57 protein-coding genes, 4 tRNA genes and 1 riboswitch (2 of these 62 running past the window's edge) are annotated in these 53,243 nt (G+C 67.5%); of the genes, 42 read left to right on the forward strand and 19 right to left on the reverse strand.

Annotated elements, in window-relative coordinates; all coding sequences use genetic code 11:
* The 3 genes in view from I4Q42_RS05170 to I4Q42_RS05180 are tightly spaced (at most 52 nt apart) and all read left to right on the forward strand, a layout consistent with a single transcriptional unit that may run on beyond the window.
* Positions 1–1,070, forward strand: the 3' portion of a protein-coding gene (locus I4Q42_RS05170; protein ID WP_198574995.1) for an adenosylmethionine--8-amino-7-oxononanoate transaminase. The gene continues 217 nt to the left of window position 1, outside the view; 1,070 of the gene's 1,287 nt are visible here — the last part of the coding sequence; its start codon lies off the left edge, out of view; it ends in the stop codon at positions 1,068–1,070.
* 12 nt (positions 1,071–1,082) lie between these two features.
* Positions 1,083–1,979 (forward strand): DMT family transporter, encoded by an 897-nt coding sequence (locus tag I4Q42_RS05175; RefSeq protein WP_198574996.1) that lies wholly within the window; start codon positions 1,083–1,085, stop codon positions 1,977–1,979.
* Between the two features lie 52 nt (positions 1,980–2,031).
* Complete coding sequence (locus I4Q42_RS05180) at positions 2,032–2,283, forward strand: CsbD family protein (RefSeq protein WP_232792861.1); 252 nt, start codon at positions 2,032–2,034, stop codon at positions 2,281–2,283.
* A gap of 19 nt (positions 2,284–2,302) precedes the next feature.
* Here the strand turns inward: I4Q42_RS05180 and I4Q42_RS05185 are convergent, their stop codons facing one another.
* Together I4Q42_RS05185 and I4Q42_RS05190 are read right to left on the reverse strand one after the other, a co-directional pair.
* Positions 2,303–2,542, reverse strand: coding sequence for a hypothetical protein (locus I4Q42_RS05185; protein ID WP_198574997.1), 240 nt, complete (start codon positions 2,540–2,542; stop codon positions 2,303–2,305).
* 24 nt (positions 2,543–2,566) lie between these two features.
* Positions 2,567–3,406: an ATP-binding protein gene (locus I4Q42_RS05190; RefSeq protein ID WP_198574998.1), complete on the reverse strand. Its 840-nt coding sequence runs from the start codon at positions 3,404–3,406 to the stop codon at positions 2,567–2,569.
* A 152-nt stretch (positions 3,407–3,558) separates the two neighbouring features.
* Between I4Q42_RS05190 and yajC the strand changes: the two genes are divergently transcribed.
* The 6 genes from yajC to I4Q42_RS05220 all read left to right on the forward strand — a co-directional run bounded on the left by yajC (position 3,559) and on the right by I4Q42_RS05220 (position 8,555).
* Positions 3,559–3,867 (forward strand): preprotein translocase subunit YajC, encoded by a 309-nt coding sequence (gene yajC / locus I4Q42_RS05195; protein WP_198574999.1) that lies wholly within the window; start codon positions 3,559–3,561, stop codon positions 3,865–3,867.
* A gap of 62 nt (positions 3,868–3,929) precedes the next feature.
* Positions 3,930–5,519: a protein translocase subunit SecD gene (gene secD, locus I4Q42_RS05200; protein WP_198575000.1), complete on the forward strand. Its 1,590-nt coding sequence runs from the start codon at positions 3,930–3,932 to the stop codon at positions 5,517–5,519.
* A gap of 12 nt (positions 5,520–5,531) precedes the next feature.
* A complete protein-coding gene (gene secF, locus I4Q42_RS05205; RefSeq protein WP_198575001.1) occupies positions 5,532–6,488 on the forward strand; it encodes a protein translocase subunit SecF in 957 nt (318 codons plus the stop codon).
* An 8-nt stretch (positions 6,489–6,496) separates the two neighbouring features.
* Positions 6,497–6,856 (forward strand): Mth938-like domain-containing protein, encoded by a 360-nt coding sequence (locus tag I4Q42_RS05210; RefSeq protein ID WP_198575175.1) that lies wholly within the window; start codon positions 6,497–6,499, stop codon positions 6,854–6,856.
* A 232-nt stretch (positions 6,857–7,088) separates the two neighbouring features.
* Positions 7,089–7,703: a urate hydroxylase PuuD gene (locus I4Q42_RS05215; RefSeq protein ID WP_198575002.1), complete on the forward strand. Its 615-nt coding sequence runs from the start codon at positions 7,089–7,091 to the stop codon at positions 7,701–7,703.
* Between the two features lie 120 nt (positions 7,704–7,823).
* Entirely contained in the window at positions 7,824–8,555 is a 732-nt protein-coding gene (locus I4Q42_RS05220; protein WP_198575003.1) for a squalene/phytoene synthase family protein, read from the forward strand.
* On the opposite strand, the gene I4Q42_RS05225 is transcribed toward I4Q42_RS05220, so the two are convergent.
* Both I4Q42_RS05225 and I4Q42_RS05230 read right to left on the reverse strand, forming a co-directional pair.
* Positions 8,541–9,632 carry a hypothetical protein gene (locus tag I4Q42_RS05225; protein WP_198575004.1) on the reverse strand — a complete coding sequence of 364 codons (1,092 nt, stop codon included), beginning with the start codon at positions 9,630–9,632 and terminating at the stop codon, positions 8,541–8,543. The two genes, I4Q42_RS05220 and I4Q42_RS05225, sit on opposite strands and share 15 nt — an antisense overlap.
* Before the next feature lie 62 nt (positions 9,633–9,694).
* Entirely contained in the window at positions 9,695–11,788 is a 2,094-nt protein-coding gene (locus I4Q42_RS05230) for an alpha/beta hydrolase family protein (RefSeq protein WP_198575005.1), read from the reverse strand.
* 289 nt (positions 11,789–12,077) lie between these two features.
* Between I4Q42_RS05230 and lpxC the strand changes: the two genes are divergently transcribed.
* From lpxC to recN, 3 genes are all read left to right on the forward strand, one after another.
* Positions 12,078–12,974 carry a UDP-3-O-acyl-N-acetylglucosamine deacetylase gene (gene lpxC / locus I4Q42_RS05235; RefSeq protein ID WP_198575006.1) on the forward strand — a complete coding sequence of 299 codons (897 nt, stop codon included), beginning with the start codon at positions 12,078–12,080 and terminating at the stop codon, positions 12,972–12,974.
* A gap of 105 nt (positions 12,975–13,079) precedes the next feature.
* Positions 13,080–14,006, forward strand: coding sequence for an outer membrane protein assembly factor BamD (locus tag I4Q42_RS05240; protein WP_198575007.1), 927 nt, complete (start codon positions 13,080–13,082; stop codon positions 14,004–14,006).
* A 111-nt stretch (positions 14,007–14,117) separates the two neighbouring features.
* Positions 14,118–15,815: a DNA repair protein RecN gene (gene recN / locus I4Q42_RS05245; protein WP_198575176.1), complete on the forward strand. Its 1,698-nt coding sequence runs from the start codon at positions 14,118–14,120 to the stop codon at positions 15,813–15,815.
* A 166-nt stretch (positions 15,816–15,981) separates the two neighbouring features.
* Here recN and parE read toward each other — a convergent pair whose 3' ends face one another.
* On the reverse strand, positions 15,982–18,081 hold the full coding sequence (parE, locus tag I4Q42_RS05250; RefSeq protein WP_198575008.1) for a DNA topoisomerase IV subunit B: 2,100 nt from the start codon (positions 18,079–18,081) through the stop codon (positions 15,982–15,984).
* Positions 18,082–18,290: 209 nt separating this feature from the next.
* Between parE and I4Q42_RS05255 the strand changes: the two genes are divergently transcribed.
* From I4Q42_RS05255 to I4Q42_RS05265, 3 genes are all read left to right on the forward strand, one after another.
* Positions 18,291–18,677, forward strand: a complete 387-nt coding sequence (locus I4Q42_RS05255) for a hypothetical protein (protein ID WP_198575009.1) — start codon at positions 18,291–18,293, stop codon at positions 18,675–18,677.
* A 154-nt stretch (positions 18,678–18,831) separates the two neighbouring features.
* Positions 18,832–19,041, forward strand: coding sequence for a hypothetical protein (locus tag I4Q42_RS05260; RefSeq protein ID WP_198575010.1), 210 nt, complete (start codon positions 18,832–18,834; stop codon positions 19,039–19,041).
* Positions 19,032–20,132: a M23 family metallopeptidase gene (locus I4Q42_RS05265; RefSeq protein WP_198575011.1), complete on the forward strand. Its 1,101-nt coding sequence runs from the start codon at positions 19,032–19,034 to the stop codon at positions 20,130–20,132. The genes I4Q42_RS05260 and I4Q42_RS05265 overlap by 10 nt, the downstream gene beginning before the upstream one ends.
* Before the next feature lie 6 nt (positions 20,133–20,138).
* Here the strand turns inward: I4Q42_RS05265 and I4Q42_RS05270 are convergent, their stop codons facing one another.
* Positions 20,139–20,555: a winged helix-turn-helix transcriptional regulator gene (locus I4Q42_RS05270; protein WP_198575012.1), complete on the reverse strand. Its 417-nt coding sequence runs from the start codon at positions 20,553–20,555 to the stop codon at positions 20,139–20,141.
* An 84-nt stretch (positions 20,556–20,639) separates the two neighbouring features.
* Between I4Q42_RS05270 and I4Q42_RS05275 the strand changes: the two genes are divergently transcribed.
* Complete coding sequence (locus I4Q42_RS05275; RefSeq protein WP_198575013.1) at positions 20,640–21,374, forward strand: SDR family NAD(P)-dependent oxidoreductase; 735 nt, start codon at positions 20,640–20,642, stop codon at positions 21,372–21,374.
* A gap of 31 nt (positions 21,375–21,405) precedes the next feature.
* On the opposite strand, the gene I4Q42_RS05280 is transcribed toward I4Q42_RS05275, so the two are convergent.
* Positions 21,406–21,936 (reverse strand): dihydrofolate reductase family protein, encoded by a 531-nt coding sequence (locus tag I4Q42_RS05280; RefSeq protein WP_198575014.1) that lies wholly within the window; start codon positions 21,934–21,936, stop codon positions 21,406–21,408.
* Positions 21,937–22,103: 167 nt separating this feature from the next.
* Here I4Q42_RS05280 and I4Q42_RS05285 point away from each other — a divergent pair, with 167 nt between their 5' ends.
* Complete coding sequence (locus I4Q42_RS05285; protein WP_198575015.1) at positions 22,104–22,508, forward strand: GNAT family N-acetyltransferase; 405 nt, start codon at positions 22,104–22,106, stop codon at positions 22,506–22,508.
* A 239-nt stretch (positions 22,509–22,747) separates the two neighbouring features.
* Here the strand turns inward: I4Q42_RS05285 and I4Q42_RS05290 are convergent, their stop codons facing one another.
* Together I4Q42_RS05290 and I4Q42_RS05295 are read right to left on the reverse strand one after the other, a co-directional pair.
* Positions 22,748–24,103, reverse strand: coding sequence for an amidohydrolase family protein (locus I4Q42_RS05290; protein WP_198575016.1), 1,356 nt, complete (start codon positions 24,101–24,103; stop codon positions 22,748–22,750).
* Complete coding sequence (locus I4Q42_RS05295) at positions 24,103–25,566, reverse strand: amidohydrolase (RefSeq protein WP_198575017.1); 1,464 nt, start codon at positions 25,564–25,566, stop codon at positions 24,103–24,105. The genes I4Q42_RS05290 and I4Q42_RS05295 overlap by 1 nt, the downstream gene beginning before the upstream one ends.
* Positions 25,567–25,727: 161 nt before the next feature.
* On the opposite strand from I4Q42_RS05295, the gene I4Q42_RS05300 reads away from it, so the two are divergent.
* From I4Q42_RS05300 to I4Q42_RS05310, 3 genes are read left to right on the forward strand one after another with little or no spacing between them, the layout of a single operon-like run.
* Positions 25,728–26,096 carry a Kazal-type serine protease inhibitor family protein gene (locus I4Q42_RS05300; RefSeq protein WP_198575018.1) on the forward strand — a complete coding sequence of 123 codons (369 nt, stop codon included), beginning with the start codon at positions 25,728–25,730 and terminating at the stop codon, positions 26,094–26,096.
* Positions 26,093–26,482, forward strand: a complete 390-nt coding sequence (locus I4Q42_RS05305; protein ID WP_198575019.1) for a putative quinol monooxygenase — start codon at positions 26,093–26,095, stop codon at positions 26,480–26,482. The genes I4Q42_RS05300 and I4Q42_RS05305 overlap by 4 nt, the downstream gene beginning before the upstream one ends.
* A 43-nt stretch (positions 26,483–26,525) precedes the next feature.
* Positions 26,526–27,029: a nuclear transport factor 2 family protein gene (locus I4Q42_RS05310; RefSeq protein WP_198575020.1), complete on the forward strand. Its 504-nt coding sequence runs from the start codon at positions 26,526–26,528 to the stop codon at positions 27,027–27,029.
* Here I4Q42_RS05310 and I4Q42_RS05315 read toward each other — a convergent pair.
* The 3 genes from I4Q42_RS05315 to I4Q42_RS05325 all read right to left on the reverse strand — a co-directional run bounded on the left by I4Q42_RS05315 (position 27,026) and on the right by I4Q42_RS05325 (position 29,245).
* Positions 27,026–27,379, reverse strand: a complete 354-nt coding sequence (locus tag I4Q42_RS05315) for a GFA family protein (protein WP_198575021.1) — start codon at positions 27,377–27,379, stop codon at positions 27,026–27,028. The two genes, I4Q42_RS05310 and I4Q42_RS05315, sit on opposite strands and share 4 nt — an antisense overlap.
* 74 nt (positions 27,380–27,453) lie before the next feature.
* Positions 27,454–28,863, reverse strand: coding sequence for a type I glutamate--ammonia ligase (gene glnA, locus I4Q42_RS05320; protein WP_198575022.1), 1,410 nt, complete (start codon positions 28,861–28,863; stop codon positions 27,454–27,456).
* Between the two features lie 43 nt (positions 28,864–28,906).
* Positions 28,907–29,245, reverse strand: coding sequence for a P-II family nitrogen regulator (locus I4Q42_RS05325; protein WP_035089775.1), 339 nt, complete (start codon positions 29,243–29,245; stop codon positions 28,907–28,909).
* A 247-nt stretch (positions 29,246–29,492) separates the two neighbouring features.
* Here I4Q42_RS05325 and I4Q42_RS05330 point away from each other — a divergent pair, with 247 nt between their 5' ends.
* Genes I4Q42_RS05330 through I4Q42_RS05340 form a run of 3 tightly spaced genes read left to right on the forward strand, consistent with a single transcriptional unit; the run spans position 29,493 to position 31,811 of the window.
* A complete protein-coding gene (locus tag I4Q42_RS05330; RefSeq protein ID WP_198575023.1) occupies positions 29,493–29,747 on the forward strand; it encodes a hypothetical protein in 255 nt (84 codons plus the stop codon).
* Positions 29,747–30,319, forward strand: a complete 573-nt coding sequence (locus tag I4Q42_RS05335; protein WP_198575024.1) for a histidine phosphatase family protein — start codon at positions 29,747–29,749, stop codon at positions 30,317–30,319. The genes I4Q42_RS05330 and I4Q42_RS05335 overlap by 1 nt, the downstream gene beginning before the upstream one ends.
* Positions 30,320–30,344: 25 nt before the next feature.
* Positions 30,345–31,811: an NAD(P)H-hydrate dehydratase gene (locus tag I4Q42_RS05340; protein ID WP_198575177.1), complete on the forward strand. Its 1,467-nt coding sequence runs from the start codon at positions 30,345–30,347 to the stop codon at positions 31,809–31,811.
* A gap of 163 nt (positions 31,812–31,974) precedes the next feature.
* Here the strand turns inward: I4Q42_RS05340 and I4Q42_RS05345 are convergent, their stop codons facing one another.
* Positions 31,975–32,892, reverse strand: coding sequence for a homoserine O-acetyltransferase/O-succinyltransferase family protein (locus I4Q42_RS05345; RefSeq protein ID WP_198575025.1), 918 nt, complete (start codon positions 32,890–32,892; stop codon positions 31,975–31,977).
* A 46-nt stretch (positions 32,893–32,938) separates the two neighbouring features.
* Positions 32,939–33,041, reverse strand: a riboswitch (SAM-I-IV-variant riboswitch).
* A gap of 69 nt (positions 33,042–33,110) precedes the next feature.
* Positions 33,111–33,287: a hypothetical protein gene (locus I4Q42_RS05350; protein WP_198575026.1), complete on the reverse strand. Its 177-nt coding sequence runs from the start codon at positions 33,285–33,287 to the stop codon at positions 33,111–33,113.
* A gap of 304 nt (positions 33,288–33,591) precedes the next feature.
* On the opposite strand from I4Q42_RS05350, the gene I4Q42_RS05355 reads away from it, so the two are divergent.
* The 4 genes from I4Q42_RS05355 to I4Q42_RS05370 all read left to right on the forward strand — a co-directional run bounded on the left by I4Q42_RS05355 (position 33,592) and on the right by I4Q42_RS05370 (position 36,748).
* A tRNA-Leu gene (locus I4Q42_RS05355) sits at positions 33,592–33,676 on the forward strand.
* Positions 33,677–33,851: 175 nt separating this feature from the next.
* Entirely contained in the window at positions 33,852–35,210 is a 1,359-nt protein-coding gene (gene tig / locus I4Q42_RS05360) for a trigger factor (protein WP_269816467.1), read from the forward strand.
* 184 nt (positions 35,211–35,394) lie between these two features.
* A complete protein-coding gene (locus I4Q42_RS05365) occupies positions 35,395–36,024 on the forward strand; it encodes an ATP-dependent Clp protease proteolytic subunit (protein ID WP_198575028.1) in 630 nt (209 codons plus the stop codon).
* Between the two features lie 199 nt (positions 36,025–36,223).
* Positions 36,224–36,748 (forward strand): Spy/CpxP family protein refolding chaperone, encoded by a 525-nt coding sequence (locus I4Q42_RS05370; RefSeq protein WP_198575029.1) that lies wholly within the window; start codon positions 36,224–36,226, stop codon positions 36,746–36,748.
* 191 nt (positions 36,749–36,939) lie between these two features.
* Here I4Q42_RS05370 and I4Q42_RS05375 read toward each other — a convergent pair whose 3' ends face one another.
* Complete coding sequence (locus I4Q42_RS05375) at positions 36,940–37,611, reverse strand: HAD-IB family hydrolase (protein WP_198575030.1); 672 nt, start codon at positions 37,609–37,611, stop codon at positions 36,940–36,942.
* A 344-nt stretch (positions 37,612–37,955) separates the two neighbouring features.
* Between I4Q42_RS05375 and clpX the strand changes: the two genes are divergently transcribed.
* The 5 genes from clpX (at position 37,956) to I4Q42_RS05400 (ending at position 44,143) form a co-directional block, all read left to right on the forward strand.
* Entirely contained in the window at positions 37,956–39,218 is a 1,263-nt protein-coding gene (clpX, locus tag I4Q42_RS05380) for an ATP-dependent Clp protease ATP-binding subunit ClpX (RefSeq protein WP_165255910.1), read from the forward strand.
* A gap of 1,402 nt (positions 39,219–40,620) precedes the next feature.
* Positions 40,621–43,020, forward strand: coding sequence for an endopeptidase La (lon, locus tag I4Q42_RS05385; RefSeq protein WP_198575031.1), 2,400 nt, complete (start codon positions 40,621–40,623; stop codon positions 43,018–43,020).
* A gap of 146 nt (positions 43,021–43,166) precedes the next feature.
* A complete protein-coding gene (locus I4Q42_RS05390; RefSeq protein ID WP_110117750.1) occupies positions 43,167–43,445 on the forward strand; it encodes an HU family DNA-binding protein in 279 nt (92 codons plus the stop codon).
* Between the two features lie 163 nt (positions 43,446–43,608).
* Positions 43,609–43,683, forward strand: a tRNA-Val gene (locus tag I4Q42_RS05395).
* 91 nt (positions 43,684–43,774) lie between these two features.
* Positions 43,775–44,143: a GFA family protein gene (locus I4Q42_RS05400; RefSeq protein ID WP_198575032.1), complete on the forward strand. Its 369-nt coding sequence runs from the start codon at positions 43,775–43,777 to the stop codon at positions 44,141–44,143.
* Between the two features lie 3 nt (positions 44,144–44,146).
* On the opposite strand, the gene I4Q42_RS05405 is transcribed toward I4Q42_RS05400, so the two are convergent.
* Positions 44,147–45,397 (reverse strand): glycosyltransferase, encoded by a 1,251-nt coding sequence (locus I4Q42_RS05405; RefSeq protein WP_198575033.1) that lies wholly within the window; start codon positions 45,395–45,397, stop codon positions 44,147–44,149.
* A gap of 247 nt (positions 45,398–45,644) precedes the next feature.
* Here I4Q42_RS05405 and I4Q42_RS05410 point away from each other — a divergent pair, with 247 nt between their 5' ends.
* On the forward strand, positions 45,645–46,808 hold the full coding sequence (locus tag I4Q42_RS05410; RefSeq protein WP_408611057.1) for a glycosyltransferase family 4 protein: 1,164 nt from the start codon (positions 45,645–45,647) through the stop codon (positions 46,806–46,808).
* Positions 46,809–46,817: 9 nt separating this feature from the next.
* On the opposite strand, the gene I4Q42_RS05415 is transcribed toward I4Q42_RS05410, so the two are convergent.
* The 3 genes from I4Q42_RS05415 to I4Q42_RS05425 all read right to left on the reverse strand — a co-directional run bounded on the left by I4Q42_RS05415 (position 46,818) and on the right by I4Q42_RS05425 (position 48,192).
* Complete coding sequence (locus tag I4Q42_RS05415) at positions 46,818–47,831, reverse strand: LLM class flavin-dependent oxidoreductase (RefSeq protein ID WP_198575034.1); 1,014 nt, start codon at positions 47,829–47,831, stop codon at positions 46,818–46,820.
* Between the two features lie 138 nt (positions 47,832–47,969).
* Positions 47,970–48,046: transfer RNA gene (locus tag I4Q42_RS05420), tRNA-Asp, on the reverse strand.
* Positions 48,047–48,115: 69 nt separating this feature from the next.
* Positions 48,116–48,192: transfer RNA gene (locus tag I4Q42_RS05425), tRNA-Asp, on the reverse strand.
* 199 nt (positions 48,193–48,391) lie between these two features.
* Between I4Q42_RS05425 and I4Q42_RS05430 the strand changes: the two genes are divergently transcribed.
* The 9 genes in view from I4Q42_RS05430 to nuoF are tightly spaced (at most 4 nt apart) and all read left to right on the forward strand, a layout consistent with a single transcriptional unit that may run on beyond the window.
* Positions 48,392–48,769: an NADH-quinone oxidoreductase subunit A gene (locus I4Q42_RS05430; protein WP_198575035.1), complete on the forward strand. Its 378-nt coding sequence runs from the start codon at positions 48,392–48,394 to the stop codon at positions 48,767–48,769.
* Positions 48,739–49,344, forward strand: coding sequence for a NuoB/complex I 20 kDa subunit family protein (locus I4Q42_RS05435; RefSeq protein ID WP_198575036.1), 606 nt, complete (start codon positions 48,739–48,741; stop codon positions 49,342–49,344). Before I4Q42_RS05430 ends, I4Q42_RS05435 begins: the two co-directional genes overlap by 31 nt.
* A complete protein-coding gene (locus tag I4Q42_RS05440; protein ID WP_198575037.1) occupies positions 49,341–49,943 on the forward strand; it encodes an NADH-quinone oxidoreductase subunit C in 603 nt (200 codons plus the stop codon). The genes I4Q42_RS05435 and I4Q42_RS05440 overlap by 4 nt, the downstream gene beginning before the upstream one ends.
* Positions 49,944–49,946: 3 nt before the next feature.
* The gene (locus tag I4Q42_RS05445; RefSeq protein WP_198575038.1) at positions 49,947–51,197 is read left to right on the forward strand and encodes an NADH-quinone oxidoreductase subunit D; all 1,251 of its coding nucleotides are present in this window, start codon (positions 49,947–49,949) and stop codon (positions 51,195–51,197) included.
* Positions 51,194–51,526, forward strand: coding sequence for a nuclear transport factor 2 family protein (locus I4Q42_RS05450; protein WP_198575039.1), 333 nt, complete (start codon positions 51,194–51,196; stop codon positions 51,524–51,526). The genes I4Q42_RS05445 and I4Q42_RS05450 overlap by 4 nt, the downstream gene beginning before the upstream one ends.
* Complete coding sequence (gene nuoE / locus I4Q42_RS05455) at positions 51,523–52,206, forward strand: NADH-quinone oxidoreductase subunit NuoE (protein ID WP_198575040.1); 684 nt, start codon at positions 51,523–51,525, stop codon at positions 52,204–52,206. The genes I4Q42_RS05450 and nuoE overlap by 4 nt, the downstream gene beginning before the upstream one ends.
* Positions 52,206–52,451 (forward strand): hypothetical protein, encoded by a 246-nt coding sequence (locus I4Q42_RS05460; protein WP_198575041.1) that lies wholly within the window; start codon positions 52,206–52,208, stop codon positions 52,449–52,451. The genes nuoE and I4Q42_RS05460 overlap by 1 nt, the downstream gene beginning before the upstream one ends.
* Positions 52,448–52,708 carry a hypothetical protein gene (locus I4Q42_RS05465; RefSeq protein WP_198575042.1) on the forward strand — a complete coding sequence of 87 codons (261 nt, stop codon included), beginning with the start codon at positions 52,448–52,450 and terminating at the stop codon, positions 52,706–52,708. Before I4Q42_RS05460 ends, I4Q42_RS05465 begins: the two co-directional genes overlap by 4 nt.
* Before the next feature lie 4 nt (positions 52,709–52,712).
* Positions 52,713–53,243, forward strand: partial view of an NADH-quinone oxidoreductase subunit NuoF gene (gene nuoF / locus I4Q42_RS05470; protein WP_198575043.1) — the start only. 789 nt of this gene lie beyond the right edge of the window; only the first 531 of its 1,320 coding nucleotides appear in the window; its start codon is at positions 52,713–52,715; the stop codon falls past the right edge of the window.

A 53,243-nucleotide genomic window follows, 5' to 3' on the forward strand; every position in this document is an offset into this window, starting at 1 on the left:
TGGAGGCCATGCCGCACGTGATGTTCGGCGGCCTGGCCCACGAGCCCGCCTATCGCCTGGCCGCGCGGCTGGCGGCCATCCTGCCGGGCGAGCTGGACCACGTGTTCTTCGCCGAGTCCGGCTCGGTCTCGGTCGAGATCGCCATGAAGATGGCGCTACAGTTCCACATCAATCGCGGCGAGACCGGCCGCACGCGGTTCCTGTCGTTCCGCGGCGGCTATCACGGCGACACCCTGGCGACGATGACGGTCTGCGACCCGGAGGAGGGGATGCACAGCCTGTTCTCGGGCGTGATGCCCAGCCAGGTGATCGCCGACCTGCCGCTGGACGATGCAAGCGAAGCCGCCCTCGACGCCCTGCTCGCCGAACGGGGCGGGGAGATCGCCGCCATGCTGACCGAGCCCCTGGTGCAGGGCGCCGGCGGCATGCTGTTCCACGACCCCGAGGTGCTGCGCCGCCTGCGCCGCCTGGCCGACAGGCACGGCGTGCTGCTGATCTTCGACGAGATCTTCACCGGCTTTGGCCGTACGGGCACGCTGTTCGCCATGCAGGCGGCCGGGATCGAGCCCGACATCGTCACCCTGTCGAAGGCCCTCACCGGCGGGACCCTGCCGCTGTCGGCGGCCGTGGCCTCGCGCAAGGTGTTCGAGGCGTTCTGGTCTAACGAGGCGGGCGCGGCCCTGATGCACGGCCCGACCTATATGGGCAACGCCCTGGCCTGCGCCGCCGCCAACGCCTCGCTCGACCTGTTCGAGACCGGCGCGTGGGAGGCCGACGTGGCGCGGATCTCGGCAGCTCTCACGGAAGGGCTGGAGCCCTGCCGCAGCGCGCCTGGCGTCGTCGATGTGCGGGTGCTGGGGGCGATCGGGGTGGTCGAGTTCGAGACCCCGGTGGCGGTCGGCGCGCTGTGCCAGGCCTTCGCGGAGAAGGGCGCCTGGATCCGGCCGATGGGCAAGGTGGTCTATCTGACCCCGGCCTTCACGACGCCCGACGCCGACCTGGACATCCTGCTGGCGGCCATTCGCGACGTCATCGGAGCCGGTGGGGTTGAAGGAACCGGCGGGGTCTGATCCAAGCGCGGCATGACCGCCTCCACCGGCCCCCTGACGACGCTCGAGCGTCTCGCGATCCTGGCGATCATCCTGACCTGGGGGCTGAACAACGCCGCGGCCAAGGTGGCGACCGCCGCCCTGCCGCCGATGATGGTGGGCGGCCTTCGCTTCCTGCTGGCCCTGGCCTTCCTGTTCCCGTTCGTGCGGCCGCCGTTCCCGCACTGGAGGCGGCTGCTGCTGATCGTGCTGCTTTCGGGGCCGATCCACTTCGCGATCATCTATCTGGCCTTCGGCATGGCCAAGTCGCTCAGCCCCCTGGTCGTCGCCACCCAGCTGTGGATCCCGTTCACGGCCCTGTTCGCCTGGCGCATGCTGGGCGAGACGATGCGGCTCCCCGCCGTCGCCGGACTGGCCGTCGCCTTCGCAGGCGTCGCCTGGATGAGCCTGGACCCGCACGGCGCGGCCGACCTGCCGGCCATCGTCCTGGGCGTGATCGCCGCGGCGATCTGGGCGGTCGCCACCGTGCTGGTGCGCAAGACGCCGGGCGTGAAGCCATTGAAGGTGCAGGGATTGACGGCCTTCATCGCCGCCCCGGTGCTGATCGCCCTGTCCTTCGCCTTCGAGCCGAACGTGATCCCGCGCGTCACGGCCGCGCCGCCGATCGCCTGGGCCTGCGTGGTGTTCGCCGGCGTCGTCTCGACCATCGGGGCCAGCGCCCTGCTGTTCTGGCTGGTGCAGCGGCGCGAGGCCGGGCGTGTGACGCCCTATTTCCTGCTGACGCCGCTGGTCTCGTGCACGATCGGGGTGCTGTTCATGGGCGACGACCTGTCGCCGCAGCTGGTCATCGGCGGCGGGGCGACCATGCTGGGCGTGGCCCTGGTGGCCCTGACCGAGAAGAAGACCCCGCCGGTCGTCGAACCGGCCTGAAGCTCTAGGCAGGGCGAACCAAAGCGCGGCAAGCGGCGTTGAGCCTCCACACATGGAGCTCTACCGCATGAACCTGACCCGTCCGCTTTCCCTCGTCGCTGTCGCCGCCGTCGCGCTGCTAGGCCTTTCCGCCTGCGACAAGGACGCCGGCAAGACCCAGAAGACCACCGGCAAGGTCGAGTCCGCCGTCGGCACGATCACCGGCGACAAGGAACTCAAGAAGGAAGGCAAGAAGGACAAGGTGGTCGGCGGCGTGCGCTCGGGCGACCTGGAAGGCGCGGTGAAGGACGCCAAGAAGAACTGACGGTGGAGGTGGAGAGGCCTCAGTCCTCTCCGCCATCCCTCCAGCGCCAGGGCGCGTCGCTGGTCTTCCAGGCGATCCAGACCACGCCCAGGGTGGACGTGATCACCACGATCGACAGCGGAAGAGGGCGGCCCGTCAGGAGCGCGGAGGCGGCGATCAGCAAGGCCAGGTGGGCGGCCAGAACGACCCAGCCCTGCCACGCGCAGGGCAACCCCGCGCCGTAGCCGAACCGCTTGACCCTGAACCACGGCTTGGCCATGGCCGCGCCTCCCCCGATGTTCTCTTATGCGGGCAAATGTACGCCCAGTTCGCCGGCCAGGTCGCGCACGAACTGCCAGGCCACCCGGCCCGAGCGGGCGCCGCGCAGCTGAGACCACTGCAGGGCCCGGCGCTCCAGGTTCTCGACCTTGAGGCCGAAGCGATCGGCATAGGCGTTGATCGCCGCCAGATAGGTCGGCTGGTCCATCGGCGGGAAGCCGATCCACAGGCCGAAGCGGTCGGAGACGCTCATCTCCTCCTCGGCGTCCTCGGCGGCGGCGATCGCGCCCTGGCTCTCGGCGTGATCGCGCGGCATCAGGTGACGGCGGTTGGAGGTCGAGACGAACAGCACGTTCTCCGGCGGGCCGGCCACGCCGCCTTCCAGCGCCGACTTCAGGGCCTTGGCCGCCGCCGCGCCGTCCTCGAACGACAGGTCGTCGCACAGCACCACGAAGCGCTCGGACCGCACGCGCAGGGCGTCGAACAGCGGGGGCAGGGCGGCGACCTCGTCGCGATCCACCTCGACCAGCTTCAGATCGGGATATTCGGCGGCCAGGGCCATGAAGGCCGACTTGGTCAGCGAGCTCTTGCCCGTGCCGCGCACGCCCCACAGCAGCACGTGGTTGCAGGGCAGGCCGACGGCGAACCGGCGCAGGTTCTGCACGAAGCGGTCCTTCTGGCGCTCGATCCCGACCAGCAGCTCGATGTCCATAGCGTAGTCGGGCGCGGCCACGAAGGCGCCGGCGACCGGGTCGTGACGGAACAGCCGCGCGCCCGAAAAGTCGGGGGCGAGCGGGGCTGGCGGGGCCAGGCGCTCCAGGGCGTCGGCGATGCGGGCGAGCAGGGGCAGGGCGGCGTCGGTCATGGCTTGGCTCCTTACCCGCCGCGCTCCCGTTGCAAAAGGCTCCTGATTACAAAAGCGCGCTCATTGCAAATGGCTAGGTGAACGCATAGCTTCCGCCGACTTGGCGGGACCCCTATTTCAGGCGACCCGCCCGCAGATATTTTGGAGTCGATATGGATCCCGCCCTGCAACAGCAGATCGTCGGCATTGCGCCGATCATCCTCATGGTCGTGCTGTTCTACTTCATGCTGATCCGCCCGCAGCAGAAGCGCGCCAAGGAACATCAGGCGACGCTCAACAACATCAAGCGCGGCGACAACGTCGTGCTGTCCAGCGGCGTGCTGGGCAAGGTTGTGCGCGTCGAGGAAAAGGAAGTCGGCGTCGAGATCGCTCAAGGCGTCACGGTGAAGGTCCGCAAGGGCATGATCACCGAAGTCACCGCCAAGGGCGAACCGGCCCCGGCCAACGACCCGAAGAACTGAGACTTAACGTCCAAGACCTAGCCCGCCCTGGCGCCCCGGCGTCGTCGAGAGCCCCGTAGTCCATGCTGAGCCTATCCCGCTGGAAGATCGCCATCGTCACCTTGTCGGTGATCTTCGGCATCGTCTTCACCCTGCCGAACCTGCTTCCGCAGAAGACGCTAGACGCCCTGCCGGGATGGGTTCCCAAGCAGAAGCTGAACCTGGGCCTCGACCTCCAGGGCGGGTCGTACCTCCTGTATGAGGTCGACACCGCAGCCCTGCGCAAGGAGCGCCTGAGCAACCTCGTCGAGGACTCGCGCACCAGCCTCCGCACGGCCGGAATCAGCTTCAACGGCCTGGGCGAGGCCAATGGCGTCATCTCGGTGCGCATCGACGATCCGTCGAAGGTGGGCGCGGCGGTCACCGAGCTGAACAAGCTCGGCAGCCAGATCCAGGGCACGCTGACCAAGGACGTCGTCGTCTCGACCAAGGCTGACCAGCGCATCGAGCTGACCTTCGCGCCGGAAGCCGCCAAGGCCGACGCCGCCAAGGCGGTCGAGCAGTCGATCGAGACCATCCGTCGCCGTATCGACAGCATGGGCACCAAGGAGCCGACGATCACCCGCCAGGGCGCCGATCGCATCGTCATCCAGGCCGCCGGCGAAAGCGATCCCGAGCGTCTGAAGGCCGTGATCGGCAAGACCGCCAAGCTGACCTTCCAGATGGTCGACGAGACGGTCACCCAGGAAGAAATGGCATCGGGCCGCATGCCTCCGGGCACGGTGCTGGTCGCCGGCGACCGCTTCGCGCCCTACTACGCCCTGAAGAAGCGCGCCCTGGTCTCGGGCGACGACCTCGAAAGCGCCGACCAGTCGTTCGACCAGAACGGCGCGGCGGCCGTGTCCTTCCGCTTCAAGGGCCCCGGCGCGCGCAAGTTCGGCGACGCCACCGCCCGCAACATCGGCAAGCGCTTCGCCATCGTCCTCGACAACAAGGTGATCTCCGCCCCGACCATCAACGGCGCGATCCTCGGCGGTTCGGGCCAGATCACCGGCAGCTTCACCGTCGAAAGCGCCTCGGAACTGGCCCTGCTGCTGCGCTCCGGCGCCCTGCCGGCCCAGTTGAACATCGAAGAGCAACGCACCGTCGGCGCCGAACTGGGCGCGGACGCGGTCAAGGCCGGCGCCATCTCGCTGGCCATCGGGGCTGCGGCGATGTTCGTCTTCATCATCCTGGCCTACGGCCTGTTCGGCGTCTTTGCCGCCCTGGCCCTGATCGCCAACGTGCTGCTGATCGTCGGCATCATGTCGTTCACCCAGGCGACCCTGACCTTCCCGGGCATCGCCGGCCTGATCCTGACCCTGGCCGTGGCGGTCGACGCCAACGTGCTGATCTACGAACGGATGCGCGACGAGGCCGCGGCGGGACGAACGCCGATGTCGGCGGCCGACACCGGCTACCGGCTGGCGCTGGTGTCGATCCTCGACGCCAACATCACCAGCCTGATTTCGGCCGGCATCATGTTCAGCTTCGGCTCGGGCCCCGTGAAGGGCTTCGCCTGGACCCTGGCGATCGGCGTGTTCACCTCGCTGTTCACCGCCATCATCATCACTCAAGTGCTCATCGGTTGGTGGTTCAAGGCCACCAAGCCGAAGAAGCTGCCGATCGCGTAAGGATCAAAGCTCATGGCTGCTTGGCCCCTCATCCGCCTGATCCCGCGCTCGACCCACTTCCGCTTCGTGCGTTGGGCGCCCGTCGCCGCCGTCATCTCGGTTCTTCTGATCCTGGGATCCGGCGTCTCCTTCTTCACCCAGGGCCTGAACCTGGGCATCGACTTCAAGGGCGGCGTCGCCCTTGAAGCTCGTACGCCCGCGACCGCGCCCATCGACCTCGACAAGCTGCGGGCCGTCGCCAAGGGCACCGGCGCGCACGACGTGCAGGTCCAGGGCTTCGGCGCGCCGAATTCGGCGATGGTTCGCTTCCTGCCCACCGAGGGCGGCAACGCCACGCTCGAGGCCAACCGCATCAAGGCCGAGATCGTCTCGAAATTCCCCGGCATGACCATGCCGGCCCCGACCGTCATCGGCGCCAAGGTCTCGGGCGAGCTCCTGCTGGGCGGCTTCAAGGCGCTGGGCATCGCCCTGCTGCTGATGCTCGGCTACATCTGGTTCCGCTTCCAGTGGCAGTTCGGCGTCGGCGCCGTCGTGGCCGTGTTCCACGACATCATCCTGACCCTGGGCATCCTGTCGGTGATGCAGATCGAGTTCTCGATGACCTCGGTCGCGGCCCTGCTGACGGTCATCGGCTATTCGATGAACGAAAAGGTCATCACCTTCGACCGCCTCAAGGAAAACCTGCGCAAGTACAAGTCCACGCCCCTGCGCGAGATCATCGACCTGTCGGAGAACGAGCGTCTGTCGCGGACGATCATCACCGGCTCGACGGCGCTGCTGGCCCTGGGCGGCACGATGATCTTCGGCGGCCCGGTGCTGTTCCCGCTGGTCTTCACCATGGTGTTCGGCATCATCATCGGCACCTATTCGTCGATCTACATCGCCCTGCCGATCATCCTGGTCTGGGGTCTGAAGCGCGGCGACGAGGAAGCCAAGCCGGTCAAGCTCGGCGCGGCCAGCCGCCCGTGAGCCAGGCGCTGACACCGCGCCAGCCGCCGTCGATCGACGCCTGGGGCGGCGGCGGTTTCCGGGTCTCCGGCGTCTGGCGGCCCGGTTCGCTGCTGGTCATCGACGACCAGCCGCTGGATTGGGGCGTCGCCAGCCTGGCGGACCTCACGCCGGAGTCCTTCGACCCGGTGCTGGCGGCCGGGGGCGCGGTCGAGTTCGTGCTCCTGGGCATGGGCCTGGCCAACGCCCTGCCGCCGCGCCCGGTGCGCGACTTCCTCAAGGCCTCGGGCCTGGGCCTGGAGTTCATGAGCACCGAGGCCGCGGCCCGCACCTACAACGTCCTGGCCAGTGAAGGCCGCCGCATGGCCGCGGCCCTGATCGCGGTCTGATTTTGCGACCCTCCCCCTGATGGGGGAGGTGGCCCGAAGGGCCGGAGGGGGAAGTCTCTTCGGCCTTTGCGGCGCCTGAACCTCCGAAGACACATCCCCCTTCGTCGGCGGAGTTTATCCTCGGGCCGGTCTACGACCGGACCCGGGGGCCGACACCTCCCCCTTCAGGGGGAGGATCATTTTCCCGACTCCCCCTATCCTGCGCGCCACGCAACGGCTTCAGGGGGCTGAATTGTCCGGGATCCTCACCAATTTCCGCAGCACCATCATCGTCAGCTTCGTGCTGGCGCTGGTCATGGTGTTCGGCTTCGGCCACAGCCCCAGCGGCTTCCACGGCGCCTATTTCCAGGCCGTGTTCCGCTGGTTGCACGTGCTGTTCGGCATCCTGTGGATCGGGCTGCTCTACTACTTCAACTTCGTGCAGATCCGGGTGATGCCGACCATCCCGGCCGAGCTGAAGCCGGCGGTGACCAAGTACATCGCCCCCGAAGCCCTGTTCTGGTTCCGCTGGGCGGCCCTGGCGACCTGGCTGATGGGCATGATCCTAGCCTTCAGCCGCGGCTACCTGATGGAGGCCATCACCTTCGGCGCCTGGCACGGCTACGAGCGCGGCGTCGACATGGGCTTCACCTTCATCGGCATGGGCATGTGGCTGGCGACGATCATGTTCATCAATGTCTGGGGCGTGATCTGGCCGAACCAGAAGCGCGCCCTGGGCCTGGTTCCCGCCGACGACGAGACCAAGGCCAAGGCCGGCAAGATCGCCATGCTGTTCTCGCGCATCAACACGCTGCTCAGCATCCCGATGCTGGTGACGATGACGATGTACCAGACGCTGTTCGGCTGATCGGGCCTGCGCGGACGAGACAGAAGGCCCGCCCGACCGGCGGGCCTTTTTCTTTGGCTCCACGGCTCGCCGGTATGGCGGGCCTTCCTCTTCGAGCGGGGGAGGGGCATAAGCCGCGCCATGTCCGCCGCCCCCGACAACCCCTACGATTCCGGCCTCGACGACCTGGTCCGCCGCATGGATCCGGACCGCTGGCTGGCTAGCCGCTTCGTGGCCGACCCGGCGGCGCTGGCCGACGTCGTGGCGCTCTACGCCTATAACTACGAGCTGGCCCGGGTGGCGGGCGGCGTCACCAACGCGCTGATGGGCGAGATCCGCCTGACCTGGTGGCGCGAGGCGGTCGAGGAACTGGCGGCCGGCAAGCCGCCGCGCAAACATCCCACCGTCGAGGCCCTGGCCGTCTCGGGCCACGATCTTGGCCTGCTCGCGGCCATGGCCGAGGCGCGCCTCGCGGATCTCGAGGCCGAACCGTTCGCCGACGAGGCCGCGGTGCTGGACTATCTGGACGCCACCGCCGGCCGTGTCGCGATCCTGGCCGCGCGGCGGCTCGATCCGTCGGCGCAGGTCTCGGCGGTGCGGGCCGCCGCGCGCGCCTACGGCCTTGCCGGCCTCTGGCGCCTGGCCCTGGCCGGTCGGTCGCGCCTGCCGGCGGGTTGGAGCGCGGCGGACGTCCAGGCCCGCGTCGCGCAGCAGCGTCGGCTTGCTCGCGAGGAGCTTAAGGCCCTGCCGGTGGCGGCGTTTCCCGCCGTCGCGCCGGCGGCCCTGGCCGGCGTTCATTCGCAAGGTCGCGAGGCGAGCGCCCTGGAAGTGCGCGCCCGCCTCACCCTGGCCGTCGTGCTAGGCCGCGTTTGACGGCGCCGTGGCCTTAGTAGGCCTAGCCGCCTTGGTGAGACGGTCGAGTACATCGGGCACCAGCTGTTCGGAGAACCCGCCGATGAACGCCCAGACGAGCATCTTTGCGGAGTCCACATGTGTCTCGAAGCGCAGCGGGTGGCTCATGAAGCTGATTTGCGCCGCCGAGTACTGTTGCGGCGCTTTGATCAGCGGGAACAGCGCAGCGGCTGCGTCGCCGAGCAACTTGCCGCCTGTGGCAAGGCCGCTGGCGAAAAAGGCCAGGAGTACGAAGGACACCGCCGCGCCGACAAAGGCTGAGATCAGTACGGCCGTCCTGCCGTGTCGCAGGGCGCTCACCTGGCGGACCGGATCGATCTCGGAGGAGGCCGACGCCATTGCAGTCTCGGCGCGACGTAGGATCGAAACCATGGCGCCGGCGGCCCCGACAACGGCGATGACGGCGTAGTTCGAGAAAATCTCCGCCGACGCAAATATGGGCGTGCCTGCGGTCAGGCGCGGCAGTACCAGAGTTGGGAGCAGGGCGACAAACAGCACGGCAAGCAGCCACAGGGCGCTGTACCGCATGCGAGTGGTAAGAAGTTCACGTTCGCTGCTCAGCGTATAGAGCAGCTTGAGGCTTTCGAGCAGCGAAAGCGCTTCGGCGCGTCGCGCGGGTTCGCTGTCGGACGGTGAGGCGCCGGTCGATGGAACCGAAGCCTGGGCCGCGGCGTGCTTGGAACCCGTGCCCACCGCCAAGACATAGCGCTCGCGAAGATAGGTGAGCATATAGAAAAGCTGCTCGCCCTCGTACCCTTGAACCTGGGTCTTCTTCAGATCGACGGCCGCCGCGATCTGCTCGCTTGGGTGGCGGCTGAAAAAGCCTTCCTCAAGTCGAGCGAAGCGCTTGTCGCACTTCTCGTAAGCAGCGGGGTCGGTCAATTTGGACAGCGTATCCATGCGCGCCAGATCGAGATCGACATCGGCTGCCAGCACTCTGGCCTCGGCGCAGCGGCCGTCTACAGAGAGTTTATTGGCGAGTTTTCGCGACGCGTGGGCCTCGGCTCTCTGCTCGTCGACGTTGACATGCATGTTCATGGAAAGCCCCCTAAGATAACAACGATATCTGAGGGGGCTCAAAAATGCAATCTATGGAAGTTTTATTGCTCGGGTTCGCCCTTTGTCCATTGGTCGAGCCAGCCCAGCACCTCGTCGTGCCACTGGACCGAGTTCTGGGCCTTTAGCACCCAGTGGTTCTCGTTGGGGAAATATAGCAGCTTGCTGGGCACGCCCTTGCGCTGCAGGGCCGTGAAGGTGGCGATGCCCTGTTCCAGCGGCACGCGGAAGTCGTTCTGCCCCTGGACGACCAGGGTCGGCACGCTCCACTGGCCCACGTGGTCGGCCGGGTTGAACTTGGCGTAGGTGGTGTCGGGCTGCCACGGCGGCCCGCCGTTCTCCCACTCGCTGAACCACAGCTCCTCGGTCGAATAGCCCATGAAGCGGCTGTCGAAGATGCCGTCGTGGTTGACCAGGCACTTCCAGGGCTCTTTCCACTGGCTGGCGATCCAGTTGATCATGAAGCCGCCGTACGAGCCGCCCAGGGCGCAGGCGCGGTCGGTGTCGAGGAAGCCGTACTTCTGGGTCGCGAAGGCCCAGCCCTTCTGCAGGTCTTCCAGCGGGCGGTCGCCCCAGTGCTGGCTGATGGCGTCGGTGAAGCCCTGGCCGTAGCCGGTCGAGCCGTGGAAATCGATCATCACCACGGCATAGCCGGCGCCGGCATAGGTTTGGGCGTTCCAGCGGTAGTGGAAGAGGTTGCCGAACGAGCCCTGCGGACCGCCGTGGATCAGGAAGGCCACCGGATACTTCTTCGACGGATCGAAGTTGGCGGGCTTGACGAGATAGCCGTGCACGGTCTCGTCGTTCCAGCCCTTGAAGCTGAACTGCTCGGCCTCGCCCATGGCGACGCCATCAAGCTTGTCGGCGTTGAAGCCGGTCAGCTTGATCGGCGCGCCCCCCTTTCCCTTGTCTTGGGGAGCCAGGGCGTAGAGCTGGCCCGGGGTCTTCAGATTGTCCTGTGCGATCACGGTCGAACCGCCGGCGACACTGAAGGCGCTGACATGGCCTTCGCCGGTCAGGGCGGCGACCTTGCCGGTCTTGACCTCGATGGCGAACAGTTTGGTCTGACCGACGTCTTCGGCCGTCGTGTAGATCGTCTTGCCGTCGGCGCTGAAGGTGATCGACTGGGCCGAGCGGTCCCAGGCCGGGGCGACCTCACGCACCTTGCCGTTCTCGCGCACCGTGATCCCGAAGCGGTCGGCCTCGAAGCCCGGACGCTTCATAGCCAGCCAGGCCTGCGTCTTGCCGTCCGGCGAGAAGGTCGGCTGGGCGTCCCAGGCCTTGTTGTCGGCGGTCAGGTTGGCCGGCTTGGCCGAACCGTCGACCGGAACCGACCACAGGTCGTAGTTGGTCTGCCAGGGCTCGTCGCGGCCGGCGATCTTGGCCGAGAACACCACGGTCTTGCCGTCTGGGCTGATGACGAAGTCCTCGTCGCCGCCGAACGGCTTGGTGGGCGCATCGCCGTCGAAGCCGGCCATCAGGGCCGTGGGCTCGCCCGCCGCCACGCCCGAGGCGTCGAGGCCGTAGGCGTACAGATGGTTCTTCGTGCCGTCGTTCCACGCATCCCAGTGGCGGATGAACAGCTTGCCGTAGACCACGCCCGTGGTCTTCTTGGCCTTCTTCTGGTCCAGGCGTTCCTGGGTGCAGGCGAGGGTGGGGCAGTCGGGGAAGACGGCCTGGCTGACCACCACGGTCTTGCCGTCGGCCGAGACCTTGAAGGCGCCGACGTCGAACGGAGCCTTGGTCACCTGAACGGCGGTCTCGCCCGAGGCGTCGGTGCGGAACACCTGGTCCGAACCGGCGCGGCCCGACAGGAAGTAGATGCTCTTGCCGTCGGCCGACCAGCGGGCGCTGGAGACGCCGCCGTCCGACACCGCCAGGCGGCGCGGGGCGATCCTGGCCTTCAGGTCGGCGACCCAGAGCGAGAACGAGGCCTTGTTGGCCGGCAGGTCCATCGTCCGCACCAGGTAGATCACCTGGCGACCGTCCGGCGAGACCTTGGGCTCGCTGACGCGGTCGAGCGTGACCATGTCCTTGGCGGTGAAGCCGCGACCCTGCGCGAAGGCGGCCGGCACGACCGCGAAGGCGGCCAGGGAGAGGGCGAGGGCGGAGGCGGCGATGCGCAAGGTCTTGGTCATGGAAGCGTGGTCCAGGCGGCTCTGATGCCAGAAAACCGCGCGACACTAACGGCGCCGTGCGCCCTAGGCCAGTCCGAAGGGCAAGGCCTTGCGCATGCTGCGGCGCCGTTTGCGAGTGTGGCGGAATTGGGCCTCCGAAATGGCGAAAACGCCTTATCCGACAAGGCTTTGAGGAGGTAACAATCAGAAACAGGACTTGCATTGCTGCGGCGCGGCGAAGCTCGTAGACGGTAAATGGGGACGAATAGGTGGCCGCTAGAGCCGCTCCCAAGTTTTACAAAGGTTTCTCGTGTCGGTTTCGCCTTACTTCCAGCACACGGTCGCAGGACCGGTGATCTTCGCAGGGATCGGCCTGCACACGGGCGCGCACGTGCGCGTCGCCGTGCGCCCCGCCGCTCCCGACAGCGGGATCGTCTTCGTGCGCACCGACGTCCAAGACCGCGACAACCGGGTGCCGGTGCGCGGCGACGCCGTGGTGCAGACCCAGCTGGGCACCGTCATCGCCAACGCCGCCGACGTGCGCGTCTCGACCATCGAACACCTGATGGCCGCCCTGGCCGCCCTGTCGGTCGACAACTGCGTGGTCGAGCTCGACGGTCCCGAAGTGCCGATCATGGACGGCTCTTCCGAGCCCTTCGTGCAGATCCTCGACCGCGCCGGTCGCCGCAAGCAGGAAGCCGCGCGCCGCTACATCGAGATCCTGTCGCCGATCGAAGTGATCGAGGGTGACAAGCGCGCTGCCCTGACGCCGTCCGACTCGTTCGAGGTGGCCTTCGAGATCGCCTTCGCCAGTAAGGCCATCGGCCGCCAGCGCGTCGACCTGGTCATCGATGAGGACAGCTTCCGTCAGGAACTCTCCAACTGCCGCACCTTCGGCTTCCTGCGCGAGGTCGAGGCCCTGCGCGACATCGGCCTGGCCCGTGGCGGCTCGATGGAGAACGCCGTGGTTATCGACGGCGACCGCGTGCTCAATCCCGAGGGCCTGCGCCGCTCGGACGAGTTCGTGCGCCACAAGGCCTTGGACGCGGTCGGCGACCTTTATGTCATCGGCGCTCCGATCCTTGGCAGGTTCGAAGGAATCCTGGCCGGTCACGGCCTCAATAACGCCGCGGTTCGTGCGTTGATGGAGCAACCGCGCGCCTGGCGCTGGCGCGCCTATGCGTCGGAGCTCGCCGAAGCGGTCTGATCAATCGGGGGACGCTCCCGCCGCTTCTTCGGCTTTCATTTGCGCCCGCATCGACGTGGTGTAGAAGCCTGGGGTTCGGCGCGGGGGCGCGCTAATGCTTCTAGGGTGAGAGAGTCCGTGCTTCGCAATATCTCGGGACGTTCGGCCGTCATCGTCGCCGTGCTCGCCGCCCTGTCGGTGACCGCCTGCGCCGGCAAGCCCAAGAAGCCGACCCTCGTCTATGAGGAACGCCCGGTCGAGCTGCTCTATTCCACCGGCGCCAACCGCCTGGATCGCGGCAGCTGGAACGAGGCCGTCGACTACTTCCGCGAGGTGGAGCGTCAGCACCCCTATTCGGAATGGTCGCGCCGCTCGATCCTGATGACCGGCTTCGCCCACTATCAGGGCAACCAGTATTCGGAAGCCATCGGCGACGCCGACCGCTTCATCTCGCTGTATCCGGGCAATCCGTCGGCCTCCTACGCCTTCTACCTGAAGGCCGTCTGCTACTTCGAGCAGATCGTCGACGTGAACCGCGACCAGGCCGCCACCGAGCAGGCGCTCGCGGCCCTGCGCGACGTCGTCCAGCGCTATCCCAACAGCGAATACGCCCAGGACGCCCGCCTGAAGATCGACATGGTCAACGACCAGCTGGCCGGCAAGGAAATGGCCATCGGCCGCTGGTACCTGCGCGACGGCAAGACCCTGGCCGCCATCGGCCGCTTCAAGGCCGTGGTCGACCGCCACCAGACCACCTCGCACACGCCCGAAGCCCTCTACCGCCTGGTCGAGGCCTACCTGACCCTGGGCCTCAACGAAGAGGCCAAGCGCAATGGCGCGGTGCTGGGCTACAACTTCCCGGGCGACCGCTGGTACGCCGACGCCTACCGCCTGCTCAACGACGCGGGCCTGAAGCCGGCCGTCGAGCCGCTGAAGGCCGGCAACAAGCGCAACCTGCTCGAGCGGGTCCTGACCCACGACAAGGGCGCGACCCTGGCGCCTCCGGGCGAGAAGAAGAAAAAGGGCGGCCTGATGGGCGTCCTGGGGATGTAGGCAGAGACTTCAGACAAGCGGGCCGTTGCAAAACGGCCCGTTTTTCTTTTGTTCTCAATCGGCTGTCGCGACCCCTTTGAAAAACTGCGATTCCCGGTGATCCTCGCGACCATGCTGATCGGTCTCTCCATCCGCGACGTCGTGCTCATCGAGAGCCTCGACCTGGCCATCGGGCCGGGCCTGACCGCGCTGACCGGCGAGACCGGCGCCGGCAAGTCGATCATCCTCGACGCCCTGGGCCTGGCCACCGGCGCCCGCGCCGACGCCGGCCTGGTGCGCCGCGGGGCGGCTGGCCACGCCAGCGCCACGGCGATCTTCGCCCTGGCCCCCGACCATCCCGCCTTCGCCTATCTCGACGACAAGGGCCTGGACTACGCCCGCGACGAGGATCTCGTTTTGCGCCGCCAGCTGTCGCCCGACGGCCGCTCGCGCGCCTTCGTCAACGACCAGGCCACCAGCGTCGGCGTGCTCAAGGATCTGGGCGGCCTGCTGCTCGAGGTGCACGGCCAGCACGAGACGGTCGGCCTGCTGGATCCGCGCACCCACCGCACCCTGCTGGACGCCTATGGCCAGGTCAGCATCGGGGCCGTGTCCTCGGCCTGGAGCGGCTGGCGCGCCGCCCGCGAGACCGCCGCCGAACTGAAGGCCCTGTCCGACCGCGCGGCGGCCGAGACCGAGGAACTGACCCTTCGCCTGTCCGAGCTCGACCGCCTCGACCCGCGCGACGGCGAAGAGGCGGCCCTGGCCGACGAGCGGGCCCTGCTGGGCTCGGCCGAGAAGGCCCTGGCCGATATCGCCTCGGCCCAGGACGCCCTGGGCGGCGACAACCTGTCGGGCAAGCTGGCTTCGGCCTTCCGCGCTCTCGAGCGAGCGCGCGACCGCGCCGCCAGCGCCGGCGCGCCGGCCGACGGCCCGGCCATGACCCGCCTGGCCGCCGCCTGCGAGGCCGTCGATCGCGCTCTTGTCGAAGCCCAGGAGGCCGTCGCCGCCATCGACGCGGCCGCCGAGAGCTTCGAGTTCGAGCCCGACCGCCTGGAAAAGACCGAGGAGCGGCTGTTCGCCCTGCGCGGCATGGCCCGCAAGCTCAACGTCCTGGTCGAGGACCTGCCGGCCACCCGCGCCGACTTCGCCGCCCGCCTGCAGGCCATCGAGACCTCCGGCGAGGCCCTGGTCGCCGCCGAGGCCGAGGCCGACGCCGCCCGCGAGGCCTATCTCTACGCGGCGGGCGCCCTGTCGGCCGAGCGCCGCGCGGCCGGCGACCGTCTTGCCAAGGCCGTCGAGGCCGAGCTTGGCCCGCTGAAGCTGGAAAAGGCCCGTTTCCGCGTCGGGCTCGACACGCTCGACGAGGACAAGGCCGGCCCCACGGGCCTGGACCGCATCGCCTTCGAGATCTCGACCAATCCCGGCGCGCCGTTTGGCCCGATGGAGGCCATCGCCTCGGGCGGCGAACTGGCCCGTTTCGCGTTGGCGCTGAAGGCGGCGCTGGCCGGCAAGGGCGGCGGCCCGCAGCCGCTGATGATCTTCGACGAGGTCGACCAGGGCGTCGGCGGCGCCGTGGCCGACGCCGTGGGCCTGCGCCTCAAGCGCCTGGCCTCCAACGCCCAGGTGCTGGTCGTCACCCACTCGGCCCAGGTCGCCGCGCGCGGCGACGCTCACTGGCGCATCTCCAAGTCCGGCGACGACACCTCCACCCGCACCAAGGTCGAGCCCCTGTCGCCCGCCGAACGCGAGGAAGAGATCGCGCGGATGCTGTCGGGCGCGGAAGTCACCGAAGCCGCCCGTGCGGCGGCGCGGGCGCTGATCGGGTAAATTCCTTCTCCCCTTGCGGGAGAAGGTGTCGCCGTAGGCGACGGATGAGGGGTCTCTCAAAAGCAAAACGCCGCGACAGCTGATCAGCCGTCGCGGTGTTTCCGTATGTGCGACCCCTCACCCGACCTCCTTCGGAGGCCACCCTCTCCCGCAAGGGGAGATGGGGTTACAGATCCAGATCGTCCGCCGCGAAGGCCGCATTCTCCTGGATGAACTTGAAGCGCAGCTCGGGCTTGCGGCCCATCAGGGTCTCGACCAGGTCTTCCACCGACTCCTCGTGGCGCGGCAGGGTCACGCGCGCCAGGGTGCGGACGGCCGGGTCCATGGTGGTTTCCTTCAGCTGGGCGGCCATCATCTCGCCCAGGCCCTTGAAGCGGCCGATCTCGGGCTTCTTGCCCTTGAACATCGTGGCCAGCAGCTCGTCCTTGTGGGCGTCGTCGCGGGCGTATTCGGTCTTGCCGCCGTGGCTCAGGCGGTAGAGCGGCGGCAGGGCCAGATACAGCCGCCCGGCGCGGATCAGGTCCGGCATGGTGCGGTAGAAGAAGGTGATCAGCAGCGAGGCGATGTGGGCGCCGTCGACGTCGGCGTCGGTCATGATGATGATCCGCTCGTAGCGCAGATCCTCTTCACGGTACTTGCTGCCGCCCTGGGCTCCCAGGGCCAGCATCAGGTCCGACAGTTCCTTGTTGGCCGTGAACTTCTCGCCCGAGGCCGAGGCCACGTTCAGGATCTTGCCGCGCAGGGGCAGGATCGCCTGGTTCTTGCGGTTGCGGGCCTGCTTGGCCGAGCCGCCGGCCGAGTCGCCTTCGACGATGAACAGCTCCGCGCCGTCCACCGCGCCGCCGGCGCAGTCGGCCAGCTTGCCAGGCAGGCGCAGCTTGCGGGTCGCCGAGGCGCGGGAGACTTCCTTGTCCTTGCGGCGCTTGAGGCGTTCTTCGGCGCGCTCGACGACGAATTCCAGCAGGGCCTGGGCGGCCTTGGGGCTGGCGGTCAGCCAGTGGTCGAATGGGTCGCGCAGGGCGTTCTCGACGAAGCGCTGGGCCTCGGTCGTCGACAGCTTTTCCTTGGTCTGGCCCTGGAACTCGGGGTTCTTGATGAACACCGAGATCAGCGCGCCGGCCTGGGCCACCACGTCGTCGGCGGTGATGATCGCGCCGCGCTTCTCGCCCTTCAGTTCGGCATAGGCCTTGAGGCCGCGGGTCAGGGCGGCGCGGAAGCCGCTTTCGTGCGTGCCGCCCTCGGGGGTCGGCACGGTGTTGCAGTACGACTGCATGAAGCCGTCGTGTTCGCCGAAGCCGCGTGGGGTCCAGGTGACGGCCCACTCTACGGCGCCGGCCTCGCCCTGGCGCTCGATGCGGCCCGAGAAGCTGGTCGGGGTCACCGTCTCCAGCCCCTTGGTGCGCTCGGCCAGGAAGTCAGCCAGGCCGTTGGGGAAGTGGAAGGTCGCCTCGGGCGGGGTCTGGTCGTGGATGCGCTCCGGAGCGCAGGACCATTTGATCTGCACGCCGCGGAACAGATAGGCCTTCGACCGGGTCATCCGGTACAGGCGCGCCGGCTTGAAGGCGCAGCCCTCGCCGAAGATCTGCTCGTCGGGCTTGAAGCGCACCATGGTGCCGCGCTTCTTGCTGGGCTGGATCTTCTCGACGCCGCCCAGCGGCTTGCCGCGAGCGAAGCTCTGGCGGTGCTCGAAGCCGTCGCGCCAGACCGTCACCTCGACCAGTTCCGACAGGGCGTTGACGACGCTGGCGCCCACCCCGTGCAGGCCGCCCGAGGTCTCGTAGGCCTTGCCGCTGAACTTACCGCCCGCGTGCAGGACGGTCATGATCACTTCCAGCGCCGACTTGCCCGGATGCTTGGGGTGGGGATCCACCGGCATGCCGCGACCGTCGTCCTTGACCGACAGGTAGCCGTCAGCGTCGAGCTTGACCTCGATCAGCTTGGCGAAGCCGGCCACGGCCTCGTCCATCGAGTTGTCGAGCACTTCGGCGAACAGGTGGTGCAGGGCCCGCTCGTCGGTGCCGCCGATGTACATGCCCGGACGCATGCGCACGGGCTCCAGCCCTTCCAGCACCTCGATCGAGCTGGCGTCGTAGCCGCCCGAGGAGGGGGCGGCGGCCGGCTCGGCCTTGCCTGGAGGGGGCGGAGGCGGCGGCTGCGGCTTGGGCTCGGGATGGGGTTCGCGGGCGGGCAAGGGCGGGGCGCTCGGCGGCGCCAGGGCGTCGTCGTCGAACAGCGAGAACAGCGAGTTGGGATCTTTGGACGACATGGGGTGATTTTGCGGCGATTCGGGACTCTCGCCCCGTATGACCCGAGGCGCTCCCCAAGGAAAGCGTCGCCACGCGCTCGGCTGCACGTTTCCGGCGCGCGCACAAGCTTGACAACTATCACGTGTATTTGGGTTGTCTTGCCTCAGGGTTGATTCGATCGTCCCTCCACCGGCCCGCGCGACGGCCGGATCCAAGGGAGGAACAAGCCATGAGCACGCTGGAAGCGTCCGCCGGGGTCGACGACTTCACCACCACCGACTGCGGCTCCACCAACGGCACGGCCAACGGCAATCTGTCGGTCGGCGACGCGGTGTCGATCAACAACAACCAGGACCTCAGCTCGTGCATCGTCGGCAACAGCGAGGGCAAAGTCTACGGCATCCGGCTGGTCCCCAATTCCGGCATCTACAGCTACCGCGTCGACGTCGACGCCCAGGGCCCGGCCGGCATCGGCTCGGGCAGCATCAACCTGGCCTTCACCGACAAGACCGGCGACACCTACAAGCTGGCCATCACCAGCAGCCGCCGCTCGGAGCACACGGTCTCCTACAACAGCGACAACCCGACCATCGTGAAGATCACCTGGTCGACCTGATCCGGCCTGGAGCCGCCCGTGCCTGGGCGGCTCCGACGGTCTATGACTTCAAGGACGAGCCGGCCCTGGGTCAGGGCCGGCTGTCGGCGTCCGGTGCATACTGAATTTGATGAGGCGCTCCCCTGGAAGGCGCGCCCGAAACGGGAGGGTGTCGATGCGTGCGATCTTGGCGCCGGCGGTCTGCGCCGGTCTTCTGGGCCTGATGGCCCTTCCGTCGCCGGTTACGGCCGATACGGGCTATGCGGGGGTCTGGCGGCCGGGCGGCGGCGCCCAGTGGTGGCGATCGGGCATGACGCTCGACCAGTTCAAGGCCCAGGACAAGACCCACTTCGACAATGGCCTGCGCCTGCGTCGGTGTCGGTGAAGGGCGGCCGCTACGCCGCGATCTGGCGGCCCGGCAGCGGAACCCAGTGGTGGCGCGCGGGCATGACCCTGGACGAGCTGAAGGCCCAGGACACCACCTACTTCAACCAGGGCCTGAGGTTGACGGCGCTGGAGCTCGACGGCGGCCGCTTTACCGCCGTCTGGCGTCCGGGAAACGGCGCGCAGTGGTGGCGCACGGGCATGACGGTCGACCAGTTCAAGGCCCAGGACAAGACCCACTTCGACAATGGCCTGCGCCTGACCCTGCTGGAGGTCGACGGCGGCCGCTACACCGCCGTCTGGCGGCCGGGAAACGGCGCCCAGTGGTGGCGTTCGGGCATGACCGGGGCCGAGATCGAGGCCCAGGACCAGACCTATTTCAACCAGGGCCTGCGGCTGACCGCCCTGTCGGCCGACGGCGACCGCTACGCCGCCGTCTGGCGGCCCGGCTCGGGAACCCAGTGGTGGAGCCGCCGCCGCTGTGTCGTGGACTTCAAGACCGAGGACGCCGCCCATTTCGCCGACGGCCTGCGGATGGACTTCATCGAGCAGGAGGACAATGCCGTCGGCGCCTACCGCTATCCGTGGAAGAGCGGCGACAGCCGCAATGTCGGCCAGGGCAACAACAACGCCGGCGGTTCGCACACCGGCAGCCAGGCCTTCGCCTTCGACTTCTCGATGCCGGCCGGCACCCAGATCCGCGCGGTGCGCGGCGGTACGGTCGAGTGGCTGCAGGAAAGCCAGACCACCACCTACAACCCCAACGCCGCGACCACGCCCAGCAACACCCCATTCCCGGGCGGCAGCTTGCAGAACTGGGGCAATGCGGTGCGCATCCGCCATCCCGGCGGCTTCACCAGCTGGTACTTCCACATCCAGCCTAACGGCGTGCTGGTGAACGTCGGCGACACCGTCCAGCGCGGCCAGCCGATCGCCACCTCTGGCAACACTGGCCGCACCTCCGGCCCGCACCTGCACTTCCAGGTCCAGGCGGACTCGACCAACTGGGGGCAGTCGGTGGCGATCAGCTTCAACGACTGCCAGGTCCCGACGGGCGGCGACAGCGTGACGTCCAACAACGTCTGGCCGTAGGAGAGGCTAGCCGGTCTTGGCGGTCAGGGCCTCGCGTCGGGCGAAGACGCGGGTGACCTCGGCCATGTTCTCGGTGCCCCAGGTGCAGAGGGGCACGAGGGCCTGCGCCAGGCTGACACCCAGGGGCGTGAGGCTGTAGTCCACCCGCGGCGGCACCTCCTTGTAGTCGGTGCGCTTCACCAGGCCGTCGGCCTCCAGCTCCTTGAGCTGCTGGATCAGCATCTTGTCGCTGACGTCGCGCACGGCCCGGCGCAACTCGCCGTAGCGGGTGGGGCCGCCCTGGGCCAGGAAGTAGAGGATCAGCGGCTTCCACTTGCCGGCCACGACCCGCAGCGTGGCGTCGAGGCCGCAGGTGAAGCCCGGCAGGGTCGGGGTGCAGCTCTGGACCGGCTGCGAGACGGGGTCTGAACGATCTGACGACATTTCTGAGCACTTACCAAAAGGTGCATACTTGTCGATAGGTGGGTAGCTCTCCAGCTCAGTGCAACCTCAGTGAAGGAGCACATCATGAGCAGACTACAGGGCAAGACCGCGGTGATCACCGGCGGCGCGACCGGCATCGGCCTGGGCGCCGCCAAGCGGTTCATCGAGGAAGGCGCGTTCGTTTACCTCTTCGGTCGCCGACAGGAGCAACTCGACGCCGCCGTGGCCGAGCTTGGTCCCAACGCCCGCGCCGTGCAGGGCTCGGTGACCGATCTGGCCGATCTCGACCGCCTCTACGAGACGGTGAAGGCCGAACGCGGCGGGCTCGACATCCTGCTGGCCAACGCCGGCACGGGATCGTTCGTGCCGCTCGGCGAAATCACGCCGCAGCACTACGACCAGATCTTCGACGTCAATGTGAAGGGCCTGGTGTTCACGGTGCAGAAGGCCCTGCCGCTGATGGGGCAGGGCGGCTCGATCATCCTGACCGGGTCGAGCACCGGGGTCATGGGCACACCGGCCTTCAGCATCTACAGCGCCACCAAGGCGGCGGTTCGCAACCTGGCGCGCAGCTGGGCGCTGGACCTGCGCGGCACGGGCGTTCGCGTCAACGTGCTGTCGCCGGGGCCGATCACGACCGAGCTGGCGCTGGAGGTCCTGGGCGACGATGGGATCGCCGCCATGGGCGCCTCGACCGTGCTCGGCCGCATGGGCGAGCCGTCGGAGACCGGCGCGGTGGCCGCGTTCCTGGCTTCTTCAGACAGCAGCTTCATGACCGGCGGCGAGGTCTTCGTCGACGGCGGCCTGGCCCAGGTCTGAGGCCTCCAGGTCTGAGCCTCTAGGGCGCCAGTCAGGCGGGGGCGTAGATCAGCTTGATCACGCCCTCGCCGATGCGGTCGCTGGAGACCAGACGCAGCGGCGGCCGCGGACCGGCGAAGAACGGCGCGCCGCCGCCCAGCACGACGGGGTGGAGATAGATCCGGTACTCGTCGATCAGGCCAAGCTCGGTCAGGCTGCGCGCCAGGATCGGGCCGCCGACCTCGATCTCGCCGTCGACCGTCGCCTTCAGCTCGTGGACCGCCGCCGCGAGGTCGCCCTCGATCAGCGTGGCGTTGGGACCGACGGTCTTCAGCGAGCGCGAGACGACCCACTTGGGCTTGCTCCGCCACGCGGCCGCGAAGTCGCGCCGGGCTTCGTCCCACTCGGGACGATCCTCGTCCCAATAGCTCATGATCTCATAGAGGCGACGACCATAGAGGCTGCCCGCCAGGCCGCGCGTCTGGTCGATGAAGTGCTGGAAGAGCGTCGCGTCCGGGCCAAACCCTGTGTGGTCGACGTAGCCGTCCAGGGACTGGTTCATTCCGAACACCAGCTTCGCCATGCCGCAAGTCTCCATCCCGCCGCGGGAATCCTGGGCGACGGTGCGCGGAAACCGGGGGCGGCGCAATCGGCTCGCGGTTCGGTCGGTCAATGACCGTGAAGCGTTGGCGAAGGCGGTCTTCCACTCTACCGTTGCTTGAACAGGGCGTCGCACGGTGGGGAGTGTAGGTGGAGGATCTTTGGCTTGAGCATGTTCCGGAAGATCGCCTGAAGGAACTGTACGATCTCTATGTCCAGGAGTGGTGGACGCAATCGCGCCAGTTCGACGACGTGGTCAAGATGATCTCCCACTCTGATATCGTTCTGACCCGGTATTCCGAAGACGGCTGTATCATCGCCTTCGCCCGTGTGCTCACCGATTTCACGTTCAAGGCGATGATCTACGACGTCATCATCGCGGCCGACCATCGGGGAAGTGGCCTCGGCCAGGCGATCGTCGAGAAGATATTCAACCATCCGCTCCTGAGCACCGTCAAAAGCTTCGAGCTGTACTGCCCCGAACGCCTGATCCCGTTCTACGAGAAGCTCGATTTCAAGCGCGGGACCTCGGTCATCATGTCCCGCAAGCGCTAGGCCGGATCGACCTTCAGCAGCCTGAGTTCATTTTTCACCGCGCATCCCCGCGAAGGCGGGGATCCAAGCCGAGTCCGCGGATGGCGCACGGCCGCGCCGCCTCCGGAAAGTCAGCTTGGATCCCCGCCTTCGCGGGGAAAACGGAGGTGAGGGCAGGCCAAACGGTCAACGGTCTCCACCCAAGAAAAAGCCGCGACGCCTGGAAGCGTCGCGGCTCTCGTTCAGTACCGAAACCGACCCTAGCGGTAGGCTGGCGGCAGGCCGTTGTCGCCGGCGGCGTAGCGGTCGCGCAGCTGGGTCTGGCGGCTGTCGGCGGGCTGTTCGACGCCGCCGATGAACACCTTTTCGGCCCAGGTCGTGGTCTCCAGCGGATCGCCGGTCCAAAGCACCAGGTCGGCGGTCTTGCCGACATCGAGGGATCCGATCTTGTCGGCCATGCCCCAGATCTTGGCCGGCGTCAGGGTGATCGCCGCCAGGGCGGCCGGGTAGGGCAATCCGTTGGCGACGGCGAGGCCGGCGTTCAGCCGCTCCTGGCGCAGGTTGTTGAAGTCCCGCGCGCCGTTGATCGCCACGGTGACGCCGGCCGCGTTCAGGCGGGCGGCGTTGTCGAGGCGCGAGCCCAGGGTCTCGAAGCTGTCGGGCAGGTCGGCCTGGGTGTCGACGATCACCGGCACGCCGGCGCGGGCGATCTCCGGCGCGACGATCCAGCCTTCCTCGGCGCCTTCCAGCACGATCCTGATCTTCTCCTCGGCCGCCAGCTTGAGGGCCAGGCGGATGTCCGAAGCGCGGTGGGCGCGGATCAGCAGCGGGGTCTTGCCCTGCACCACCGGGACCAGGGCCTCCAGGTCGAGGCGCGAGAGGCCGTAGTCGCGGGTCGCGCCCTGCTCGAAGGCGGCGCGGTTGCGGGCATAGGCGCGGGCGTCCTCCAGGGCCGACTTGACCAGCACGATGGCCGCGCCGCGCGAGCCGCCGGCGGCGCGCGCCCCGGCCTCGCCCAGCGACAGGGTCACGGCTGTCTTGGACTTGGCGACGATGTCGGCCTCGCCGGCCTTCAGGCGAACGAAGGCGGCCTGACCGCCGAACAGCGGCGGATCGCCGCCGCCGTCCTTGCCGGCGGTCATCTCCTCGACCACGCCGTCGTCGGCATGCTCGTGGGCGCCGCCGCCCGCGCCCGACAGGATGGGGGTCACGGCCGAGGCGGTGACGCCGCCGTCGCGGGCCAGGCCGATCATCGGCGAGGCCGGGTTGACGCCATAGGCGATGTCGAAGCCAGCCGACAGCGCCGTGCCGGTGCCGTCGTCACGGGTCTCGCGCACGCCGCCGATCTCGGAGGCGCCGATATTCGACGACGGAGCCACCAGGCCCGGGGTCACGACCCCGCCCTTGGCGTCGATCACCGTGACGCCGGCAGGGACGGCCAGCCCGGCGCCGACGGCGGCGATCTTGCCGTCACGGACGACGATGGTCCCCGACGGGATGGCCGCGCTCGACACCGGCTCGATGCGGGCGTTGACGATGGCGAAGGTCTGGGCCGAAGCCGAGCCGGCCGCGAAGGCGCACAGGGCGGCGCCGGCGAGAAGAACCGAACGGATCATCAGTTGAACGCTCCCTGGCCGGGTTGGCCGAGCTCGAAGTCGGACTTGGGCTGATAGCGCTTGTCGTTGCGGTCGTAGGTCAGGGCGCCGTCGATATAGACCTGCTCGGCCTGGGCGTAGACGCTGAACGGATCGCGGCTCCAGACCACGATGTCGCCGGCCTTGCCGACCTCCAGGCTGCCGGTCATGTCGGCGATACCCATCGCCTTGGCCGGATTGGCCGTGATCCACTTGATGGCCTCGGCGCGGCTGATGCCGTAGCCCAGCTTGTTGCCGGCGGTCATGGCGATGGCGGCCTCCTGGTTGAGGCGCTGGGTCATGATCGGGTCGTCGGAGTGGATGACGACGCAGGCGCCGGCCTTCCAGACGATGGCGGCGTTGGCGTCGATGCCGTCCAGGCTTTCCATCTTGAAGCCGGTCCACGAGGCCCAGGTCGCCGAGCAGATGCCTTCCTTGGCCAGCAGGGGCGCGATCTTGTAGCTCTCCACCGCGTGGTGGAACATGGTGATCTTGTAGCCGAACTCCTTGGCCACATCGATCATCACCGCCTCTTCGTCGGCGCGGTAGCAGTGGTTCTGCACCAGGATCTCGCCCTTCAGCACGCCGGCCAGGGTTTCCAGCTGCAGGTCGCGCTTGGGCGGATCGCCCTTCTCGCCCTTTTCCTTCTTGGCGCGGTAGTCGTCCCACTTGCGGGCGTAGTCGGCGGCGTCGATCCAGGCCTTGCGATAACCGTAGACATTGCCCATCGCCGTCGAGGGCGAGCGGCCCTTGCCGCCGTAGACGCGCTTGGGGTTCTCGCCGCAGGCCATCTTCAGGCCGTAGGGCGCGCCGGGGAACTTCATGCCCTGCATGGTCAGCGAGGGCACGTTCTTCAGGGTCACCGAGCGGCCGCCGAACAGGTTGGCGCTGCCGGGGAGGATCTGAAGCGTGGTCACCCCGCCGGCGCGGGCGCGGTTGAAGCCCGGGTCCTGCGGCCACACCGAATGCTCGGACCAGACCTGGGCGGTGTTGGGATCGGTGGCCTCGTTGCCGTCCGACTTGGCCGAAACGCCGGGCGAGGGATAGACGCCCAGGTGGCTGTGGGCGTCGATGACGCCGGGGGTGATCCACTTGCCCTTGGCGTCGATGGTGGTGACACCGGCCGGGATGGCGGTGTCGGGACCGCCGACGGCGACGATCTTGCCGTCCTGCACGACGACCACGCCGTTCTCGATCTGCTGGCCGGTCGCGGTCAGCACCGTGGCGCCGACGAAGGCGGTTGGGCGCGAGGGCAGGGGGGCGTAGGTCGAGGGGAAGCCCGACGAGGCGTCGCCGTCCAGGCCCTTGGGCAGCGGCTTGGCCTCGGCCTTCTCGGCCGGCTTGGCCGTGGGCTGCGGCTTGGCCGTCGTCCCGGTCGTGGCGCAGGCGGCAAGCCCCAGCGCCAGCAGACTGACGGCCGCGGCCGTCTTACCCCATCGTGTCATGAACTTTCCCCGACTCTCGGAAGAGGCGGCGAGGACAGACTAAATCAGACCCCTGATCAAGCCGATCCGCGCCCCATTTTTCCCCGATCGCGACGTTTGTCTGTCGCTTGCGCTTCGTGCGAAGGTCGCGTCCTGACGTTGAATCGATGCGGGAGGAGATCATGAGCTTGCGATCCTGGATCGGCCTGGCGGCCGCCGTCCTGCTCACCGCCTGCGCGGCCCAGCCTGCCGGTCCGTCCGCGCCTGCGCCCGGCGCCCCGCCGCCGATGTCGCGCGTCCCGGTCGCCGAGGGCGGCATGTGCGGCGGCATCGCCGGCTTCCAGTGCCAGGCGGACCTGTCCTGCGTCATGCCGGCCGGCGCCTGCAGGACCGTGGCCGACGCCTCGGGGATCTGCCGCAAGCGGCCTCAGGTCTGCACCATGGACTACCGCCCCGTCTGCGGCTGCGACGGCAAGACCTACGGCAACGCCTGCGGCGCGGCCGGCAAGGGCGTCAGCGTCGCCCACGAGGGCGAGTGCAAGCCGCAATGAGCGACATGCTGACAGGAATGGACCGGCGAACGGTGCTAGTCGCCGCCGCCGCCGCCGCGCTGACCCCATCGCTGGCCGCCGCAGGAGAAAAGACGATGTACGGACTGATCGGCCAGATGAAGGCCGCCCCCGGCAAGCGCGACGACCTCGTGGCCATCCTCAAGGAAGGCACGGGGAGCATGCCCGGCTGCCTGTCCTACATCCTGGCGCTCGACCCGACCGACGCCGACGCGATCTGGATCACCGAGGTCTGGACCGACAAGGACAGCCACGCCGCCTCCCTGAAGCTGCCGTCCGTGCAGGCCGCCATCGCGAAGGCCCGCCCGATCATCGCCGGCTTCGGCCATCGGTTCGAGACGACGCCGGTGGGCGGGGTGGGGATCTGATCCCCACATCCGAGACGCGTCCCCTATCCATGTCGGAGACACCATGATCGCAGCCCTGCTTGCCGCCATCGCCCTCGACGGTTCGGCCTTGCCGCCCGGTGATCCCGGCGCAGAGGTCCGGTCGTCGATCGCTGTTGCGAGCTCGGCGCCGCAAGCGCTCGACCCGACCATCGTCAAGGCGGTCGAGGCCGCCGCCTATGACTATGTGGACGGCCAGCTGGAAGGCGATGCCGCCCGTGTCGCCCGCATCCTGCACCCTGACCTCGCCAAGCGCGCCGTGCGGTCGCGGCCCGATCCGGACGAGGTGCTGGGCCTCAGGCGCATGAGCCGCGACGAGCTGGTGGACCTGACGCGGCAGGGCGCGCTGAAGACGCCGCGCGAGCAGTGGGACCGCAGCGTGCGGGTCCTGGACGTCGCCGGCAACGCGGCGGTGGCGCGGGTCGAGACGCCCTGGTTCGTCGACTACCTCAATTTCGGCCGGTTCGAAGGTCGCTGGGTGATCGTCAACGCGCTGTGGTACGCCAAGCCCAAGCCCGTGAAGTCCTAGTCCACATATCGCTCCGTCACCGCCCCATCCAGCCGCCGCACCCGCGCGGCCGCCAAAACCTCCGGCTCCATTAGCCGGGCGTTGACGCCCATCTTGTCGCGCGCCGGATCGTTCGAGCTCCAGTGGGTGACGCAGCCGCAGGCGCGGCAGCGGTGGAAGGCGATCGAGCGGTCGTCCCATTCGTAGGTGTCGGTTGGGCCGCCATCGACGCGGCGCACCAGCGTCGGGCTGTAGTAGGCCCACAGCACGCCGTAGCGGCGGCAGATTGAGCAGTTGCAGTCGGTGACCTCGTTCGGCGCGGTCTCGATCTCGAAGGCCACGGCCCCGCAGTGGCAGCTGGCGACGATCATGTTCGGCTCTCCAAAAGGAAAGGGCCCGAAGCTTGCGCTCCGGGCCCCGCCCCTAGTGCATCAGGCCGTAAGGCTTAGCACTTGTAGTACATCTCGAATTCGACCGGGTGCGGGTGCAGTTGCAGACGCATCACTTCTTCCATCTTCAGCTCGATGTAGCTGTCGATGAAGTCGTCGTCCATGACGCCGCCGGCCTTCAGGAAGGCGCGGTCCTTGTCCAGGCTTTCCAGGGCTTCGCGCAGCGAGCCGCAGACTTCCGGGATCTTCTTCTGCTCGCGGGGCGGCAGGTCGTAGAGGTTCTTGTCGGCCGGAGCGCCCGGGTCGATCTTGTTGATGATGCCGTCCAGGCCGGCCATCAGCAGGGCGACGAAGGTCAGGTACGGGTTGCCCATCGGGTCGGGGAAGCGGGCTTCCAGACGCTTGGCCTTCGGCGAGTCGACGTGCGGGATGCGGATCGAGGCCGAGCGGTTGCGCGACGAGTAAGCCAGCTTCACCGGGGCTTCGTAGCCCGGCACCAGGCGCTTGTAGCTGTTGGTGGTCGAGTTCGAGAAGGCGTTGATGGCCTTGGCGTGCTTGATGATGCCGCCAATGTACCACAGGCACTCTTGGCTCAGGCCGGCGTACTTGTCGCCGGCGAACAGCGGCTTGCCGTCCTGCCAGATCGACTGGTGCACGTGCATGCCCGAGCCGTTGTCGGCGAACATCGGCTTGGCCATGAAGGTGGCCGTCTTGCCGTAGGCGTGGGCCACGTTGTGGATCACGTACTTATAGAGCTGCATGCGGTCGGCCATGGTGACCATGGTGTCGAACTTCAGGCCGAGCTCGTGCTGGGCGGGCGCCACTTCGTGGTGGTGCTTTTCCGGCTTCATGCCCAGCTCGCCCATGACGGCCAGCATTTCGCCGCGCAGGTCTTGAGCCGAGTCGACGGGGTTGACCGGGAAGTAGCCGCCCTTGGGGCCCGGGCGATGGCCCATGTTGCCTTCCGGATAGACCTTGCCCGAGTTGACCGGCAGTTCGCTCGAGTCGAACGAGTAGCCGGTGTTTTCCGGAGCGGTCGACCAGCGCACGTCGTCGAAGATGAAGAATTCGGCTTCCGGGCCGAAGTAGACGGTGTCGCCCACGCCCGCCGACTTCACGTAGTTCAGCGCGGCCTTGGCGATCGAGCGCGGGTCGCGGTTGTAGGGGGTGCCGTCGTCCGGGTTCACGACGTCGCAGAACAGCGCCAGGGTGGTCTGCTGGTAGAACGGGTCGATGATGGCCGAGGTCAGGTCCGGACGCAGCTTCATGTCCGACTCGTTGATGGCCTTCCAGCCGGCGATCGACGAACCGTCGAACATCGTGCCGTCGTTGAGGAAGTCGTCATCGACCAGGTCGATGTCGAAGGTCACGTGCTGCATCTTGCCGCGAACGTCCGTGAAACGAACGTCGACGTACTTCACGTCCTTTTCCTTGATCAGGTCCAGGATTTCCTTGGCGGTGCTCATTGATATCCCCTTTGAGCGAGTAAAGTCTGAGGATTGCCGTTGATTAGACGGCGGACGGACCGGTTTCGCCGGTCCGGATACGGACGACTTCGGTGATCTCCGAGACGAAGATCTTGCCGTCGCCGATGCGGCCCGTGCGGGCGGCGTTGGTGATCGCCTCGAGGGCGGGCTCGAGCTGGCTGTCCTCGACGACCACCTCGACCTTGATCTTGGGCAGGAAGTCCACGACGTACTCGGCGCCGCGATAGAGCTCGGTGTGGCCCTTCTGGCGGCCGTAGCCCTTGGCTTCCAGCACGGTCATGCCCTGCACGCCCATGTCCTGGAGGGCCTCTTTGACCTCATCCAGCTTGAACGGCTTGATGACGGCTTCGATCTTTTTCATCGGTCTCTTCCGCGCCCATCGGCGCTTGCGCCTCTGACTTTGAGCGGCAAGGATCACGCCGCCCGGGACGTCACAAGTCGGCCGTCTTGCGATTGTCGCGCTTCGGACGACGGTTTTGGCATATGATCAGAACTTGATCGGCATTTGACCGAAAAATATGCATTTCGGAATTGCGGCTGAAATCGGCCTTGCCGCGCTCCGAACCCCGCCTAGGATCGCGAAAACGATCGTTTGAACGGGGGTGAACATGCGCGACGAGACGTTGGTTTTGATCGGCGCGGGCCAGTTCACGTTTCGGGGATCAGCCGAAAATTCGCCCTCCGTGCTGGAATTGCTGAGAATTGCGGCGAAATGCGCTGTCGCGGGCAGCCGCCTGCGGGGGATGGTTCTTGCGCGTTTGCAGGCTCTGGTGGTCGTAGCGTTCGGCGGCGAAGCCGCGAGCGGGGTTTCGGGGCCGCCGCGTTCCTGCCTTCTGAAACACCTCGCCGCGAGGGCCGCCTGATGGGCGGCCGCGTGCAGGTCATCCGTCACGGCAAGCCGGCCGCGACCTGGGGCGGCGACGACGAGGATCCGGGCCTCGACGCCGTGGGGCAAGAACAGGCGAGGGCGGTCGCCGCCGTCCTGGCCGCCCTGCCGACCGCCGAGCGTCCGACCCGAGTCGTCTCCTCGCCCCTGCGCCGCTGCCGCGAGACCGCCGCGCCGCTGGCGGCGATCCTGGGCGTCGCGGTCGAGATCGAGCCGGCCGTCGGCGAGATCCCCACGCCCGCCGCTCTTTCAACCGAAGCGCGGCCCGCCTGGCTGAAGCAGGCCTTCGCCGGCGACTGGGCCGACATCGAGGGCGATCGCGACTACCTGGCCTGGACCCGCGAGGTCGCCGCCGCCCTGGCGCGATACGAGGGATGCGCGGTCTTCAGCCACTTCGTCGCCCTCAACGCCGCCGTGGCGGCGGCGGAAGGAACGGCCGCCGTCCTGGCCTTCCGGCCCGACCATGCCAGCGTCACGACCTTCGAAGTCGTCGACAACGCCCTGCGGCTGATCGACAAGGGAAGGGAAGCCTCCACCGGCGTTCTTTGATGGAGCCACCGTGTCCCGCCAGATCATGCCCCGCCACATCATGAGCGTCACGGAGATGAAGGCGGCCGACGCGGCGGCTGTGGCGGCGGGAACCCCGGCGACGACGCTGATGGAGCGGGCTGGCCAGGGCGCGGCCGACGCTATCCGCGCCCGCTGGGCGCGCCGGCCCGTCGTCATCTGGTGCGGTCCCGGCGACAACGGCGGCGACGGCTATGTCATCGCCCGCCATCTGCGCCGGCGCGGCTGGCCCGTAAGGGTCGAGGCCCTGGCGCCGCCGGCCTCCACCTCGTGTCGCTGGGCCGCCGAGCGCTGGCGCAGCGAGGTCCATGCCCTGAACCCCGCCGTTACGCCGGCCGACCTCTATATAGATGCGCTGTTCGGCGCGGGCCTGTCGCGGCCGCTGGAGGGCGCCGCCGACGACCTAGCGCGGGCCGCCGAGGGGCTGTCGGCGCGCATCGTCGCCATCGACACGCCCAGCGGCATCCATGGCGACACCGGCCGGCCGATCGACGGCCGCGCCCTGGCGGCGGCGCTGACCGTCACCTTCCATCGCCGCAAGCCCGCCCACGTCCTTGCGCCCGGCCGCGCCGCTTGCGGCGAGGTCGAGGTGATCGACATCGGTCTGACCGACGTCGCCGCGGGAACCCTGTTCGAGAACGATCCGTCGCTGTGGGGCGCGCGCTTTCCCTGGCCCTCGACTGACGCCCACAAGCATGCGCGCGGCCGCCTGTTGGTGGTCAGCGGCGAAGCCTGGAGCACCGGCGCGGCGCGGCTGTCGGCGCGGGCCGGTCTGAGGATCGGGGCCGGGGTCGTCACCCTGCTGTCGCCGCCCGGCGCCCTGGCGATCAACGCCGCCCACCTGGAAGCCGTCATGCTGGCCCCATTCGAGACCGACGCTGAACTGGCCGAACGCGCCGCCAACGCCGCCGCGGCGGTGATCGGTCCGGCGGCCGGGCTGGGGGAGGCGACGGCGCGCAACCTCACGGCCCTGGCCGGCACGGGCGCGGCCCTGGTGGTCGACGCCGACGCCCTGACCAGTTTCGCCCACGCGCCCGACCAGCTCTTCGCCCGCCTCGACCGCGACGACGTGCTGACCCCGCACCCGGGCGAGTTCGAGCGGCTGTTTCCCGGCCTGCTGAAGTCCGCGCCCGAACGCATCGCCGCCGCCCGCCAGGCTGCTCGGCAAGCCGGGGCGATCGTGCTGCTGAAGGGCCCCGACACGGTGATCGCCGCTCCCGACGGCCGCGCGGCGGTGAACCTCAACGGCGCGCCCTGGCTGGCTACGGCAGGTTCCGGCGACGTGCTGGCCGGCTTCATCGCTGGCCTCGCCGCCCAAGGCATGGACAGCTTCGACGCCGCCTGCGCCGGGGCGTGGATCCATGCCGAGTGCGGGGCGGCGCATGGGCCGGGGTTGATCGCCGAGGACCTGCCGGGCCTGGCCCCGGCGGTGTTGAAGCGGCTGTGGGACCAACGCGCCAACCCTCTCCCATAGGGAGAGGGAGGGGCCCATGCGCAGCATGGGAGGGTGAGGGGTTACAAACTTTCCGGACCGGGCAGGGGGGGGCAAGAGCGTCAGACGGCGTACGCCCTCACCCTCCCATCCCGACATGCGTCGGGACGGGCCCCTCCCTCTCCCCACGGGAGAGGGGCTGAAGTCAGCCCCCGATCGCGTCCATCTCGAACGGCGTGGTCTGGTAGACTTCGTTGAGCCAGTTGGCGAATAGCAGGTGGGCGTGGCTGCGCCAGCGGTTGCGGGGCGCGCGGGTCGGGTCGTCCCCCGGGAAGTAGTGGGCCGGCGGCGGCGTGGTCGGGTCGATCAGGCTGTCGCGGGCGTATTCGGCCGCCAGGGTGCCGGTCTCGTATTCCGGATGGTTGAACATGTATAGCCAGCGGCGGCGGATGTCCTCGAGCAGGCACAGGCCCGATTCCTCGGACTCGAGCAGCACGCGCAGGGAGCCATCGGCCGGCAGGTCCTCGGGCCGCACCTCGGTCCAGCGCGACACCGGAATGTCGATCTCGTCGGCCAGGCCGCGTAGATAGGGCGAGGCCGGTTCGAGATTGGCGTGCGGAAAGACGCCGGAGCATTTTTTCGAGAGCACATGCTTGGGCACGCCGTGGAAGTGCCTCACGCCGGCCTGGGCGCCCCAGCACACCGCCAGACCCGCATGCACGTGGGTCTGGGTCCAGTCGAAGATCTGGGTCAGCTCGTCCCAGTAGCCGACCTCCTCGAAGGCCAGGGTCTCGACCGGCGCGCCGGTGACGATCAGCCCGTCGAAGCGCTCGCCCTTCACCTCTTCCCAGGGGCGATAGAAGGCCAGCATGTGCTCGGCCGAGGTGGTCTTGGGCGAATGGCTGGACAGCTGGATCAGCGACAGCTCCACCTGCAGCGGGCTGGCGCCCAGCAGACGCGCGAAGTGCCGCTCGGTGGCCGGCTTGTCGGGCATCAGGTTCAAGAGGCCGATGCGCAAGGGGCGGATGTCCTGGCGGGCGGCTTCGGTGTCGGCCATCAGCGACAGGCCTTCGGCTTCCAGCAGGGCGCGGGCCGGCAGGTTGTCGGGAATCTTGATGGGCATGGCTTGCGTCCGTCCGTCAGAAAACAAGACTCGGGACGGCTTTAGGGGTCACCCGTTTCGTTGCCGTCTCGGCCGCATCCCCCCGACGGGGCGCCACCTTGCTCGGGAAGCAGGTTGGCGTTGGGCGAGCCCAACTCTTGATGCAGGGGCGGCTTTAACGGCGCCGCTCTCCGATCGCAAGAGGACGTGGCGTCGCGGTCGCTGGACGGAGAGGGGCGTCAGGCCTCCAGGCGGTGCAGCACGATCTCGGCCCGCACGCCCTCGTCGAAAAGCCGGCTGCCATAGTCGAGCGCGGCCTGGAACGAGCGTTGCTCAGGCAGGTCGTTGAACAGCACCCGCTGATCGCAGGTGACTTCCCATCCGGCCTCGGTCTCGGTGACCTCGATCGTCCGCATACGCTGCTCTCCACGCTCACGGCGCAGTTAACCATCGCTGGGTGGAATGGTTGCGTGCGAATCCACGAGAATTCAAGCGCGACGTCCGTGCGCTGAAGAATCCGAATTGGGGGAGGGGGAAGAGGGGAAAACCGGCCCGGGCGTCAGTCGGGGGGGCAAGGCCCGGGCCGGTTTAATGTCTCGTGGCTATGCGCTCGACGGGACACGAGGAAAACGACGATGCCGCCGGGCGGTTCCGCGTCTGGTGAAAATTCTTCGTCGAGACTTCAAATCTCCCGCGACCACGGCTAAGGCTCGCCCCGTCGCGGATGTGGCGGAACTGGTAGACGCACTGGATTTAGGTTCCAGCGCCGAGAGGCGTGGAGGTTCGAGTCCTCTCATCCGCACCATGTCGACGCGCGCAGCGTTTTGCGCGCGTCGACGCCATACCCTTTGATCGACGCGAAGTGTCGTGACATAAGGGCGCTCTTTCGCCGCCCCCGGTGACGTGGGCGGCTATGATTTTTTGACCCCTGGGGCGGACGACGGGCGCGGGCGCCCGGATCCGAGAAGCTAAGAATGTCGATGCAGATCGTTGAAAAGTCGGGCGAAGGCCTCAGCCGGGTTTACGGCGTTACGGTTCCCGCCAGTGAGCTGGCCACGCGTTTCGAGGCCCGTGTCGCCGAAGTCGCGCCGCAGATGAACGTCAAGGGCTTCCGCCCCGGCAAGGTGCCGACCGCCCACGTCCGTCGCCTGTACGGCAAGGGCCTGATGGGTGAAGTCATCGAGCAGGCGCTCAACGAGACCACCCAGAAGATCCTGGACGACAACAAGCTGCGTCCGGCCGGTCAGCCCGACCTGAAGCCGACGTCCGACATGGACAAGGTCATCGCCGGCGGCGAAGATCTGGTCTTCGAACTGGCCGTCGAGCTGATGCCGGACTTCGAGCCGATCGACCCGTCGTCGATCGAGCTGGTCAAGCCGGTCTACAAGATCGCCGACGCCGAAGTCGAAGAGGCCCTGGGCGAACTGGCCAAGCAGGCCCGCACCTTCGAGCCGCGCAAGGGCAAGAGCCTGAAGGCCAAGGACGGCGACCAGCTGGTCATCGACTTCGTCGGCACCATCGACGGCGTGGCCTTCGCCGGCGGCACGGCCAACGACGCCGAGCTGGTGCTCGGTTCGGGCCAGTTCATCCCGGGCTTCGAAGAGCAGCTGGTCGGCGCCAAGCCGGAAGACGTCGTCACCGTGAAGGTCAACTTCCCGGAAGACTACCAGGCCGCCGAACTGGCCGGTAAGGCCGCCGAGTTCGCCACCACCGTCAAGGAAGTGCGCGCCCCGGTCGACGCCGAAGCCGACGACGAGCTGGCCAAGCGCCTGGGCCTGGCCGACCTGGCCGCCCTGAAGGACCTGCTGAAGTCGAACCTGGAAGGCCGCTACGCCAACTCGAGCCGCTTCAAGCTGAAGCGCGCCCTGCTGGACGTGCTGGACACCAAGCACGACTTCCCGCTGCCGCCGCGCATGGTCGACGCCGAGTTCGCCGGCATCTGGCAACAGGTCCAGGCCGACAAGACCCAAGGCGGCCTGCCGCCGGAAGACGCCGACAAGACCGAAGACCAGCTGAAGGACGAGTACCGCAAGATCGCCGAGCGCCGCGTGCGCCTGGGTCTGGTGCTCGCCGAGATCGGCCGCAAGAACGACGTGGTCGTCACCGACCAGGAACTGAACGAAGCGATCGTCCGCGAAGCCCGCCAGTACGGCGCCCAGGCCCAGCAGGTGTTCGACATGTACCGCCAGCGCGCCGACCTGCAGGCCTCGCTGCGCGCCCCGATCTACGAAGACAAGGTCGTCGACCTGATCTTCGACAAGGCCAAGGTCGAGGAAAAGGAAGTCTCCAAGGAAGAGCTCCTGGAAGAAGACGACCTGCCGGAAGGCTACGGCGGCTGAGGCCGTCGTCCCTTCGGGTGACGAAATCGGGGGCGCGGATCGCAAGGTCCGCGCCCTTTTTCGTTTCAGCCCAGTTTGAGGGGCGCACCTTGCAACCTGTTAAGCGCCACGCGATATGCGTCAGGGGCGAGTGCGCGACGGTGATTCGCGCCCGCAAAGACATTCTGAGAAGGGCGAACCCCACATGATGTACGATCCGGTTGCGACGGCGATGAACCTGGTTCCGATGGTGGTCGAGCAGACCAGCCGGGGCGAGCGCGCCTTCGACATCTTCTCGCGCCTGCTCAAGGAGCGGATCATCTTCCTGACCGGTCCGGTCGAGGACGGCATGGCCTCGCTGATCTGCGCGCAGCTGCTCTTCCTGGAGTCCGAGAACCCCAAGAAGGAAATCGCCATGTACATCAACTCGCCGGGCGGCGTGGTGACGTCGGGCCTGGCGATCTACGACACCATGCAATACATCAAGAGCCCGGTCTCGACGGTGTGCATGGGCATGGCCGCCTCGATGGGCAGCCTGCTGCTCTGCGCCGGCGCCCCCGGCCAGCGCATCGCCCTGCCGAACGCCCGCATCATGGTCCACCAACCGTCGGGCGGCTTCCGCGGCCAGGCCTCGGACATCGTCCGCCACGCCGAGGACATCTCGAAGACCAAGCGTCGCCTCAACGAGATCTACGTCAAGCACTGCGGCCGCACCTATGACGAGGTCGAGCGCGACCTGGACCGCGACAACTTCATGAGCGCCGAGGAAGCCAAGGCCTGGGGTCTGATCGACCACATCAACGAAAACCGCGACGCTTCGGAAGCTGGCGCCTAAGCCGCCTTCGACGTCCGAAGATCAAGCCGCCGGCCGCGAGGTCGGCGGCTTTTTCTTTGCCGGCGGCCTTTTCACCACCGTCTCAGGCGCCTCGCTTTAGCCACGCGCGCGCGATGAGGCGAAACAAGCCAGCCCTACAACGGCCGGGCGACGCGCCCACAAGGCGAGGATGAACAATCCCAGCCCCCGGAGCCCGGCCATGACCGTCCGCCTTCTGTCCCTCAGCGCCGTCGCCGCGGGCGTCCTGGCGCTTTCCGCCGTCTCCGCCCAGGCCCAGCAGGCCCCCCAGCATGGCGTCGCCACCATGCGCCTGGCCGTCAGCCCCGAGCAGGTGCAGCAGATCGTCTCCGACCGCCTGCTGCAGGACGGCGTCACGGCGGGCCTGGCCACCCTGCGCCAGAACCTGTCCCTGACCCCCGCCCAGCAGAGCCGCTGGCGCGACTTCATCCTGGCCTCGAACGCCAAGCCCTCGGGCTTCGTCCTGGCCGTGGTCGCGCCCGAGGACGAGACCCCCCTGGCCCAGGCCCGCGCCGGCCTCGTCCTGCAACGCGAGCAACTGGCCTTCGAGGCCCGGCGGGTGAAGACGATGGCGCGGCTCTACAAGTCGCTCGACGACAACCAGCGGGCGGTCTTCGACCAGGCCTATTCGGTGATCGGCAGCCTGTCGGTCAGCACCCAGGCGACGGCTGGATTCGCGCAGGCCGCCGGGGCGGGTGTGGAGTAGTGGGGAGGCGAGACGGCCCTAGCTAGTTTCTTCTCGTCATTCCCGCCCTTGTGGCGGGAACCCCTCTGTCGGCCGCAAGGGCGGTAGAGGCGGATCGCCGGCGATCCGCTTGCGCCTCACGTGTCAGCGGAACCAGGGCTTCCCGCCACAAGGGCGGGAATGACGGGAGGTAAGATTGAGGTCCTCGTTTCTTACCCCGGCTTGCCCTTGAAGATCCGGTAGCCGCGCTCCTGGGCGATGGCCAGCATCTCGGTGTCGCCCGAGGTGTCGCCATAGGCGGCCGCCAGCTTCACGTGCTCGCCGAAGGTGTCGCGCAGGCGCACGACCTTCTCGGGGCCCCGGCAGTTGGGGCCGGCGAGGGCGCCGGTGACCTTGCCGTTGAGGTCGAAGGCCAGCTTGCTGCCGATCAGGAGGTCGGCGCCGATGCCGCGCGCGAACGGGGCCACCACCAGGTCGGGCGAGGCGGTGACGATGACCAGCTTGGCGCCCTGGGCCCGCCAGCGCCGCCACACGGCCAGGGCGTCGGGGCGGAACAGGCTCTGGGCGTGGGTCTCGGCGAAGGTGCGGGCCTGGGCCTCCAGCCGCGCCTGCGGCACGCCCTTGAGGAACTCGCGCACGGCGGCGGCCTTGATGCGGCCCCGGTCGCGGTGGAACAGATAGGAGAGGGCGGCCGGCGCCAGGCGGATCATGCCCAGCATCCAGCGTCCGCCGCCGACCCGCCACTTCAGGAAGGCCGTGAAGCTGTCGCGCACCGTCAGGGTGCCGTCGAAGTCGAAGGCCACCAGCGGCGGGCTGGCTTCGGTGTGCGTCAGGATGTGGGCGTGCTCGGACGCCCCCGTCGGCGTATCTTGGGTATCGGCCATCTCGTCTCCGCCCGTGGGGCGAACTCCTTTTGCGGCGCCGCTTGCAGCACGATTCCGGCTGTGTTCGAAAAGCTTAGAGCCTGCGTCGATGTTCCACACCCCGTCAGACGCTTGCTTTGGCCTACAGTCGTCCCATCTAGGGATGGAATCCCATGATCAGAACCGAAACATCCACGAACTTGGCGCCGGAAACGGGCTCCAAGGCTTGTGCCGCGCGTTCGGATCGGGGAATGTCAAGGATTAGACAACTCCCCTTGGGTATCCTGATGCTTCGGTGGCGGGATACGCGTGTGGAGTCGGCGTAAGCGGCTTTCGCCGTAAACGCCCTAGCGTGAGAAGCGACCATGACGAAAGCCGCCAGCGGCGACGCCAAGAGCACCCTGTACTGTTCTTTCTGCGGAAAGAGCCAACATGAAGTGCGCAAGCTCATCGCCGGACCGACGGTGTTCATCTGCGATGAATGCGTCGAACTTTGCATGGATATCATCCGCGAAGAGCACAAGATCGCGTTTGTGAAGTCCAAGGATGGTGTTCCGACGCCGCGCGAGATCTGCGAAGTCCTGGACGATTACGTGATCGGCCAAGGTCACGCCAAGAAGGTGCTCGCGGTCGCGGTGCACAATCACTACAAGCGCCTGAACCACGCGTCGAAGAACAACGACGTCGAACTGGCCAAGTCGAACATCCTGCTGGTCGGTCCGACCGGCACGGGTAAGACCCTTCTGGCCCAGACGCTGGCCCGAATCATCGACGTGCCGTTCACGATGGCCGACGCCACCACCCTGACCGAAGCCGGTTATGTGGGTGAAGACGTCGAGAACATCGTGCTGAAGCTGCTGCAAGCCGCCGACTACAATGTCGAGCGCGCCCAGCGCGGCATCGTCTACATCGACGAAATCGACAAGATCAGCCGCAAGTCCGACAACCCGTCGATCACCCGCGACGTGTCGGGAGAAGGCGTGCAGCAGGCCCTGCTGAAGATCATGGAAGGCACCGTCGCCTCCGTGCCGCCGCAGGGCGGGCGCAAGCATCCGCAGCAGGAGTTCCTGCAGGTCGACACGACGAACATCCTGTTCATCTGCGGCGGCGCCTTCGCGGGCCTCGAGCGCATCATCTCGGCCCGCGGCGCGGCCAAGTCGATCGGCTTCGGCGCCAAGGTCGCCGATCCGGAAGACCGTCGCACCGGCGAGATCCTGCGCGGCGTCGAGCCCGACGACCTGCAGCGCTTCGGCCTGATCCCGGAATTCATCGGCCGTCTGCCGGTGATCGCCACCCTGGAAGACCTCGACGAGGCCGCCCTGGTGAAGATCCTGACCGAGCCGAAGAACGCCTTCGTCAAGCAGTACCAGCGCCTGTTCGAGATGGAGAACATCGGCCTGACCTTCACCGAGGACGCCCTGCACCAGGTCGCCAAGAAGGCCATCGCCCGCAAGACCGGCGCCCGCGGCCTGCGCTCGATCATGGAAGGCATCCTGCTGGAGACCATGTTCGAACTGCCCAACTACGAGGGCGTCGAGGAAGTGGTGGTCAACGCCGAGGTCGTCGAAGGCCGCGCCCAGCCGCTGCTGATTTACGCCGAGAAAAAAGGCGGCGCCGCCTCGGCCTGACCGCCGGCGACATCGCTAGAGACTAAGAACGGCGGGCTCGAAAGAGCCCGCCGTTTTTCTTTGCCCCTCTCCCTCTGCGGGAGGTGGCCCGGAGGGCCGGAGGGGGGCGTTTTCAGCTTCCGCTGCCCCAAAAGCCCTTCCCCCTCGATGGGGGAAGGGTTGGGATGGGGGTGATGCTGCGGGTCCGCCGCACGGTCTTTTCAAGCTGAACCGCCGCAACCACCCCCAACCCCGGCCCTTCCCCCATCAAGGGGGAAGGGAGAAGAGGCGCTACGCACACTGCTCACACGGCGAAATCGCAAAAGAGTCCAACAAACTCAAAGCCCTGAACTTTCTCGACCCCAATCGATCCCCACCCACTCAAACCGCCCCCATACTCAAACCCATCCCAGCCATGGGGAGGGCTCTTGGTACCGGCCCAAGTTGCGGCTGTGATCGCATCGAGCGGGGCCGCTTGGAGCGTCATGGGAAGGGCGGGTTTGCAGGATCGCTCAGAAGGCGTGATTGGGCCGTCAGCCGTTCCGTGACGCGACAAGCGGGTCGACAGGCCGGGAACGTTCAAACCGGTTCAACAGGATCAGCCGAGGCCGCGCCGGATTACCGCGGGGCTGTCGATCCTGCCCGTCCGAGGGCTAGCCGGGCCAATGGCTGAAATAGCGCCTACGCCCCCGGTCCTTCGAGCCAACGATGCGGCGGAGCGGTCTGACGAAGCCGAAACGCTAAAACCCATCACGGTCTCCGGGCTCCGCCCGGCCGCTCCGCGCCTTCCCGACCTAACGCGCATTCGCGCGGGAGACTGCGAGCCCATGCCTCAAGAAACCTCCCCCTGTGGGGGAGGCGATCGCGCAGCGATCGGTGGGGGGAGTGATTGCGAAGCAGGCCAACGCCTCGAAAGCTGAAACCGTCCCCCCACCGGCCTTCGGCCGCCTCCCCCACGGGGGGAGGTTCGCATCTCAAGATCCTCCCCCTGAAGGAGGAGGTGGCTCGGAGTGCCGGAGGGGTCTTCTCCGTTGACGACGCACCGCTGATTTCCAGGCAATGTGGTCCACGCATCGCTGCACGATCACCTTCGCAACGACTGGAAGTTCCCAAATCTGACGGAAGCCAGCCCCCTCCCGCACCGCAGCGCAGAAAGGTTCTGCCGCCTCAACACCGGCCAAGCCGACGAAACCGCCATGGCGCAGCCCGCCATCCGGCGGAAACATCCAGCGTCACCACCGATGCGCGACTCGTCGCCGCTGGCAGGCGAGCACGCTTGAACCGCGTCGCAAAAGGTCCACATAAATAACGACCATCCGCCCAGTCCCGGGCGGACGGACTGTACGACTCAGGCGCATCGTCTGAAGTGACGGCAGTCCGCGTGGCAAGGCGCGAGTTTCACGCGCCGGCCGGGAGTGAAAACATGTCTGAGATCCGTACGCTTCCTGTGTTGCCCCTGCGGGATATCGTTGTGTTCCCGCACATGGTGGTGCCGCTGTTCGTGGGCCGCGACAAATCCGTCCGCGCCCTCGAGGAAGTGATGCGCGGCGACAAGCAGATCCTGCTCGTCACCCAAAAGAACAGCGCCGACGATGATCCGGCGCCGGGCGACATCTACGAAGTCGGCGTTCTGGCCACCGTGCTGCAACTGCTCAAGCTGCCTGACGGCACCGTCAAGGTGCTCGTCGAGGGCAAGGGCCGCGCCGCCGTCGTGCGCTTCACCGATCAGGAGGCCTATTACGAGGCCCAGGTCGGCGAAGTGTCCGAGGACCAGGGCGCGGGCCCCGAGGCCGAGGCCCTGTCGCGCGCCGTCGTCGAGCAGTTCGAGAACTACGTCAAACTGAACAAGAAGGTGCCGCCGGAGGCCCTGGCGTCGATCCCGCAGATCGCCGAGCCGGGCAAGCTGGCCGACAGCATCGCCGCCCACCTGTCGGTGAAGATCGGCGACAAGCAGCACCTGCTGGAAATCTTCGACGTCACCAAGCGCCTGGAAAAGGTCTTCGCCCTGATGGAAGGCGAGATCTCGGTGCTGCAGGTCGAGAAGAAGATCCGCTCGCGCGTGAAGCGCCAGATGGAGAAGACCCAGCGCGAATATTACCTGAACGAGCAGATGAAGGCGATCCAGCGCGAGCTGGGCGACCCCGACGATCAGCGCGACGAGCTGATCGAGCTCGAAAAGCGCATCAAGAAGACCAAGCTGTCCAAGGAAGCCCGCACCAAGGCCGAAGGCGAGCTGAAGAAGCTGCGCAACATGAGCCCGATGTCGGCCGAGAGCACGGTGGTCCGCAACTATCTGGACTGGCTGCTGTCGATCCCGTGGGGCAAGGCCAAGACCAAGAAGATCGACCTCAACGAGTCCGAGCAGATCCTCGACGCCGACCACTACGGCCTGGACAAGGTCAAGGAGCGGATCCTCGAGTACCTGGCCGTGCAGGCCCGGACCAATTCGCTGAAGGGCCCGATCCTGTGCCTCGTCGGCCCTCCGGGCGTCGGCAAGACCTCGCTGGGCAAGTCGATCGCCAAGGCCACGGGACGCGAATTCGTGCGCATGAGCCTCGGCGGCGTGCGTGACGAGGCCGAAATCCGCGGTCACCGCCGCACCTACATCGGCTCGATGCCCGGCAAGGTCGTCCAGTCGATGAAGAAGGCCAAGACCACCAACGCCTTCGTCCTGCTCGACGAAATCGACAAGATGGGCAGCGACTATCGCGGCGACCCGGCCTCGGCCCTGCTGGAGGTGCTGGACCCGTCGCAGAACTCGACCTTCGGCGACCACTATCTGGAGGTCGACTACGACCTGTCGCAGGTGATGTTCGTCACCACGGCCAACAGCCTCAACATGCCTCAGCCGCTGCTGGACCGCATGGAGATCATCCGCATCCCCGGCTACACCGAGGACGAGAAGCTGGAGATCGCCAAGCGCCACGTGCTGCCGAAGCTGGCCAAGGACCACGGCCTGAAGGACAGCGAGTTCATCGTCCCGGAAAAGGCGATCCGCGACCTGATCCGCTACTACACCCGGGAAGCCGGCGTGCGGTCGCTGGAGCGGGAACTGGGCGCCCTGGCCCGCAAGACGGTGCGTGACCTTTCGCGCGAGAAGCTGACCTCGATCACGATCGACGACGAGCGTCTGGCCAAGTACGCCGGCGTCAAGAAGTACCGCTACGGCGAGACCGACGAGGTCGATCAGGTCGGCATCGTCACCGGCCTGGCCTGGACGGAGTTCGGCGGCGACATCCTGACCATCGAAGCCGTGAAGATGCCGGGCAAGGGCCGCATGACGGTCACCGGCAACCTCAAGGAAGTGATGAAGGAGTCGATCTCGGCGGCCAACAGCTACGTCCGCTCGCGGGCCACCGCGTTCGGTATCAAGCCGCCGATCTTCGAAAAGACCGACGTCCACGTGCACGTGCCCGACGGCGCCACGCCCAAGGACGGTCCGTCGGCCGGTATCGCCATGGCCCTGGCCATGGTCTCGGTGCTGACCGGCATCCCGATCCGCAAGGACATCGCCATGACCGGCGAGATCACCCTGCGCGGCCGGGTGACCGCCATCGGCGGCCTGAAGGAGAAGCTGCTGGCGGCCCTGCGCTCGGGCGTGAAGACGGTCCTGATCCCGCAGGAAAACGAGAAGGATCTCGTCGACGTGCCGCAATCGGTGAAGGCCGGCCTGGAGATCATCCCGGTCTCGACGGTCGACGAAGTGCTCAAGCACGCCCTCACCGGGCCGCTGACTCCGGTCGAGTGGAGCGAATCGGAGGAGCCCCTGGCGAGCCCGGCGAAGGCCGACGACGCCGGAGACGACGCGGTTCTCACGCACTAACAGTAACTTATTGTTGATAACTGGGGCGGCGCGGGAATTTTCCGCGCCGCCTTCGTTTGACGGGGCAAGCGATCCCCGCATACTTCCCGGCGAGCGAAGCGGCGTAAGCTGTTGCAAAGCCGCCGCTTAATGGCTGGGAGACAAAAATGACCACAAAAGCCGAACTCGTCACGGCGATCGCCGAAAAGGCGGGCATCAACAAGAACCAGGCGAAGGACGCCCTGGAAGCTTTCATCGACACCGTCACCGCTTCGCTGAAGTCGGGCTCGGACGTGCGTCTGGTGGGCTTCGGCACCTTCAAGGCCGTGACCCGCGCCGCGGGCACCGCGCGCAACCCGCGCACCGGTGAAACCGTCGAGCGTCCGGCCTCCAAGACCGCCCGCTTCCAGGTCGGCGAAGGCCTGAAGACCACCCTGAACGGCTAATCCCGTTTTCGGTCTTCAAAGGGGCGGGGCGTCCTAGCGACGGCCCGCCCTTTTTCATGCGCGCTTCCCAGACCGCCGTTGGGCGGCTAGAAGCGCGGACCCTAAGGAAGCGCGCGGGCGAAAGTGCATGCGGTTTCGCCCTTCCGGCGTGCTTCCCAAAGGAGGGCGGTTAGCTCAGCGGTAGAGCGTCTCGTTTACACCGAGAGGGTCGGGGGTTCGATCCCCTCACCGCCCACCAGGGACCTGCGAAGTCACGCATGCTGACACCAGGCTGTCAGCGGACCTTCGGCAATCTCCCCGGCGTTCCACACGCCGAAAGGGAGACCGTCATGCCCGTCAAGGGAAGCTGCCACTGCGGCGCCACCCAGTTCGAGGTCGAGACCGCGCCGACCGAGATCACCGAATGCAACTGCTCGTACTGCTCCAAGCGGGGCAATCTGGCGGCCTACTACACGCCGGAGACCTTCAGGCTGCTGACCGCCCGGGATCGGGTCTCGACCTACCAGTTCGGCCATTACCTGGGCTCGCATCATCACTGCGCCATCTGCGGCTGCGGGACCTACAGCGAGTTTCCCGACTTCAGCACTGGCAAGCCGGACTACGACAAGCCCCGCGTGTCCATCAATGCCCGCCTGCTCGACGACTTCGATCCCGCGCCCGTCCAGCGCCGATACGTCAACGGTCGCGACGACTGGTGAGCCTCAGGCCAGGGCCTCCAGCGCCTGGGCGGCGCCGCGGCCCTTCGCATCGGCCGTGATCCCGTCGCCCAGGGCCTTGGCCGCTTCGCGCCAGGCCGGCTCGTCCAGCAGCCGGCTCAGCGCCTGGCCGATCTTCTCGGGCGCGGCGTCCGGCGAGAGCGTGATCGCTGCGCCCCGGTGGGCCGCCCGCATCGCATTGTCGTTCTGGTCGCGGCCCATCGGCAGGCACAGCAGCGGAACCCCGGCCATCAGCGGCCGCAGGGTCGAGCCGTGCCCCGCGTGGGTCACGAAGGCGGCGGCGTTTTCCAGCAAGGCGCCGTGCGGGGCGCTGCGGACCACTTCCACATTGTCCGGGGCTTCGAACTCGGCCGGGTCCAGCGTCGGGCCTGTCGTGACCAGGGCGCGGACGGGCAGGGCGCCTAGAGCCGTCAGCACGTTGCGGAGCGTCGCTTCCTGCGCCTGATAGAGGCTGGAGAACGACACAAGGACCAGCGGCGCTTCGCCCGAGGGAAGGCCGACGGTCTCCACCCAGGCCGGATCGGCCAGATAGGGCCCGACATGAACGAACGGGGCGGGCAGGGGATCGGGCGCGAAGTCGAAGGCCGGGCTGGTCGCCAGCAGGATGGCGTCGGCGGCGTCGTACTGTTCGAACAGGTCGGGCAGTTCGGCCAGGCCGTGCTCGGCGCGGGCGGCGTTCAGCGCCGGCAAACCGGACTGGAAAAGGCCGCGCGCCATCTGGGCGACCATGGCGTGCATGGCCCGCTCCTGATCGTCGACCGCCGGGGCCATGCCCGCGCCGAACGGCGGCGCGCCGGGCAGGTTGGGCAGCGACCAGATGTTGGCGGCCAGCAGGGCCAGCTTGGTTCCCCGCGCCTGGGCCGCGACCATGACGCCAAGCAGCAATTCCTGGCTCACCACCACGTCGGCGGGAAAGGCGTCGAGCGCCTCGAGCGTGTCTCGGGCGTAGGCGGCGGCGGGGCCAGTCATCACCCGGTCGAGCAGGCGCTCGATGACGGCGAGCGGGCTGTCGGCCTCGAAGTCGCGCAGGCGGTCGTCGTCGCGGGTCTTGCCGGTCTGGAACGGTGCGGTCTTCCAGGCGCGGAACGGCACGCCCAGCGCCCTGGCGTCAGCGGCGTTGGCCGGGTCGCTGATCGCCAGCACCTCGTGGCCACGCGCGGCGAGTTCGGCGGCGACCATCAGCAGCGGCTGCACATGGCCGCCGCCTTCCCAGGTCGTGAACAGATAGCGCGCCATGATTTTCCGTCCCCGCTGTCGTCTGGCGGGTCTCGTATCAGATGTTTTTGCGCCTGGCGCGGGCTCGACGTAGGGTGGCGCGCGAGCCGCTGGACAGCGGCAAAGCTTCGGGGGAACCTCCGGTCGTTCGAGCACCTTAACGCTTGGCGGCCGCGTAGACGGCCCCGCTGCAGTAGCGAGGTACGGCGTGATCGATCTTCTGCCCTCTTCCCCGCCGAGCGAAGACGCCGGCGCGCCGCGAGACCAGATTCGATCCGTTCCCGGTCGTCCCGCTCGTCTGATCGACACCACCATGCTCTACGCGCCGCGCAGCGGCGGCGTGCGCCGCTATCTGAACGCCAAGCGCGCCTGGCTGGCGGCCAACAGGCCCGAGGTGCGGCATACCTTGGTGGTGCCCGGTCCGCGCGACGCCCATGACGGCCATGGCCGTGTGTCGATCTATGCCGCGCCCCTGCCGTTCGGCGACGGCTATCGCTGGCCGATCGGCAAGACCAGCTGGATGGAGCGGCTGATTCGCCAGCGGCCCGACGTCATCGAGGCCGGTGATCCCTACACGCCGGGCCTGGCGGCGCTGAAGGCGGGCGACGCCATGGGCGTGCCGGTCGTCGGCTTCTGCCATACGGATCTGGGCGCCCTGGCGGCGCTGCACATCGGCGAGTGGGCCGAAAAGCCGGTCCAGAAGCGCTGGGCGGCGATCTATCGCCAGTTCGACCAGGTCGTTGCTCCCAGCCACTTCATCGCCGGCCGCCTGATCGAGGCCGGGGTGCGCGACGCCATCGGCTTGCCGCTGGGCGTCGACGTCGACACCTTCAATCCTTCCCGTGGCGACCGCGCGGCCCTGCGCAAGCGCCTGGGCCTGACCGAGCAGCACCGAATCCTCGTCTTCGCCGGTCGTCCGGCTCGCGAGAAGAAGCTCGATATCCTGGTCGACGCCGTCGAGAAGCTCGGTGAGCCCTATGTGCTGCTGCTGATCGGTGCCGGGGCGGGCGCGCGGCCCAGCGACCGGGTGATCTCGATGGACTATCAGCGCGATCCCGAGGCCCTGGCCGCGGTGCTGGCCGGCTGCGACGCCTTCGTCCACGCCAATGACAACGAGCCCTTCGGTCTGATCGTACTGGAGGCCATGGCCTGCGGCCTGCCGGTCGTCGGCGTCGCCGCCGGCGGCGTGGCCGAAAGTGTCGACGAGCAGGTCGGCGTGCTGGCCCAGGCCTCTGAAGGCGGTGTGTTCGCGGAAGCCGTGGAGGCGCTGTTCGCTCGCGACGTCGCCGCCCTGGGTCGCGCCGCGCGCCAGCGGGCCGAGGTTCGCCACGGCTGGACGCCAGTGTTCGACCGCCTGACGGGCGTCTATGCCCGACTTACCGGCTCGCGGGCCTTCCTCGGCGAAGCGGCGGCGGTCGCCGCCTCGCACTGAAGAAAGTCGTCAGGCGGCCTGGCGCAGGCGCTCGCCCAGGCCGGCCAGGATCTCGTAGCTGCGCAGGCGCGCGGCGTGGTCGAAGATCTGAGAGGCGCCCATGACCTCGTCGGCCCCGGTGGCGTCGATCACCCGCCGCAGCTTGGCCGCCACGGTTTCCGGCGAGCCGATCGCCGAATAACGGAACGTCTGGTCGAGCCCAGCCAGCTCATGCGGCGCGGCGATGGCGGTGATGTCGTCGACCGGCGGCGGCAGCAGACCGGGATTGCCCCGGCGCAGGGCCAGGAACTGCTGCTGAGTTGAAGTGAACAGCCGGCGGGCCTCCTCGTCGGTGTCGGCCGCGCAGACCCCGACGCAGATCATGAAGTACGGCTTGTCCAGCTGAGCCGACGGCCGGAAGCCGCGCCGATAGACCTCGACCGCCTCCATCAACTGGTCCGGAGCGAAGTGTGCGGCGAAGGCGTAGGGCAGGCCCAAGGCCGCGGCCAGTTGCGCGCCATAGGTGCTGGAGCCCAACAGCCACAGCGGCACGTCCTGGCCTTCGCCAGGAACGGCGCGCACCGATTGGCCCTGTTCGGCCGGCTTGAACCACTGCTGCAGCTCGACGACGTCCTCGGCGAAGCGGTCGACCGCGTCCATGTAGCGGCGCAGGGCCCGCAAGGTGGCCTGATCGGCGCCCGGCGCGCGGCCCAGGCCAAGGTCGATTCGGCCTGGATGCAGGGCCGCCAGGGTGCCGAACGACTCGGCGACCATCAGCGGCGCGTGGTTCGGCAGCATTATTCCGCCCGACCCGACTCGGATTTTCGTGGTCCCGGCGGCCACATGACCGATCACCACGGCCGTCGCGGCGCTGGCGATGCCGGGCATGTTGTGGTGCTCGGCCAGCCAAAACCTGTGGAAACCGAGTCGCTCGGCGTGGCGCGCGAGATCCAGGGAATTGGCGAGGGCCTGACCGACCGATGTTCCATGCGGCACGGGCGACAGGTCGAGGACGGAAAGCGGGAGATCGGAGGACTGGCTCATGCCCGCTAGATCGGGATGCGACCGCTCGGTAACAACCGTCCGCGGACACAATTTGTCGCAGACGCCGTTGCGGGCGCGCGAACAGCAAGCAGCGATCGGCGCTTGTCTGTGCAGTGTAAAAAATGGGGGAGGGGAAAGTGGCGCGAATGACGGGGCTCGAACCCGCGACCTCCGGCGTGACAGGCCGGCGCTCTAACCAACTGAGCTACATCCGCGTCGCGTAAGGCCGTAAAACCCTACGAAGCGCTCGCTTATACCTTGGATCGCGTCCCTTTGGGAGAAGGTGGCGCGAATGACGGGGCTCGAACCCGCGACCTCCGGCGTGACAGGCCGGCGCTCTAACCAACTGAGCTACATCCGCATTACCCTCCGCCGAAGCGAAAGTGCGACCCGCCGTGCGGCGAGGGGCGTCTGATATGTCGGGCGAAGACTCGTGTCAACGGCGATGTCGCCGAACCTGTGGATGGCCTGAACTTGCGATCGTTTCTCAATGTGGTCGGGGCGTTTGAAGCCTGGAAGACAGTGGGCTACAACGCGGCCGATTCAAGCCAAGGGCTGTCATGAACGCCTTCCTTCTCCAGTACCTGCCGATCGTGATCTTCCTAGGGATCGCGGCGGTTATCGGCATCGTCTTCATGCTGGCTGCCGCCGTGCTCGCGCCCAGGGCGCCGGACCCGGAAAAGCTGTCCGCATACGAATGCGGCTTCAACGCCTTCGACGACGCGCGCATGAAGTTCGACGTCCGGTTCTATCTGGTCTCGATCCTCTTCATCATCTTCGACCTCGAAGTGGCGTTCCTGTTTCCGTGGGCCGTGAGCCTGCTGAAGCTGCCGCATGAAGCCTCGGTCTTCGCCTTCTGGTCGATGATGAGCTTCCTGGGCGTTCTGACTGTCGGCTTTATCTACGAATGGAAGAAGGGCGCCCTCGAATGGGAGTGATCGTTCCCGCCAACAGCTCGCCGCTCCCGCCGGCCGGCTCAGCTGGCCGCTCGACGGTGCAGGCCTATGACCCCAAGCTGCACGACGCCTTCTTCGACGGCGTGTCGCAGCAGCTGGCCGACAAGGGCTTCATCACCGCGGCCGCCGACGACCTGATCACCTGGGCTCGTACGGGCTCGCTGATGTGGATGACGTTCGGCCTGGCGTGCTGCGCCGTCGAGATGATGCACTCGGCCATGCCGCGCTATGACCTGGAGCGCTATGGCTTCGCGCCGCGCGCAAGCCCGCGTCAGTCGGACGTGATGATCGTCGCCGGCACCCTGACCAACAAGATGGCTCCGGCTCTGCGCAAGGTCTACGACCAGATGCCCGAGCCCCGCTACGTCATCTCGATGGGCAGCTGTGCTAACGGCGGCGGCTACTACTATTACAGCTACAGCGTCGTGCGCGGCTGCGACCGCGTCGTGCCGATCGACATCTACGTGCCGGGCTGCCCGCCCACGGCCGAAGCGCTCGTCTACGGCGTGCTGCAGCTCCAGAAGAAGATCCGTCGCACGGGGACCATCGAGCGATGAGCCAAGATCTCGAAGCCCTCGGCCAGGCGATCGTCGCCAATTCGGCCGGGGCGATCTCCTCGTACTACGTCGCGTTCGGCGAGCTGAACGTGCTGGGCTCGGCCAACCGCGTGGTCCAGGCCCTGACCTATCTGCGCGATCACCAGGACTACCGCTTCCATCAGCTGGTGGACCTGACGGCGGTCGACTACCCCGAGCGCGCCGCGCGCTTCGACGTGGTCTACCACCTGCTGTCGATGGTGAAGAACGTCCGCATCCGCCTGAAGGTGCAGACTGACGAAGACACCCCCGTGCCCAGCGCCACGCCGGCCTTCCCGGTCGCCGACTGGTTCGAGCGCGAAGTGTTCGACATGTACGGCGTGTTCTTCGAAGGCCACCCGGACCTGCGCCGGATCCTGACGGACTACGGTTTCCACGGCCACCCGCTGCGGAAAGACTTCCCGATGACCGGCTATGTCGAGGTCCGCTACGACGACGAGCTCAAGCGCGTCGTCTACGAACCCGTGAAGATCACCGAGTTCCGCGCATTCGACTTCCTGTCTCCGTGGGAAGGCGCCAAGTACGCCCTGCCGGGCGACGAGAAGGCGGAGAAGGCTTAAGTCATGACTGGCACCAACGCCCCCGCCGCGGCGACCGACTTCTTCCGCGACGAACCGACGGTTCCGGCCATCCCGGAAACCCCCGTCCGCAAGTTCAACATCAACTTCGGCCCCCAGCACCCGGCCGCGCACGGCGTGCTGCGCCTGGTGCTCGAGCTCGACGGTGAAATCGTCGAACGCGTCGATCCGCACATCGGCCTGCTGCACCGCGGCACCGAGAAGCTGATGGAAGCGCGCACCTATCTGCAGAACATCCCGTACTTCGACCGCCTCGACTACGTGGCGCCGATGAACCAGGAGCATGCCTTCTGCCTGGCCATCGAGAAGCTGCTGGGCGTCGAAGTGCCCAAGCGCGGCCAGATCATCCGCGTGCTGTTCTGCGAAATCGGCCGCGTGCTGAACCACCTGCTGAACGTGACGACCCAGGCCATGGACGTCGGCGCCCTGACGCCGCCGCTCTGGGGCTTCGAAGAGCGCGAAAAGCTGATGGTGTTCTACGAGCGCGCCTGTGGCGCTCGCCTGCACGCCAACTACTTCCGTCCGGGCGGCGTCCACCAGGACCTGACCCCCAGCTTGATCGACGACATCGAGACCTGGGCCAAGGCGTTCCCGCAGATCTGCGACGACATCGAAGGCCTGATCACCGACAACCGCATCTTCAAGCAGCGCAACGTCGACATCGGCGTCGTGACCAAGGAAGACGCGTGGGCCTGGGGCTTCTCGGGCGTGATGGTGCGCGGTTCGGGCATCGCCTGGGACCTGCGCCGCAACCAGCCGTACGAGAACTACAACGAGTTCGAGTTCGACATCCCGCTGGGCAAGAACGGCGACTGCTACGATCGCTATCTCTGCCGCATGCAGGAGATGCGCGAGAGCACCAAGATCATCCTGCAGGCCGTCGCCATGCTGCGCGGTACGCCGGGCCCAGTGCTGACCGAGGACAACAAGGTCAGCCCGCCCCGCCGCGCCGAGATGAAGCGTTCGATGGAAGCCCTGATCCACCACTTCAAGCTCTACACCGAGGGCTTCAAGACGCCGGAAGGCGAGGTCTACGCCGCCGTCGAAGCCCCCAAGGGCGAGTTCGGCGTCTACGTGGTCAGCAACGGCACCAACAAGCCGTATCGCTGCAAGATCAAGGCTCCGGGCTTCTCGCACCTGGCCGCCATGGACTGGATGAACCGCGGCCACCAGCTGGCCGACGTTTCGGCCATCCTGGGCTCGCTCGACATCGTGTTCGGCGAGGTCGACCGATGAGCTACGAGAGCATCGCCCAGGCCCAGCTCGACGCCTACAACGCCCAGGACCTGGACGCCCACTGCGCCCACTTCTCGGACGACGTGGTCGTGGCCGGCCTGAACGGCGAGGTGGCGCGCACGGGCATCGACGCCTACCGCGCCTTCTACGCCAAGACCTTCGCCGAGTTCCCCAAGAACAAGGCCGAGCTCCTGAACCGCATCGTGGTCGGCTCGAACGTGATCGATCACGAGCACGTCGACCGCGGCAACGGCGACGCGCCCTTCCAGGTCGCCGCCATCTACACCTTCAAGGGCGACAAGATCGTCCGCGTGGATTTCGCACGATGAGCGTCCGTCGTCTCGCCAAGGAACAGCCGGCCAGCTTTGCGTTCTCGACCGAGAGCCAGGCCAAGGCCGACTGGTGGAAAGCCAAGTACCCCGCCGTCCGCAAGCAGTCGGCGGTGATCCCGATGCTGTGGCTGGCCCAGAAGCAGGAAGGCTGGATTTCCGAGCCGGCGATCCAGGAGATCGCCAAGCAGCTCGAGATGCCGGTCATCCGCGTGCTGGAAGTGGCCACCTTCTACGTGATGTTCCAGCTGGCCCCGGTCGGCAAGACCGCCTTCGTTCAGCTGTGCGGCACCACGCCGTGCCAGCTGCGCGGCGCGCTCGACCTGCGCTCGGTGCTGGAAAAGAAGATCGGCCCGGCCCACACCGTGTCGGCCGACGGCAAGTTCAGCTGGGAAGAGGTCGAGTGCCTCGGCGCCTGCTGCAACGCCCCGATGGCCGCCATCAACGACTACTATTACGAAGACCTGACGCCGGAGAGCCTCAGCGCAATCCTCGACGACTTTGCCGCCGGCAAGGCCCCGCAGCCGGGCAGCTATGAGGGCCGCAAGTCCTCGGAGCCGAAGGACAAGGTCCAGACCCTGACCGACCCGAAGCTGTACGACGGCTCGGCGGCCAAGAAGATCAAGATCCCGAACCTGCCCGAGAAGCCCAAGAAGGCCAAGGCGGAGCCCGCCGCCTGATGACCGACGTCGCCGCCCATCAGAAGAAGCGCCTCACGACGATGTTCGCCATCGACGTCGTGTGCTTCCTGCTGGCCGGCGCGGCGATCGTCGGCCACGTGGCCTTCCACGTGGCGTGGCTGCTGCCGGTGTTTCTCCTGGCCGTCGTGGTCGGGCTGGGCGCCCAGATCTGGTTCATCATGGGCTGGATGAAGGCGACCAAGCCCGAAGCCGGTCCTGAACCGCAAGCGGGGAGGGCGCCGTGAGCGACGACCTTTCCGCCAGGCGGGCGGCCTACATCGCCACGATCCGCGGGCTGCACCGCAAGGAGCGGCTCCTCGGCTTCGCGGCTTGCCTGGTCGGGGTCCTGCTCCTGATCTGGGGCCGGCAGGTTCCCGGAACGCCAGGCTGGGCCGCGCCCACAGGTCTTTTGGTGATCGGCGCCGGTTGGCTGCTTTTCGCCTATGTCATCGTCCGGCGGACGCGCTATGTCCGCACCCATCCATTCGATCCGCAAAGCTAGAGTCATGGTCGGTATCCTCGAAGACAAGGATCGCATCTTCACCAACCTTTACGGGCTCCAGGACTGGGGTCTGGAAGGTGCGAAGGCGCGCGGTTGCTGGAACGGCACCAAGGACATCTTGGACGCCGGTCGCGACTGGATCATCGAGAACATGAAGAACTCCGGTCTGCGAGGCCGGGGCGGCGCTGGTTTCTCGACCGGTCTGAAGTGGTCCTTCATGCCCAAGGAAGTGAAGGACGGCCGTCCGCACTACCTGGTGGTCAACGCCGACGAGTCCGAGCCGGGCACCTGCAAGGACCGGGAGATCATGCGGCATGACCCGCACCTCCTGATCGAAGGCTGCCTGATCGCCTCGCGCGCCATGCTGGCCCACGCCTGCTACATCTACATCCGCGGCGAGTACGTCTTCGAGCGCGAGCGCCTGGAAGCGGCGATCAAGCAGGCCTACGACGCCAAGCTGGTCGGCAAGGACAACGTCCACGGCTGGGACTTCGAAATCTACGTCCACCACGGCGCCGGCGCCTATATCTGCGGC

Source organism: Caulobacter hibisci (assembly GCF_016135805.1).
Classification (GTDB): domain Bacteria; phylum Pseudomonadota; class Alphaproteobacteria; order Caulobacterales; family Caulobacteraceae; genus Caulobacter; species Caulobacter hibisci.

What these genes read in the sequence shown, in the direction of transcription:
- I4Q42_RS05175 (WP_198574996.1), top strand. Translation starts at nt 1,083, where the DNA reads ATGACCGCCTCCACCGGCCCCCTGACGACGCTCGAGCGTCTCGCGATC.
- I4Q42_RS05180 (WP_232792861.1), top strand. Translation starts at nt 2,032, where the DNA reads ATGGAGCTCTACCGCATGAACCTGACCCGTCCGCTTTCCCTCGTCGCT.
- I4Q42_RS05185 (WP_198574997.1), bottom strand. Translation starts at nt 2,542, where the DNA reads ATGGCCAAGCCGTGGTTCAGGGTCAAGCGGTTCGGCTACGGCGCGGGG.
- I4Q42_RS05190 (WP_198574998.1), bottom strand. Translation starts at nt 3,406, where the DNA reads ATGACCGACGCCGCCCTGCCCCTGCTCGCCCGCATCGCCGACGCCCTG.
- yajC (WP_198574999.1), top strand. Translation starts at nt 3,559, where the DNA reads ATGGATCCCGCCCTGCAACAGCAGATCGTCGGCATTGCGCCGATCATC.
- secD (WP_198575000.1), top strand. Translation starts at nt 3,930, where the DNA reads ATGCTGAGCCTATCCCGCTGGAAGATCGCCATCGTCACCTTGTCGGTG.
- secF (WP_198575001.1), top strand. Translation starts at nt 5,532, where the DNA reads ATGGCTGCTTGGCCCCTCATCCGCCTGATCCCGCGCTCGACCCACTTC.
- I4Q42_RS05220 (WP_198575003.1), top strand. Translation starts at nt 7,824, where the DNA reads ATGTCCGCCGCCCCCGACAACCCCTACGATTCCGGCCTCGACGACCTG.
- I4Q42_RS05225 (WP_198575004.1), bottom strand. Translation starts at nt 9,632, where the DNA reads ATGAACATGCATGTCAACGTCGACGAGCAGAGAGCCGAGGCCCACGCG.
- I4Q42_RS05230 (WP_198575005.1), bottom strand. Translation starts at nt 11,788, where the DNA reads ATGACCAAGACCTTGCGCATCGCCGCCTCCGCCCTCGCCCTCTCCCTG.
- recN (WP_198575176.1), top strand. Translation starts at nt 14,118, where the DNA reads ATGCTGATCGGTCTCTCCATCCGCGACGTCGTGCTCATCGAGAGCCTC.
- parE (WP_198575008.1), bottom strand. Translation starts at nt 18,081, where the DNA reads ATGTCGTCCAAAGATCCCAACTCGCTGTTCTCGCTGTTCGACGACGAC.
- I4Q42_RS05255 (WP_198575009.1), top strand. Translation starts at nt 18,291, where the DNA reads ATGAGCACGCTGGAAGCGTCCGCCGGGGTCGACGACTTCACCACCACC.
- I4Q42_RS05260 (WP_198575010.1), top strand. Translation starts at nt 18,832, where the DNA reads ATGCGTGCGATCTTGGCGCCGGCGGTCTGCGCCGGTCTTCTGGGCCTG.
- I4Q42_RS05270 (WP_198575012.1), bottom strand. Translation starts at nt 20,555, where the DNA reads ATGTCGTCAGATCGTTCAGACCCCGTCTCGCAGCCGGTCCAGAGCTGC.
- I4Q42_RS05275 (WP_198575013.1), top strand. Translation starts at nt 20,640, where the DNA reads ATGAGCAGACTACAGGGCAAGACCGCGGTGATCACCGGCGGCGCGACC.
- I4Q42_RS05280 (WP_198575014.1), bottom strand. Translation starts at nt 21,936, where the DNA reads ATGGCGAAGCTGGTGTTCGGAATGAACCAGTCCCTGGACGGCTACGTC.
- I4Q42_RS05290 (WP_198575016.1), bottom strand. Translation starts at nt 24,103, where the DNA reads ATGATCCGTTCGGTTCTTCTCGCCGGCGCCGCCCTGTGCGCCTTCGCG.
- I4Q42_RS05295 (WP_198575017.1), bottom strand. Translation starts at nt 25,566, where the DNA reads ATGACACGATGGGGTAAGACGGCCGCGGCCGTCAGTCTGCTGGCGCTG.
- I4Q42_RS05300 (WP_198575018.1), top strand. Translation starts at nt 25,728, where the DNA reads ATGAGCTTGCGATCCTGGATCGGCCTGGCGGCCGCCGTCCTGCTCACC.
- I4Q42_RS05305 (WP_198575019.1), top strand. Translation starts at nt 26,093, where the DNA reads ATGAGCGACATGCTGACAGGAATGGACCGGCGAACGGTGCTAGTCGCC.
- I4Q42_RS05310 (WP_198575020.1), top strand. Translation starts at nt 26,526, where the DNA reads ATGATCGCAGCCCTGCTTGCCGCCATCGCCCTCGACGGTTCGGCCTTG.
- I4Q42_RS05315 (WP_198575021.1), bottom strand. Translation starts at nt 27,379, where the DNA reads ATGATCGTCGCCAGCTGCCACTGCGGGGCCGTGGCCTTCGAGATCGAG.
- glnA (WP_198575022.1), bottom strand. Translation starts at nt 28,863, where the DNA reads ATGAGCACCGCCAAGGAAATCCTGGACCTGATCAAGGAAAAGGACGTG.
- I4Q42_RS05325 (WP_035089775.1), bottom strand. Translation starts at nt 29,245, where the DNA reads ATGAAAAAGATCGAAGCCGTCATCAAGCCGTTCAAGCTGGATGAGGTC.
- I4Q42_RS05330 (WP_198575023.1), top strand. Translation starts at nt 29,493, where the DNA reads ATGCGCGACGAGACGTTGGTTTTGATCGGCGCGGGCCAGTTCACGTTT.
- I4Q42_RS05335 (WP_198575024.1), top strand. Translation starts at nt 29,747, where the DNA reads ATGGGCGGCCGCGTGCAGGTCATCCGTCACGGCAAGCCGGCCGCGACC.
- I4Q42_RS05340 (WP_198575177.1), top strand. Translation starts at nt 30,345, where the DNA reads ATGCCCCGCCACATCATGAGCGTCACGGAGATGAAGGCGGCCGACGCG.
- I4Q42_RS05345 (WP_198575025.1), bottom strand. Translation starts at nt 32,892, where the DNA reads ATGCCCATCAAGATTCCCGACAACCTGCCGGCCCGCGCCCTGCTGGAA.
- I4Q42_RS05350 (WP_198575026.1), bottom strand. Translation starts at nt 33,287, where the DNA reads ATGCGGACGATCGAGGTCACCGAGACCGAGGCCGGATGGGAAGTCACC.
- tig (WP_269816467.1), top strand. Translation starts at nt 33,852, where the DNA reads ATGCAGATCGTTGAAAAGTCGGGCGAAGGCCTCAGCCGGGTTTACGGC.
- I4Q42_RS05365 (WP_198575028.1), top strand. Translation starts at nt 35,395, where the DNA reads ATGATGTACGATCCGGTTGCGACGGCGATGAACCTGGTTCCGATGGTG.
- I4Q42_RS05370 (WP_198575029.1), top strand. Translation starts at nt 36,224, where the DNA reads ATGACCGTCCGCCTTCTGTCCCTCAGCGCCGTCGCCGCGGGCGTCCTG.
- I4Q42_RS05375 (WP_198575030.1), bottom strand. Translation starts at nt 37,611, where the DNA reads ATGGCCGATACCCAAGATACGCCGACGGGGGCGTCCGAGCACGCCCAC.
- clpX (WP_165255910.1), top strand. Translation starts at nt 37,956, where the DNA reads ATGACGAAAGCCGCCAGCGGCGACGCCAAGAGCACCCTGTACTGTTCT.
- lon (WP_198575031.1), top strand. Translation starts at nt 40,621, where the DNA reads ATGTCTGAGATCCGTACGCTTCCTGTGTTGCCCCTGCGGGATATCGTT.
- I4Q42_RS05390 (WP_110117750.1), top strand. Translation starts at nt 43,167, where the DNA reads ATGACCACAAAAGCCGAACTCGTCACGGCGATCGCCGAAAAGGCGGGC.
- I4Q42_RS05400 (WP_198575032.1), top strand. Translation starts at nt 43,775, where the DNA reads ATGCCCGTCAAGGGAAGCTGCCACTGCGGCGCCACCCAGTTCGAGGTC.
- I4Q42_RS05405 (WP_198575033.1), bottom strand. Translation starts at nt 45,397, where the DNA reads ATGGCGCGCTATCTGTTCACGACCTGGGAAGGCGGCGGCCATGTGCAG.
- I4Q42_RS05415 (WP_198575034.1), bottom strand. Translation starts at nt 47,831, where the DNA reads ATGAGCCAGTCCTCCGATCTCCCGCTTTCCGTCCTCGACCTGTCGCCC.
- I4Q42_RS05430 (WP_198575035.1), top strand. Translation starts at nt 48,392, where the DNA reads ATGAACGCCTTCCTTCTCCAGTACCTGCCGATCGTGATCTTCCTAGGG.
- I4Q42_RS05435 (WP_198575036.1), top strand. Translation starts at nt 48,739, where the DNA reads ATGGAAGAAGGGCGCCCTCGAATGGGAGTGATCGTTCCCGCCAACAGC.
- I4Q42_RS05440 (WP_198575037.1), top strand. Translation starts at nt 49,341, where the DNA reads ATGAGCCAAGATCTCGAAGCCCTCGGCCAGGCGATCGTCGCCAATTCG.
- I4Q42_RS05445 (WP_198575038.1), top strand. Translation starts at nt 49,947, where the DNA reads ATGACTGGCACCAACGCCCCCGCCGCGGCGACCGACTTCTTCCGCGAC.
- I4Q42_RS05450 (WP_198575039.1), top strand. Translation starts at nt 51,194, where the DNA reads ATGAGCTACGAGAGCATCGCCCAGGCCCAGCTCGACGCCTACAACGCC.
- nuoE (WP_198575040.1), top strand. Translation starts at nt 51,523, where the DNA reads ATGAGCGTCCGTCGTCTCGCCAAGGAACAGCCGGCCAGCTTTGCGTTC.
- I4Q42_RS05460 (WP_198575041.1), top strand. Translation starts at nt 52,206, where the DNA reads ATGACCGACGTCGCCGCCCATCAGAAGAAGCGCCTCACGACGATGTTC.